Annotated in this window: 46 protein-coding genes (2 of these 46 running past the window's edge); 24 read left to right on the top strand and 22 right to left on the bottom strand. The window is 61.1% G+C overall.

All coding sequences use genetic code 11. From position 1 onward, the window contains the following. Positions 1-469, top strand: partial view of a UDP-2,3-diacylglucosamine diphosphatase gene (gene lpxH, locus AB7M25_RS10705; protein ID WP_429517112.1) — the 3' portion only. 284 nt of this gene lie to the left of the window's left edge; the window shows 469 of its 753 coding nt (coding positions 285-753); its start codon lies off the left edge, out of view; it ends in the stop codon at positions 467-469. Positions 470-590: 121 nt separating this feature from the next. Here lpxH and AB7M25_RS10700 read toward each other — a convergent pair whose 3' ends face one another. The 7 genes from AB7M25_RS10700 to AB7M25_RS10670 form a co-directional block, all read right to left on the bottom strand. After that, the gene (locus AB7M25_RS10700) at positions 591-2,120 is read right to left on the bottom strand and encodes a DHA2 family efflux MFS transporter permease subunit (protein WP_429383080.1); all 1,530 of its coding nucleotides are present in this window, start codon (positions 2,118-2,120) and stop codon (positions 591-593) included. 77 nt (positions 2,121-2,197) lie between these two features. Further along, the gene (locus tag AB7M25_RS10695) at positions 2,198-3,400 is read right to left on the bottom strand and encodes an HlyD family secretion protein (protein ID WP_429383082.1); all 1,203 of its coding nucleotides are present in this window, start codon (positions 3,398-3,400) and stop codon (positions 2,198-2,200) included. A gap of 15 nt (positions 3,401-3,415) precedes the next feature. Further along, positions 3,416-4,885, bottom strand: coding sequence for an efflux transporter outer membrane subunit (locus AB7M25_RS10690; RefSeq protein WP_429383084.1), 1,470 nt, complete (start codon positions 4,883-4,885; stop codon positions 3,416-3,418). Next, a complete protein-coding gene (locus AB7M25_RS10685) occupies positions 4,882-5,355 on the bottom strand; it encodes a MarR family winged helix-turn-helix transcriptional regulator (protein WP_104447802.1) in 474 nt (157 codons plus the stop codon). Before AB7M25_RS10685 ends, AB7M25_RS10690 begins: the two co-directional genes overlap by 4 nt. A gap of 234 nt (positions 5,356-5,589) precedes the next feature. Further along, a complete protein-coding gene (locus tag AB7M25_RS10680; RefSeq protein WP_454237267.1) occupies positions 5,590-9,261 on the bottom strand; it encodes a translocation/assembly module TamB domain-containing protein in 3,672 nt (1,223 codons plus the stop codon). Then, positions 9,258-10,985, bottom strand: coding sequence for an autotransporter assembly complex protein TamA (locus tag AB7M25_RS10675; protein ID WP_429517108.1), 1,728 nt, complete (start codon positions 10,983-10,985; stop codon positions 9,258-9,260). The genes AB7M25_RS10680 and AB7M25_RS10675 overlap by 4 nt, the downstream gene beginning before the upstream one ends. A 78-nt stretch (positions 10,986-11,063) precedes the next feature. Then, entirely contained in the window at positions 11,064-11,714 is a 651-nt protein-coding gene (locus AB7M25_RS10670; RefSeq protein ID WP_095966520.1) for a GNAT family N-acetyltransferase, read from the bottom strand. Positions 11,715-11,975: 261 nt separating this feature from the next. Here AB7M25_RS10670 and xthA point away from each other — a divergent pair, with 261 nt between their 5' ends. Then, complete coding sequence (gene xthA / locus AB7M25_RS10665; RefSeq protein WP_007970500.1) at positions 11,976-12,788, top strand: exodeoxyribonuclease III; 813 nt, start codon at positions 11,976-11,978, stop codon at positions 12,786-12,788. Positions 12,789-12,977: 189 nt separating this feature from the next. Further along, positions 12,978-14,318, top strand: a complete 1,341-nt coding sequence (locus tag AB7M25_RS10660; protein ID WP_454237266.1) for a substrate-binding domain-containing protein — start codon at positions 12,978-12,980, stop codon at positions 14,316-14,318. A gap of 114 nt (positions 14,319-14,432) precedes the next feature. On the opposite strand, the gene AB7M25_RS10655 is transcribed toward AB7M25_RS10660, so the two are convergent. After that, complete coding sequence (locus AB7M25_RS10655) at positions 14,433-15,662, bottom strand: acyl-CoA dehydrogenase (protein ID WP_095966522.1); 1,230 nt, start codon at positions 15,660-15,662, stop codon at positions 14,433-14,435. Between the two features lie 165 nt (positions 15,663-15,827). On the opposite strand from AB7M25_RS10655, the gene AB7M25_RS10650 reads away from it, so the two are divergent. The 3 genes from AB7M25_RS10650 (at position 15,828) to AB7M25_RS10640 (ending at position 18,409) form a co-directional block, all read left to right on the top strand. Beyond that, a complete protein-coding gene (locus tag AB7M25_RS10650; protein WP_007970503.1) occupies positions 15,828-16,757 on the top strand; it encodes a LysR family transcriptional regulator in 930 nt (309 codons plus the stop codon). A gap of 207 nt (positions 16,758-16,964) precedes the next feature. Beyond that, positions 16,965-17,366 carry a MerR family transcriptional regulator gene (locus AB7M25_RS10645; protein WP_102700654.1) on the top strand — a complete coding sequence of 134 codons (402 nt, stop codon included), beginning with the start codon at positions 16,965-16,967 and terminating at the stop codon, positions 17,364-17,366. A gap of 143 nt (positions 17,367-17,509) precedes the next feature. Further along, complete coding sequence (locus AB7M25_RS10640; RefSeq protein WP_429517104.1) at positions 17,510-18,409, top strand: hydroxymethylglutaryl-CoA lyase; 900 nt, start codon at positions 17,510-17,512, stop codon at positions 18,407-18,409. Between the two features lie 668 nt (positions 18,410-19,077). On the opposite strand, the gene AB7M25_RS10635 is transcribed toward AB7M25_RS10640, so the two are convergent. Further along, complete coding sequence (locus tag AB7M25_RS10635; protein WP_429517103.1) at positions 19,078-20,772, bottom strand: AMP-binding protein; 1,695 nt, start codon at positions 20,770-20,772, stop codon at positions 19,078-19,080. Between the two features lie 340 nt (positions 20,773-21,112). Between AB7M25_RS10635 and AB7M25_RS10630 the strand changes: the two genes are divergently transcribed. From AB7M25_RS10630 to AB7M25_RS10615, 4 genes are all read left to right on the top strand, one after another. Continuing rightward, positions 21,113-22,276, top strand: coding sequence for an isovaleryl-CoA dehydrogenase (locus tag AB7M25_RS10630; RefSeq protein WP_008031893.1), 1,164 nt, complete (start codon positions 21,113-21,115; stop codon positions 22,274-22,276). Positions 22,277-22,288: 12 nt separating this feature from the next. After that, on the top strand, positions 22,289-23,896 hold the full coding sequence (locus AB7M25_RS10625) for a carboxyl transferase domain-containing protein (protein ID WP_429517101.1): 1,608 nt from the start codon (positions 22,289-22,291) through the stop codon (positions 23,894-23,896). A 132-nt stretch (positions 23,897-24,028) separates the two neighbouring features. Further along, complete coding sequence (locus AB7M25_RS10620; RefSeq protein ID WP_429383097.1) at positions 24,029-24,841, top strand: gamma-carboxygeranoyl-CoA hydratase; 813 nt, start codon at positions 24,029-24,031, stop codon at positions 24,839-24,841. Continuing rightward, positions 24,841-26,796, top strand: coding sequence for an acetyl/propionyl/methylcrotonyl-CoA carboxylase subunit alpha (locus AB7M25_RS10615; protein WP_429517099.1), 1,956 nt, complete (start codon positions 24,841-24,843; stop codon positions 26,794-26,796). Before AB7M25_RS10620 ends, AB7M25_RS10615 begins: the two co-directional genes overlap by 1 nt. A gap of 39 nt (positions 26,797-26,835) precedes the next feature. Here the strand turns inward: AB7M25_RS10615 and AB7M25_RS10610 are convergent, their stop codons facing one another. Continuing rightward, positions 26,836-27,483: a LexA family protein gene (locus tag AB7M25_RS10610; protein ID WP_429383100.1), complete on the bottom strand. Its 648-nt coding sequence runs from the start codon at positions 27,481-27,483 to the stop codon at positions 26,836-26,838. A gap of 129 nt (positions 27,484-27,612) precedes the next feature. On the opposite strand from AB7M25_RS10610, the gene AB7M25_RS10605 reads away from it, so the two are divergent. Both AB7M25_RS10605 and AB7M25_RS10600 read left to right on the top strand, forming a co-directional pair. Further along, the gene (locus AB7M25_RS10605) at positions 27,613-27,954 is read left to right on the top strand and encodes a DUF6124 family protein (RefSeq protein ID WP_454237265.1); all 342 of its coding nucleotides are present in this window, start codon (positions 27,613-27,615) and stop codon (positions 27,952-27,954) included. Between the two features lie 486 nt (positions 27,955-28,440). Continuing rightward, a complete protein-coding gene (locus AB7M25_RS10600) occupies positions 28,441-29,592 on the top strand; it encodes a M14 family metallopeptidase (protein ID WP_429383104.1) in 1,152 nt (383 codons plus the stop codon). A 184-nt stretch (positions 29,593-29,776) separates the two neighbouring features. On the opposite strand, the gene AB7M25_RS10595 is transcribed toward AB7M25_RS10600, so the two are convergent. Beyond that, positions 29,777-30,322 carry a cytochrome b gene (locus AB7M25_RS10595; protein ID WP_007976988.1) on the bottom strand — a complete coding sequence of 182 codons (546 nt, stop codon included), beginning with the start codon at positions 30,320-30,322 and terminating at the stop codon, positions 29,777-29,779. Next, the gene (locus tag AB7M25_RS10590; protein ID WP_429383106.1) at positions 30,319-31,404 is read right to left on the bottom strand and encodes a catalase family peroxidase; all 1,086 of its coding nucleotides are present in this window, start codon (positions 31,402-31,404) and stop codon (positions 30,319-30,321) included. Before AB7M25_RS10590 ends, AB7M25_RS10595 begins: the two co-directional genes overlap by 4 nt. Before the next feature lie 163 nt (positions 31,405-31,567). Between AB7M25_RS10590 and AB7M25_RS10585 the strand changes: the two genes are divergently transcribed. The 4 genes from AB7M25_RS10585 to AB7M25_RS10570 all read left to right on the top strand — a co-directional run bounded on the left by AB7M25_RS10585 (position 31,568) and on the right by AB7M25_RS10570 (position 35,631). Next, positions 31,568-32,074, top strand: a complete 507-nt coding sequence (locus AB7M25_RS10585) for an RNA polymerase sigma factor (RefSeq protein WP_095966533.1) — start codon at positions 31,568-31,570, stop codon at positions 32,072-32,074. Beyond that, positions 32,071-32,823: an anti-sigma factor family protein gene (locus AB7M25_RS10580; protein ID WP_429383108.1), complete on the top strand. Its 753-nt coding sequence runs from the start codon at positions 32,071-32,073 to the stop codon at positions 32,821-32,823. The genes AB7M25_RS10585 and AB7M25_RS10580 overlap by 4 nt, the downstream gene beginning before the upstream one ends. Positions 32,824-32,994: 171 nt before the next feature. Continuing rightward, a complete protein-coding gene (gene zapE, locus AB7M25_RS10575; RefSeq protein ID WP_454237264.1) occupies positions 32,995-34,119 on the top strand; it encodes a cell division protein ZapE in 1,125 nt (374 codons plus the stop codon). Positions 34,120-34,317: 198 nt separating this feature from the next. Then, entirely contained in the window at positions 34,318-35,631 is a 1,314-nt protein-coding gene (locus AB7M25_RS10570) for a leucine-rich repeat-containing protein kinase family protein (protein ID WP_429560857.1), read from the top strand. A 115-nt stretch (positions 35,632-35,746) separates the two neighbouring features. Here the strand turns inward: AB7M25_RS10570 and AB7M25_RS10565 are convergent, their stop codons facing one another. After that, the gene (locus tag AB7M25_RS10565; protein ID WP_007976978.1) at positions 35,747-36,451 is read right to left on the bottom strand and encodes a YebC/PmpR family DNA-binding transcriptional regulator; all 705 of its coding nucleotides are present in this window, start codon (positions 36,449-36,451) and stop codon (positions 35,747-35,749) included. A 225-nt stretch (positions 36,452-36,676) separates the two neighbouring features. Here AB7M25_RS10565 and AB7M25_RS10560 point away from each other — a divergent pair, with 225 nt between their 5' ends. Continuing rightward, the gene (locus tag AB7M25_RS10560) at positions 36,677-38,086 is read left to right on the top strand and encodes a type VI secretion system Vgr family protein (RefSeq protein ID WP_454237263.1); all 1,410 of its coding nucleotides are present in this window, start codon (positions 36,677-36,679) and stop codon (positions 38,084-38,086) included. A gap of 70 nt (positions 38,087-38,156) precedes the next feature. On the opposite strand, the gene AB7M25_RS10555 is transcribed toward AB7M25_RS10560, so the two are convergent. Next, the gene (locus AB7M25_RS10555) at positions 38,157-39,482 is read right to left on the bottom strand and encodes an MFS transporter (RefSeq protein WP_429383116.1); all 1,326 of its coding nucleotides are present in this window, start codon (positions 39,480-39,482) and stop codon (positions 38,157-38,159) included. Positions 39,483-39,749: 267 nt separating this feature from the next. On the opposite strand from AB7M25_RS10555, the gene AB7M25_RS10550 reads away from it, so the two are divergent. Then, complete coding sequence (locus AB7M25_RS10550) at positions 39,750-40,622, top strand: LysR family transcriptional regulator (RefSeq protein ID WP_429383118.1); 873 nt, start codon at positions 39,750-39,752, stop codon at positions 40,620-40,622. A gap of 118 nt (positions 40,623-40,740) precedes the next feature. Here AB7M25_RS10550 and AB7M25_RS10545 read toward each other — a convergent pair whose 3' ends face one another. Further along, positions 40,741-41,604, bottom strand: coding sequence for a LysR substrate-binding domain-containing protein (locus tag AB7M25_RS10545; protein ID WP_429383120.1), 864 nt, complete (start codon positions 41,602-41,604; stop codon positions 40,741-40,743). Between the two features lie 109 nt (positions 41,605-41,713). On the opposite strand from AB7M25_RS10545, the gene AB7M25_RS10540 reads away from it, so the two are divergent. The 3 genes from AB7M25_RS10540 (at position 41,714) to AB7M25_RS10530 (ending at position 44,604) form a co-directional block, all read left to right on the top strand. Next, positions 41,714-42,823: a 2-aminoethylphosphonate--pyruvate transaminase gene (locus tag AB7M25_RS10540; RefSeq protein ID WP_429383122.1), complete on the top strand. Its 1,110-nt coding sequence runs from the start codon at positions 41,714-41,716 to the stop codon at positions 42,821-42,823. 151 nt (positions 42,824-42,974) lie between these two features. Then, positions 42,975-43,802, top strand: coding sequence for a phosphonoacetaldehyde hydrolase (gene phnX / locus AB7M25_RS10535; RefSeq protein ID WP_429383124.1), 828 nt, complete (start codon positions 42,975-42,977; stop codon positions 43,800-43,802). 241 nt (positions 43,803-44,043) lie between these two features. Then, positions 44,044-44,604 (top strand): cytochrome b, encoded by a 561-nt coding sequence (locus AB7M25_RS10530; RefSeq protein WP_116581306.1) that lies wholly within the window; start codon positions 44,044-44,046, stop codon positions 44,602-44,604. Positions 44,605-44,726: 122 nt separating this feature from the next. On the opposite strand, the gene AB7M25_RS10525 is transcribed toward AB7M25_RS10530, so the two are convergent. The 6 genes from AB7M25_RS10525 to AB7M25_RS10500 all read right to left on the bottom strand — a co-directional run bounded on the left by AB7M25_RS10525 (position 44,727) and on the right by AB7M25_RS10500 (position 53,418). Beyond that, the gene (locus AB7M25_RS10525) at positions 44,727-45,653 is read right to left on the bottom strand and encodes a 1-aminocyclopropane-1-carboxylate deaminase/D-cysteine desulfhydrase (protein ID WP_429383127.1); all 927 of its coding nucleotides are present in this window, start codon (positions 45,651-45,653) and stop codon (positions 44,727-44,729) included. A gap of 161 nt (positions 45,654-45,814) precedes the next feature. Then, complete coding sequence (locus AB7M25_RS10520) at positions 45,815-47,854, bottom strand: oxidoreductase (RefSeq protein WP_007976959.1); 2,040 nt, start codon at positions 47,852-47,854, stop codon at positions 45,815-45,817. 172 nt (positions 47,855-48,026) lie between these two features. Then, positions 48,027-48,818 (bottom strand): enoyl-CoA hydratase/isomerase family protein, encoded by a 792-nt coding sequence (locus AB7M25_RS10515; protein ID WP_454237262.1) that lies wholly within the window; start codon positions 48,816-48,818, stop codon positions 48,027-48,029. A gap of 107 nt (positions 48,819-48,925) precedes the next feature. Then, positions 48,926-49,312 carry a tautomerase family protein gene (locus AB7M25_RS10510; protein ID WP_429560853.1) on the bottom strand — a complete coding sequence of 129 codons (387 nt, stop codon included), beginning with the start codon at positions 49,310-49,312 and terminating at the stop codon, positions 48,926-48,928. A 47-nt stretch (positions 49,313-49,359) separates the two neighbouring features. Continuing rightward, positions 49,360-50,817, bottom strand: a complete 1,458-nt coding sequence (locus AB7M25_RS10505; RefSeq protein WP_454237261.1) for a coniferyl aldehyde dehydrogenase — start codon at positions 50,815-50,817, stop codon at positions 49,360-49,362. Positions 50,818-50,925: 108 nt separating this feature from the next. Beyond that, positions 50,926-53,418: a crotonase/enoyl-CoA hydratase family protein gene (locus AB7M25_RS10500; RefSeq protein WP_454237260.1), complete on the bottom strand. Its 2,493-nt coding sequence runs from the start codon at positions 53,416-53,418 to the stop codon at positions 50,926-50,928. A 21-nt stretch (positions 53,419-53,439) separates the two neighbouring features. On the opposite strand from AB7M25_RS10500, the gene AB7M25_RS10495 reads away from it, so the two are divergent. Continuing rightward, entirely contained in the window at positions 53,440-54,405 is a 966-nt protein-coding gene (locus tag AB7M25_RS10495; protein ID WP_454237259.1) for a LysR substrate-binding domain-containing protein, read from the top strand. A 4-nt stretch (positions 54,406-54,409) separates the two neighbouring features. Here the strand turns inward: AB7M25_RS10495 and AB7M25_RS10490 are convergent, their stop codons facing one another. Further along, complete coding sequence (locus AB7M25_RS10490) at positions 54,410-55,369, bottom strand: AraC family transcriptional regulator (protein ID WP_454237258.1); 960 nt, start codon at positions 55,367-55,369, stop codon at positions 54,410-54,412. Positions 55,370-55,546: 177 nt separating this feature from the next. On the opposite strand from AB7M25_RS10490, the gene AB7M25_RS10485 reads away from it, so the two are divergent. Both AB7M25_RS10485 and AB7M25_RS10480 read left to right on the top strand, forming a co-directional pair. Next, positions 55,547-57,133: a GMC family oxidoreductase gene (locus AB7M25_RS10485; RefSeq protein ID WP_429560848.1), complete on the top strand. Its 1,587-nt coding sequence runs from the start codon at positions 55,547-55,549 to the stop codon at positions 57,131-57,133. A 147-nt stretch (positions 57,134-57,280) separates the two neighbouring features. Continuing rightward, positions 57,281-57,671, top strand: partial view of a MarC family protein gene (locus tag AB7M25_RS10480; protein WP_429383195.1) — the 5' portion only. 269 nt of this gene lie beyond the right edge of the window; only the first 391 of its 660 coding nucleotides appear in the window; its start codon is at positions 57,281-57,283; its stop codon lies beyond the right edge, outside the window.

Below are 57,671 nucleotides of genomic sequence, written 5' to 3'. Positions count from 1 at the left end.
GCTGAAAGACCCGAGTGTCGTGCAATTCAACGGCGAGCCGGTGCTGCTGATGCACGGCGACAGCCTGTGCACCCGCGACGAAGGCTATATGAAGCTGCGCCGCTACCTGCGCAACCCGATCACCCTGTTCATCCTGCGCAACCTGCCCTTGCGCACCCGGCACAAGCTGGCACGCAAACTGCGCAGTGAAAGCCGTGCCCAGGTGCGGATGAAGGCCAATGACATCGTCGACGTCACGCCCGAAGAGATTCCGCGGATCATGCAGGAGTACGGGGTGAAGACCTTGATCCATGGGCATACCCATCGTCCGGCCATCCACAAGTTGCAGTTGGGCGACCAGGCAGCCCGGCGCATCGTGTTGGGGGATTGGGATCGTCAGGGTTGGGCGTTGCAGGTGGATGAGCAAGGGTATGCGCTGGCGCCGTTTGACTTCGCACCGCCGCCGCAACTGGCAGCACCCGCGAACTAACAGCCGAACACAAAAACCTGTGGGAGCGGGCTTGCCCGCGAAGAGGGAGTGTCAGTCGACATCTGTATGACTGATCCGCCGCCTTCGCGGGCAAGCCCGCTCCCACAGGTTATGTGTTGCCTTAGTGTCCCGAGGCCGCAGGCCCGGCCTTGGCCGTAAATGGCGGCTTGGCCAGCCACACGATCAGGATCAGCCCCATGAACATCCAGCCCAGCAAGGTGAAGTAATCCACCGTGGACATGATGTACGCCTGGCTGATCACCATCTGATCCAGTTGCGTGTAGGCCTTGGCCCCCGCCCCGCCCAGGTTGCTCAGTGCTTCGCGGGTCGTCGGGTCGAACGGGGTGATGCTTTCGGTCAGGTAGGCATGGTGCTGGTCGGCCCGGCGAATCCAGATCCAGGTGGTCAGCGACGCCGCGAAACTACCACCCAGGGTCCGCAGGAACGTCGCCAACCCGGAACCGTCGGCAATCTGGCTCGGCGGCAGGTCCGAGAGCAGGATGGTCAGGGTCGGCATGAAGAACAGCGCCACGCCGATCCCCATGAACAGCTGCACCATGGCGATGTGCTGGAAATCCACTTCATTGGTGAACCCGGCGCGCATGAAGCAACTGAGGCCGATGGCCAGGAACGCCCCGCCCGCCAGTAACCGCATGTCGAATTTCGGTGCGTATTTGCCGACAAAGGGGGCCAGTAACACCGGCAGGATCCCCAGCGGTGCCACGGCAAAACCGGCCCAGGTCGCGGTGTAGCCCAAGCGTGTCTGCAGCCACTGCGGCAGGATCAGGTTGATCCCGAAGAACCCGGCATAACCCAGGATCAGCACGATGGTGCCGTAGCGGAAGTTGCGATGGGCGAACAAACGCAGGTTGACCACCGGGTGTTCGTCGGTCATTTCCCAGATGATGAAGAAGGCCAGGGCTACCACCGAAATCACACTGCCGATCACGATGAAGCTGGATTCGAACCAGTCGGCATCGTTGCCCTTGTCGAGCACGATCTGCAGCGCCCCGACACCGATGATCAGCGCGATCAGACCGACGTAATCCATCGGCTGGCGGCTGGTGACCACCGGGCGCTTTTTCATCTGCTGGGTGACCACCCATGCCGCGAACAGGCCGATCGGCACGTTGATGAAGAAAATCCACGGCCAGCTGTAGCTGTCGGTGATCCAGCCGCCGAGGATCGGCCCGGCAATCGGCGCGACCACGGTGACCATCGCCAGCAACGCCAGGGCCAGCCCCCGTTTCGCCGGCGGATAGACCGCGATCAGCAACGTCTGGGTCATCGGGTACAACGGCCCCGCCACCACCCCTTGCAGCACCCGGAAGCCCACCAGCTCGGGCATCGAGGTGGATATCCCGCACAGGAACGAGGCCAGCACGAACAGCAGCGTCGCCCAGACAAACAGCTTCACCTCGCCAAAACGCCGACTGAGCCAACCGGTCAGCGGCAAGGCGATGGCATTGCTCACCGCAAACGAAGTGATGACCCAGGTGCCCTGCTCCGAACTCACGCCCAGGTTGCCGGAGATCGTCGGCAGCGCCACGTTGGCGATGGTGGTGTCGAGCACCTGCATGAAGGTCGCCAGCGACAGGCCGATGGTGCTGAGCAGCAGGCTGGGGGGCGTGAAAGAGGCGTTATTGCTCATCGCGAATCCTTGGAAGCCTGATTGGTGCCGCGTCCGTTACGGACGCAGCCAACCCTGTGGGAGCGGGCTGTGGCGAATCAGCGTTGCGCGGTTTTGCTGACCGCGGCGCTGTTGTCGTGGATCAACTGGGTGATCATCGCGTCGGCCTCGGCCAGCTGACGGTCGTAGACGTTGGTGCTGAACGAAGCCTTCTGCGGCGGCTGTTGTGCCAGCACTGGCCCGCTCTGGTCGTGCAGGTCCACGTCGACCATGGTCGACAGACCGACCCGCAGCGGATGTTTGGCCAGTTCCTCGGCGTTGACGTGGACTCGCACTGGCACACGCTGCACGATCTTGATCCAGTTACCGGTGGCGTTCTGCGCCGGCAGCAGGGCAAAGGCGCTGCCGGTCCCGGCGCCGAGGCTGTCGATGGTGCCGCTGTATTTGACGCTGCTGCCGTACAGGTCCGTCTCGATCTCCACCGGTTGGCCGATACGCATGTCACGCAGCTGGGTTTCCTTGAAGTTGGCATCGATCCACAGCTGATCCAGCGGAATCACCGCCATCAGCGCAGTACCCGGCTGCACGCGTTGGCCCAGTTGCACCGAACGCTTGGCCACGTAACCGGTAACCGGGGCGATCAGCACGCTGCGCGAGTTGTTCAGGTAGGCCTGACGCAGTTGTGCGGCGGCGGCCATCACGTCCGGGTGCGAAGAAACCACGGTGTCATCGACCAGCGCGCTGGTGGTCTTGAGCTTTTGTTCGGCATTGGCCAAGGCGTTTTGCGCCGAGGTCAGGTCGTCGCGGGCGTGGGACAGCTCTTCCTGGGAAATCGCCCCGCCAGCGGCGAGATTCTTCCGGCGGCTGAAGTTGTCCTGGGCCTTTTGCACTTCGGCTTTCTGCGCGTTGACCTGGGCTTTCATGCCATCCACATCGCTGTACAGGCCGCGCACCTGACGCACGGTACGCGCCAGATTGGCCTGGGCGTTTTGCAGACCGATTTCGGCGTCGTTCGGGTCAAAGTTCACCAGCACCTGACCTTCATGCACCAGATCGCCATCGTCGGCGCCGATGCTGACCACGGTGCCCGTGACCAGCGGCGTGATTTCCACTACGTTGCCGTTCACATAGGCGTCGTCGGTGCTTTCGCTCCAGCGCCCGTAGAACTCGTGATAAGCCCAGACGCCCGCGCCGCTCAGAACGACGGTCGCAGCCAGGACCAGCAACATGAACTTGCGTTTGCCCGAATTGGGGTTGCCTGGAGTGTTTTCAGTAGGTTGGGTTGTATCGGCAGTGGCCATGACAAATACCTTGAATTAGTGGGTCAGCGTGGCTGGCGTGGCGTTGGCCGAAGCGATGGCCTCAGGCTGGAAACCGCCGCCCAGCGCCTGCATCAGCTGGATCGACAGGTCGATCTGCTCGGCATTGAGGTTGGCCAGCTGACGCTGGGCCTGGAGCAATTGCTGCTCGATGCTGAGCACGTCCAGGTAGTTGCCGATGCCGGAACCGTAACGCTGGACCACGGTGTTGTAGGAATCCTGGGCGATGTCGGTGGCGTGCTGCTGGGCAGCGATCTGCCGACCGATATCGCGCAGCTGGTTGATGCTGTCACTGACATCTCCCAGCGCCTTCACCAGGCTTTTGTTGTACTGCGCCACCGCGAGGTCGTAGTCGGCGTCGCGCGAATCGAGGTCGGCGCGCAAGCGGCCACCGTCGAAAACCGGCACAGAAATCGTCGGTGCAATGTTGAAGAAGCGGCTGGCCGATCCAAACATCGCATCGCCCAACAAAGACTCGGCGCCGGCAGCCGCGCTGAGGTTCAGGTTGGGGTAGAACCGGGTCTTGCCGGCGTCGATGCTTTTGCTCGCCGCCTCGACCCGCCAGCGCGCGGCGACCAGGTCCGGGCGACGCCCGAGCAGCTCGGCAGGCAACACCGAAGGTAGCGCTACCGCGCTCGGCTGAAGAATGTTCGGCCGGGCAATTTCATTGCCGCGGTCCGGACCTTTGCCGAGCAGCACCGCAAGAGCGATCTTCGCGCTGTTCAGGCGCTTTTCAGCGTCGATCAAATTGGCTTGGGAGGTGGCTTCGAGGCTTTCGGTCTGTTGGAACTGGTACTGGCTGTCGATCCCGGCCGTCAGCCGACGCTGGCTCAGTTCGAGCATTTGCCGGGTGCGCTTGAGGTCTTCGTTGGACAGGTCATACACGATGTGCGCCTGCCCGAGATCGCTGTAGGCCCGGGCGACGTCGGCGGCCAGGGTCAGTTGCGCGGCCTGCTGGTCGACTTCGGCGGCACGGGCCTGGCCGAGGGCCGCTTCCCAGGCATCGCGCTGGCCGCCCCACAGGTCGAAGTTGTAGTTGAAGCTGGTGCTGATATTGCGAATGGTGGCGTACGCGTCGCCCTGCCCGAGCGGGTCCTGGTCCCGGGCCAGGCGCGAGCGGCTGACACCGGCGCTGGCATCCAGGGTAGGCATCCGCGCAGCGTCGGCAGCGTAGGCGGCGGCGCTGGCCTGGTGGGCACGGGCGTCGGCAATCTGCATGTCCGGGCTGTCGCGCAGGGCCTCGCGGATCAGGCCGTCGAGTTGCGGGTCGCCAAGGCTTTTCCACCAGTCGCTTTTCGGCCAGGCGGCCGGCGACAGGGTCACGCCGCCGAGGGACTGCCCGGCCTTGAAATTTTTCGCATCGAGGCTGACCCCTTCGGTTTTCAGGCCGCTGTAACTGGCGCAACCGGCCAGGCTCATGGCCAACAGCACCAGGCTCAGGCCGGCACGCAAGGGTTTACTGCTCATTTGTCACCTACTCGCAGCAGGGTGATCGAGTCACCGGCTGCTACCAAAATTTTCTTCAGGATCATCTCCAGGGTTTTCAGCTCTTCCGGAGTGATGGCACCGGCCAGTTCATTCATGGCTTCGGCACCGATGTGCGGCAGCAGCCCGGCGAGCTTCTGGCCGTCGTCCGTGAGTACCAGCTGCACCTGACGGCGATCCGCTTCGGAGCGTTGGCGGGCGAGGAACCCCTTCTGCTCCAGACGATCGAGCATGCGAGTCATCGAGCCGCTGTCCAGGGACAGGTGACGGCACAACTCGCCCGGCGAATCGACGCCGTACTGGGCCATGATGATCAACACCTTGAACTGCGCGGCGGTGATGCCGTGGGGTTCCATGTGGGTGTCGATGATCCGGTCCTTGAGCAGCGCGGCGCGTCCGAGCAGCAGGCCGAGATGGCAATTGTGGAAATCGTCTGGAGAGAAATGTTTCATCTGACCACCAATTAGCTGCCTAGGCAGTGAATGTATGTCGAGATGTTACTGCCTAGGCAGCGAATGTCAACGTAATAGTTAGGAGGCTTTGTAAATAGTTGACAAACGGCTTGGAAGATTGTGGCGCACGCAATGACCCCATCGCTGGCAAGCCAGCTCCTACAGGACTGTGTGATCCTTGTAGGAGCTGGCTTGCCAGCGATGGCTGCGACTCGGTTCTGGAAGGAGCAGGGCCTAGAAATCCCGCTTGTAGAAGATGTCCAGCGAACTGGCCACGCCGCCGGCGGCTTCAAGGTAGACCTTTTTGCTCAGCTTGTAGCGCAAGGCAATGGTGTTGGCCGGTTCGAACACGCCGACGCCATAGCGCAGGCTGAGCTTCTCGGAAATATTGCCGCTGGCCACCACACTGGTGGCAGTACCGCTGCCCTGGGTGTCGAGCTGGAAGTCCTGGATGCCCAGGTTCTTGGCAATGCCACCGGTCACACCGGAACTGCCCATCAAGCCCAACCCGAGGGCCGCCTGGGCAAGCATGTTGTTGTCTTCGCCATTGCTGCTCAGCGGACGCCCGAGCACCAGATAGGACAAGGCCTGCTCCTGGCTCATGGCCGGTTCTGAAAAGATTTGCGTGGTCGGTTGCTCGGCGCTGCCACTCAAACGAATGCCGGCGATGATGTCGTCGGTCTTGCGAATGGCTTCGATGTCCAGGTACGGCTGATCGATGGGCCCGGCAAACAGCAAACGTGCCCGGCGCACCGAAAGCCGCTGGCCATAGGCGCGGTAACGCCCGTCGTTGAGCCACAGCTCGCCGCGGGTGTCCATGTTGTCGCCGATATGCACATGCCCCTGCACATTCGCCGTCAGGCCAAACCCGGCAAAGCTCAGCTTGTCCTCGCCGACCAGCACTTCAATGTCCATCTTCATCGCCAGCGGTGGCTTGCCCTCCTCGGTCTGCTGACCGACGATCACCGTGTCATCGGAGACCTTGACCGTCGACGGCGGCAATTCTCGAATGGTGATTTCACCCCTGGGCACCAGCACCTTACCGGCGATGGCCAGCTCATCGCCCTTCATCGAAATCTTCAGGTCCGGTGCGACTTCAAGCTTGGCGTAAGGCTCGACGGTGACCGGCAATTGCGAGCCCTTGAGTGCCAGATCCACCACCAGCGCCTGACCCCAGGCGATGTTGCCGTTCAAGCTGCCCTGCCCGGCCTTGCCGCTGTTCCAGCCACCGTTCAGTTGCACGCTTTCACCGGCGATGAGCGCCTGAACGTGCAGGTTTTGCAGTTCCATCGGCAATTCAGGCCCGGCCACCACGCCATCACTGAGTTGCAGACTGCCATTGACCTGCGGCGCCAAAAGCCCGCCGGAAATCGTGCCGCTGCCATTCAGGCGCCCGGTCAGCTTCTCGACCATCGGCACGAACGGTCGCGCTACCGACAGGTCCAGCCCGCTCAAGCGGAACGAGCCGCTCAACGGTTTGTTCTTCGGCAACGGATTGAGCTGCGCCTGCACCATCAGTTCGCCGAGTTTGCCGCCGACGAAATTGAGTTCGGTGTCGATACGTTTGGGCGTGAGTTTGCTGGTGAGTTTCAGGGTCTGGTACGGGAAGTCCAGCCACTGGTCCTTTTCCTTGATGCGCAACGTGCCGCCGCCGGCATCGACGCTGACCTGGCCGTTCGGGCCACTGGCCGGCAGATCCAGTTGCAGGTCGGCATTGAGCCGGCCCTGCCAGGCGAAATCCTTCGGCAACCACTGCGCGAGGCTGTCGATCGGGAACTGCTTGAGGTGATAACGCAGCTTCGGCTCGGGCATCAGGCGCGAGTCTTCACCGCACAGGCTGGCCTGGCCAGATGCCCAGCAATGAGCACCGAAGTTGATTTTGCCGTCCGCCAGGCGTTCGAGTTTCGCCGGCCCTTGCAGCTTCCAGTCCTGGCCTCCGGCCTGGATATCACCGCTGGCCAGGCGTCCGCGCCAATTGCCTTTATCCAGCGCACCGTCCAGACCCAGCGCCAGTTTCAGTTTCGGCCCTTGCAGATCGAGGCTCAGCTTCTGGTTCTTGATGTCGCCCTGGCCGCTGGCGGTCAGGGTTCCCAGGGAAGTATCACCGGCCTGGATGCCACTGCCCTTGAGATCGACTTTTGCCCGTTGCGCACTGTCCAGCGTGGCGTCCAGGTTCAGGCTTTGCAGGCGATTGTCCTGGAAAACCAATTGCGAGCCTTGCAGGTCAAGCTTGCCTTGGGGGGCCTTGAGCGTGCCGGCGACCTCCACACGGCCATTGAGTTGACCGCGCAGCTCTGGCCAGAGCTGGGCCAGGCGCGGCAGCTTGAGATCGATCTGCCCGGCGAGTTTTTGTTGCAGGCTGCCCTTGCCGCTGATGCTGTTCTCGCCCAGGCGAACCTGCAGGGCGTTGAGGTTCCATTGCTCACCACGGCCATCGGCCTTGGCCTGGATCACCGCCGGCTGACCGCGCAGTTTGCCCTTGAGGTCCAGGTCGGCATTGAGACTGAGCACCTCGTTTTTCAGTTCGCCCGTGCTGCGCAACGGCCCCGCCAGCGTGCCCGGCAGCTCCGCGACCCAGTACGCCGGGTTGATCGCCGACAGGTCCAGCGCGGTGTCCCAGGCAATGCCGTCGGCGAACTGCAGGTTCAGGTGCCCTTCAGCCTTGCCCTGCCCGGCGTGGAGTTGAATCTGTTGCAGGTAGATTTTCGTCAGGTCGCCAGCGAACGGACTGGCCAGGGTGAATGCACCGGCCGGACCATCCGCCGCGGCTTCAAAATGACCGAGGTACTTACCGTCGGTGTAGGACACCTCGCCGGTGAAGCGGCGCAACGCCACCTCCGGCTCGTCGATCAATGGATAGAGACGGTGCCACGGGAAGTCCAGCCAGTCGATTTTCGCTTCGGCGCTCAGGCCTTTGCTCCAATCCACAAGCCCTGTGAGCTTGAGGCTTTGCTTGTCGTTGGCAGTCAGGTCGAGCGCGGCGATCTGCGCGCCGTTGGCGTCGACCTTGCCTTGCAGCGCCAGGGCGACCGGCCCTTGCTCGGCGGGCAGCGTGGCCTTGCCGAGCAGCGCGTAGCCGTTCTTCAAGTCGCCAGCGCCAGTGAGTTCTAGCTGATTGAGTTGCAAGGTGTCCGGCAGATCGGCACCGGGTTTGAAACCATCGACGGTGATCCGCACCTTGGCCGGCAGGTTGTCCACCAGGGGTTGCAGCTCGCCGGTCAGTTGCCCGCTGAGGTAACCGCTGCTGTCGGCTTTCAGGTTCAGGGTCTTGAGCAGGTCGCCGTCGACTTTCAGCGCCAGCGCCAGGGGCTCAGGCGTCGACAATAGAGTCAGCTTGCCGGAGGCGCTGAGGGGCCAGTTGCCGGAAGGTTGCAGCAGACCGGACAGGTTCAGGCTCAGGTCCTCGCGCTGTATCGACACCGCGTCGATCTTCAAACCGGCCGTCGTCCAGTGCGCCGCCAGCTGCAAGCCCTTGAGCTCTTCACTGCCGTTGAACAACAGGCTGCCGACCTTGATCTCCCCCAGTTCGATGGCCAAGGGTAACTTGAGCTCCGGGAGCGTGATCGGGCCGCTGTCCGGCTCTTCGCCACCCGGCGGAAACGTCAGGCTGACCTGGTCGGCCTGCAATTGCTCGATGCACAAGGTCATGCGGGTCAGGCACAACGGTGACCAGGCGAAAATCACCTGGTTCAGTTCAACCCGGCTGGTGTCCTGCTGCCACAGCACCCGGTCGGCACTCCACTGCCCGCTCAGCCGGCCCTGGAAGTTGTCCAGGGTCAAACCCGGTACGAAGCCCAACGCCCAGCGGCTGCCCGTCGCCGTGCCGAGCACCGTGGCCAGTGTCAGGACAACCAGCATCAACAGTGCGGCTATCGTCAGCAGCGTTACTTTCAAACCACGCTTCACAGCTCAGGCCCCATGGAAAAGTGCAGTCGAATACCGCCATCGTCGTCCAGCGCATGGGCCAGGTCGAGGCGGATCGGCCCCACCGGCGAGACCCAGCGCACGCCGATACCGACCCCGGTCTTGAGGCTCGGCAGTTCGAGGGTGTTGAAGGCGTTGCCCTGGTCGACAAAGGTCGCGATTCGCCATTTTTCGGCGACCGAATACTGATACTCCGCGCTGGCGGCCACCATGTAGCGGCCACCGATGCGGTCGCCGTCGGAGTTTTCCGGGGACAGGCTCTGATAGTCGTAGCCACGCACGCTCTGATCGCCACCGGCGAAGAAGCGCAGCGACGGCGGCACCGATTTGAAGCCGTTGGTGGCACTGCCGCCGACCTGCACCCGCCCGAGGAAGCGGTGTTTATCAAACACTGTGGTCAGGCCTTTGACCAATGCCGTGCCGTAGAGCAGGTTGCTGTCGGAACCCAGACCTTCCTTGGCCACCTTGGATTCGAATTGCAGGCGATAGCCGTTGTGCGGGTCGATGCGATTGTCGCTTTTGAGGTACGAATAGCTCACACCGGGCATCAGCAAGTTACTGAGTCCCGAGTCATCGCCCAGTTGGTAATCCTCGCGCTGCCACTTCAGCGATACCACCCGTTGCCAGCCGCTGGGCAGTTTGCTGTGCCATTCGGGGCCGAGGGTCAACAGTTTGCTATGGGTGTCGGTGCCAGCGATGTCTTCATTCTGATAGCCGCCGGCAAAACGCAGTTTGTCCGTCAGCGGCGGATCCAGTGGAATGTCGTAGAACAACCCGACGTTCTGCCGAGGCGCCGAGACTTCGGCCTCCCAGCCGTAACTGTGCCCTTGCGCGTTGACCCAGTGCCGGGTCCAGTTGGCCTTGGCCCGTGGGCCGACGTCGGTGGAGAAACCCAGGCCCAGGCCCATGGTCCGTGGCTTGCGGGTTTCGAGCTTGACGTCCACCGGGATCGCATTCTCTTTTGACGCCGTGGGTGCTGCGTCCACGCGCACGCCTTCGAAGTAGCCACTCGATTGCAGGTTCTGATTGAGTTCGGCAATCAGCTCCGAGTCGTAGGGTGTACCGGCCTTGAATGGGACCATGCGTTGCAGCAGCTCGTCATCGAACGGCGTATCCCCCTCGAAACTGACCTTGCCCAAGGTATAGCGTGGACCGCTTTCATAGATCAGCTCGATATCGGCAACGCCGGCCCGCGGGTCGACCGACAGTGTCGAACGGGTGAAGTGGCCGCTGAAAAAGCCATAACGCGAAGCCTGGTTCTGGATCAGGCGCTTGGCGTCCTCGTAATGCCCATGGTTGAGCACGGCACCGGGCTTGAGCGCGTCGCTTTGTGGGATTCGAAAGGATTTGAGGGACGCTGCGGGTCCTTCGACTCGCACCGTGACATTGCGCAGGTGCACCGGCTCGCCGGGGTCGACCTTCAACACCAGGCGCGGCTTTTCGCCGCCCTTCACTTCACTGTCGATGTGCGGCTGGTAATAACCCAAGGCCTGGGCGGCCTTGCGCGCCTGTTCCTCGGCGCCACGACTGAAGCGCTGCAAGGCTTCTTCGTCACGATCGCCGAGGCTGCCGATATAGCCCTCTATATTGGCCTTCAGTTCATCGTTGGACGGTTTGATCCGCACATCCAATTCACTTTGCGCCAGCGCCGTGCAGCTGGATAACAGCATGAGCACGCCACTGGTAAATCTTCCTGGAAACTTCATAGGCGCGGATGCTATCACGAGCATGGTTCATGAACATGGAAGCGTGATAGAGCCTGACAGGCAAAGAAAGTTCGTGGGCTAAGCCGTTGCTGTTTGTAACACCTGGGGATTGGGGTGAAAAAACACGTGCTCGCGAACCGGCCCTACGGCGACTTCACCGATTTCCTCATAGCCCTGACGTTTATAGAACTCCAGATAGCGAGGATTCCCGGTATCGAGGATCACGCCCTGTGAGTGTTCATCCACCGCGCACCAGTTGTGCACAGCTTGCAACAGTTGTTCGCCGAAATGCTGGCCCTGGAACTGCGGGTGAACCCCCAGCAACGGCAAGACGTGCACCGAGTCGTTCGGCACGCAGGCCTCCACGGCAGCGTGATACTCCAGATAGCGACGGGTGCAGCGAAATCCCGTGCTGAGCACCATGCGCAGGCGCCACGCCCAACTTTCGGTGACCCCCAGGCGACGTTGCGGCGGCGCGATCAGGGCGATACCGATCAGGCGGTCGTTGACCAGCAGACCGATGGCCGGCAGGTCCTGGAGAAAATGCTGGGTTACCAGTTCGCGCACCGTGGCGCGAACCCGCTGTTCGTAACCGGGGCGTTCGGCTTCGAACAGATAGCCGAAGGTCGGTTCGTGTCGATAAGCCTGATACAGCAGCGAACGGGCTTCACGGGCATAGCCGCTGTCGAGCATATGAATATCGGCGATGGCGGTCGAGGTTTCGGGCATGACGGTTGATCTCCCCGGCACAGCTCGGATGGCTGCGCTCTTGTTGTTACGAGCGGATCGGCGCTGACACAGTTCCTTACAGATCCGAAATGAGTGTAGGCAATGAATTCGCCTTCGCGAGCAAGCCCGCTCCCACAAAAGCAAAGGCAGGGGCCAGGACTGTCTACACAGATCTGACCCAACACAGTAAATCCCCCCACCCCACACTGGCCCGATTCCCCCATGTCAGCTAGCATCGCCCTTTTGCCAGGACTGCCGACCATGAAGATCGTCTCCTTCAACATCAACGGGCTGCGCGCCCGTCCCCATCAGCTGGCGGCGCTGATCGAAAAGCACCAGCCCGATGTGATCGGCTTGCAGGAAACCAAGGTCCACGATGAGCAGTTCCCGCTGGCCGAGGTGCAGGCGCTGGGCTACCACGTGTATTTCCACGGGCAAAAAGGCCATTACGGCGTCGCTCTGCTCTCGCGCCAGGAACCGCTGGCCCTGCATAAAGGTTTCGCCACCGACGAAGAAGATGCCCAGCGGCGTTTCATCTGGGGCACCTTCGCCGACGCCAACGGTGTGCCGGTCACCATCATGAACGGTTATTTCCCCCAGGGCGAAAGCCGCGACCACCCGACCAAATTCCCGGCCAAGGAACGTTTCTACGGCGACTTGCAGCAATTGCTGGAAAGCCAGTTCAAGAACGACCAGCCGCTGGTGGTGATGGGCGATGTGAACATTTCCCCGGAAGACTGCGACATTGGCATCGGCCCGGACAACATGAAGCGCTGGCTGAAGACCGGCAAATGCAGCTTCCTGCCGGAAGAGCGCGAGTGGATGGCCCGCCTCAAGAACTGGGGCCTGGTCGACAGTTTCCGTCACCTGAACCCGGACGTGACCGACACCTTCAGCTGGTTCGACTACCGCAGCCGTGGCTTCGAAGACGAACCCAAGCGAGGCCTGCGCATCGACCTGATCCTCGCCTCCCACGGCTTGCTGCCGCGGGTGAAGGCCGCCGGTGTGGACTATGAACTGCGCGGCATGGAAAAACCTTCGGACCATGCGCCGATCTGGCTTGAGTTGAGCTGATCCCGAGACATACGCAGCGCCAAAGTGGGAGCGGGCTTGCTCGCGAAAGCGTCGGATCAGTCAATACATGTGTCGACTGATCCGACGCTTTCGCGAGCAAGCCCGCTCCCACATTAGAAAAGTGTCATTTTTCGGAAACCTTACTGACTTAATCTCCCGACACCTCCTTTGGCTATATAAGGTGCCGGCATGATGCTGCGCGTGTTGTTCCTGTTGATGCTGTGCCTCGGCTTGCCACACCTGGCGGTTGCCGGCAATTTGCCGACATCCGGACAAGGCCCGGTGCTGCGCATTCAGGGCTCCAACACCATCGGCGCGGCCCTGGGACCGGCGCTGGTCGAGGGCCTGCTGAGCGAACAGGGCCTGCGCAGGATTCACCGCGAAACCCTGACTACCGCCAACGAACTGCGCATCGTGGGTGAAACCGATCAGGGCAGCCGGGTTGTCGTTGAAGTCGCAGCCCATGGTTCGAGCACTGGTTTTGCCGCCCTGAAAGCCGCCAATGCCGACCTCGCCGCCTCATCGCGCCCAATCAAGGACAGCGAACGGGTGAGCCTTGAATCCCTGGGCGATCTGAAAAGCCCGGGTGCCGAACAAGTCATCGCCATCGACGGCCTGGCGATCATCCTTCACCCGGACAATCCGCTGACTCAACTCGGCACCGAGCAACTGGCGCGCATGTTCAGTGGCGAAGTCAAAACCTGGGAAGAAATCGGCGGCCGCGGCGGGCCGATTCATCTGTATGCGCGGGATGATCAGTCCGGGACCTACGACACCTTCAGGGAACTGGTCCTGAGTGATCGCGGGAAAAGTCTCAGTAGCACGGCGAAACGCTTCGAATCCAGTGAACAACTGTCCGACGCCGTGAGTGCAGACCCACAAGGCATTGGTTTTATCGGCCTGCCCTACGTACGTCTGGCCAAAGCCGTGGCGATTGTCGACGGGCAATCACAAGCCATGCCGCCACTGAACAACCTGATTGCCACGGAAGACTATCCGCTGTCCCGCCGACTGTTTTTTTATCTGCCGCCGAGCGCAAAGAACCCTTGGGCCGATGCACTGGCGGCGTTCGCCCAAAGCAGTAAAGGGCAAGCAATCGTCGCCGCCAACGGTTTCATCGCCCAGACCGTCCAGGCCATAAGCGTGACACCCAATGCGTTGATGCCCGAGGGTTATCAGGCCCTCAGCCGTCATGCGCAGCGTTTGTCGGTCAACTTTCGTTTCGAAGAAGGCAGCGCAACGCTGGACAACAAGGCGCAACAAGACTTGTCCCGGGTACTCGACTATATAAAGCAGCACGACAAAACCAATGGCCAGGTAACACTGGTGGGCTTTGGCGATGCCAAGAGCGACCCGGCGCGCGCCGATCTGTTGTCGAAACTGCGGGCCATGGCAGTGCGGCGGGAGTTGGTGAAAAGCGGTGTGGTGTTTCGCGAGATTCGCGGGTTTGGAGCGCAGATGCCGGTGGCGGCCAATAGCGCCGATGAGGGAAGGATCAAGAATCGGCGGGTTGAGGTTTGGGTGTATTGAATCTGATGTTGCTGCATCGAATGGAATGACGCCTTCGCGAGCAAGCCCGCTCCTACAGGGATTACACTAAGCCTGTGGGAGCGGGCTTGCTCGCGAATGGCAGGCGCCGCGGTCTTACTGCCCGCTACGCATCATCTCTTTCGGCACATATTTGCCGATTTCGAACTTGCCGATCGCCGCACGGTGCACTTCGTCCGGGCCGTCGGCCAGGCGCAGGGTGCGCTGCATCGCGTACATGTAGGCCAGCGGGAAATCGTTGGAAACACCCGCCCCGCCATGGATCTGAATCGCCCGGTCGATCACTCGCAATGCAACGTTTGGTGCGACGACCTTGATTTGCGCGATCTCGCTACGGGCCACTTTGTTGCCAACGGTGTCCATCATGTACGCCGCCTTCAGTGTCAGCAGGCGTGCCATGTCGATCTCCATCCGCGAATCGGCGATCTTGTCGACGTTACCGCCCAGCCGCGCCAGGGGCTTGCCGAATGCCGTACGGCTCACCGAACGCTTGCACATCAGTTCCAGCGCACGCTCGGCCATGCCGATCGAACGCATGCAGTGGTGAATCCGGCCCGGGCCAAGGCGACCTTGAGCGATTTCGAAGCCGCGTCCTTCGCCCAGCAGGACGTTTTCGTACGGCACTCGGACGTTTTCAAACAGCACTTCGGCGTGACCATGAGGCGCATCGTCGTAACCGAACACCGGCAGCGGACGCACAATCTTCACGCCGGGGGTATCGACCGGCACCAGGATCATCGAGTGCTGGGCGTGGCGTGGTGCGTCCGGATTGCTCAGCCCCATGAAAATCAGGATTTTGCAGCGTGGGTCGCAAGCACCCGAGGTCCACCATTTCTTGCCGTTGATCACCCACTCGTCACCATCGCGCACCGCACGGGCGGCCATGTTGGTGGCGTCGGAGGATGCCACGTCCGGTTCGGTCATGGCGAATGCCGAGCGGATCTCGCCGCGCAGCAAGGGTTCGAGCCAGCGCTGCTTCTGCTCTTCGTTGGCGTAACGCACCAGCACTTCCATGTTGCCGGTGTCCGGTGCCGAGCAGTTGAACGGCTCTGGCCCCAGCAGCGAGCGGCCCATGATTTCCGCCAGCGGCGCGTATTCAAGGTTGGTCAGACCGGCACCGAGTTCAGACTCAGGCAGAAACAAATTCCACAGCCCTTCAGCCTTGGCCTTGAGTTTGAGTTCTTCCATGATCGCGGTCGGCTGCCAGCGGTCGCCCTCGGCGACCTGGCGCTCGAACACGGCTTCGGCGGGATAAACGTAGGTGTCCATGAACGCAGTCACGCGCTCACGCAGTTCCTGAACCTTGGGCGAATAAGCGAAATCCATGAGCAAGATACCTTCTTGGGAGAGGTTGTTTAGATCATGCAATCGATGCTAGAACAGCCATGAAAATTTACCTAGCCTATTCTCGGCGTGTATAAACATTCATCACCGATATATGATCGGCTGATCGTCACGGTCAGCCCGCCCACACAATAAGAGAGCCGCGTAATGAATCTGAGCAAGGTCGATCTCAACCTTTTCATCGTCTTCGACGCGATCTACACCGAAGCCAACCTGACCCGCGCCGGGCAGATTGTCGGCATCACCCAACCGGCGGTGTCGAACGCTCTGGCCCGCCTGCGCGAGACCTTCAACGACCCGCTGTTCGTACGCACGGCCCAGGGCATGGTGCCGACGCCCATGGCGCAGAACATCATCGGCCCGGTGCGCAATGCGCTCTCACTGCTGCGCGTGTCGGTGCAGGAAAGCCGTATTTTCAACCCGCAGCAAGCGGTCAAGACCTATCGCATCAGCATGACCGACCTCACCGAAGCGGTGATCCTGCCGCCGCTGTTCCAGCGCCTGCGCCGCCTGGCGCCGACGGTGATCATCGAGAGTTTTCTGTCCAAACGCCGTGAGACCACCAAGGAACTGGCGGCCGGTCGCCTGGACTTTGCCGTCGATGCGCCGCTCAACACCGACCCGCAGGTGCGTCACGTCAAGTTGATGGAAGACCGCTACGTGTGCGCCATGCGCAAGGGGCATCCGCTGGCGGGCAAGGAAAAACTCACGCTGGATGATTACCTGAGCCTGACCCACATCCATATTTCCAGCCGCCGCAGCGGCCTCGGCTATGTCGACCTGGCGCTGGGCAAGATGGGCATCCAGCGCAAGATCGCCCTGCGTTCCCAGCATTACCTGATGGCCTCGCAGGTGTTGCAGCAGACGGACATGGTCATGACCGTGCCGGAACGCTTCGCCCGCCGCAACGACCTGCACGCTTTTTATCTGCCGGTCAACGATGTGCCGCCGGTGGAAACCCACCTTTACTGGCACGAAAGCACTGACCAGGACCCGGCGAACCGCTGGATGCGCGAGCAGATGATCGAGCTGTGCCAGCAGGTGACGGCGCAGGAGAAAAAGCTCGAGAAGGTGTAAACGCGTTACACCGCGTTATCGTTCTTCGCGAGCAAGCCCGCTCCCACATTGGATATTCGGTGGACACAATATTTGTGCCCTGCACAGATCCCTGTGGAAGCGGGCTTGCTCGCGAAGGGGCCAGCAAGAACACTGAAAATTCACGCCCCTTGACGTAAACGTCAACCTGCCATTAGCTTAGCGCCATGACCTTTTGCGAGCGCTTCCATGAGCAGCCAAACCTACAGCATTTCCGACCTCGCCCGCGAGCTCGACATCACCACCCGCGCCATTCGCTTTTATGAGGAGCAAGGCCTGCTCAGCCCCGAGCGCCGTGGCCAGGAACGCATTTACTCGCCCCGCGACAAAGTCAGCCTGAAGCTGATCCTGCGGGGCAAACGCATCGGTTTCTCGCTGGCTGAATGCCGCGAGCTGATCGAGCTTTACGACCCGTCCAGCGGTAACACCAAACAGTTACACAGCATGCTGGCGAAAATCAGCGAACGCCGTGAGCAGCTTGAACAGCAACTGCTGGACATCGAACAGATGAAACTGGAACTTGATACCGCCGAAGAGCGCTGCGTGCAGGCGCTGGAGCAGACGCTCAAGAGTCAGCAAGCGGTTCAATAACCTGCGCAAATCATGTGTGGGAGCGGGCTTGCTCGCGAAAGCGTCGGGTCAGTCGACATAAGTGTTGAATGAAAAACCACCTTCGCGAGCAAGCCCGCTCCCACATTAGATCCCCGCTCACCATGACTACAGGTGAATCTCTTATGCCACTCCCCTCCCACGTACGCATTGTCGAAGTCGGCCCGCGCGACGGCCTGCAAAACGAAGCCCAGCCCATCAGTGTTGCCGACAAGGTGCAACTGGTCGATGCACTGACCGCAGCCGGGCTCGGCTATATAGAAGTCGGCAGTTTCGTGTCGCCCAAGTGGGTGCCGCAGATGGCCGGCTCCGCCGAAGTTTTCGCGCAGATCCAGCGCAAACCGGGTGTGGTCTATGGCGCGCTCGCTCCCAACCTGCGCGGTTTCGAAGATGCCCTCGCCGCCGGGGTCAAGGAAGTGGCCGTGTTCGCCGCAGCGTCCGAGGCGTTTTCCCAGCGCAATATCAATTGCTCGATCAGCGAAAGCCTGGAGCGTTTCGCGCCGATCATGGACGCCGCCAGACAACAGGGGGTGACCGTGCGCGGGTATGTGTCCTGCGTGCTGGGGTGCCCCTATGAAGGTCACGTCACCCCGGAGCAAGTCGCTTTGGTCGCTCGCGAGCTCTATGCCATGGGCTGCTACGAGGTCTCGCTGGGGGACACCATCGGCACCGGCACCGCTGGCGCGACCCGGAAAATGTTCGAAGTGGTAGCAAAGGATGTACCCCGTGAAAAACTCGCCGGGCACTTCCACGACACCTACGGTCAGGCCGTGGCCAACATCTACGCCAGCCTGCTCGAAGGTATCTCGGTGTTCGACAGCTCCATCGCCGGTCTCGGCGGCTGCCCCTATGCCAAGGGAGCCAGCGGTAACGTCGCGACCGAAGACGTGGTTTACCTGCTGAACGGCCTGGGTATCGACACCGGAATCGACCTCGACGCCCTGATGCTCGCCGGTCAACAGATTTGCACCGTGTTGGGTCGCCCTACCGGTTCCCGCGTGGCCAGGGCTCGCAGCGCACAGTGAGTGCGTTGAGTGTGTCCGGGTGTTACCGCACAGACTCAAACGTGGGCGCAAGCGAGTAACACGGAAACAAAATGTAGGGTTTTGCCTGAGTCGAAAAACCCTACAAAATCGCAAAGCATTGATTTTAAAGGCTTTTAAAAAGTTGGCACGGCTCCTGCTATATCTATCGCATAACAAGAATAAAAAAATTGCGGCAACCCTAATAAAAACAAGACGTAACGACTCTGACATAACAAAAACAACACGGCAGAGACGCAGCTAACAGATTTTTTTGGAGAAGATGTGCTTTTCAGGGTGCTTTTCGAAGTGACCCGCAGCCAGACAGAGAATAATAAAACTACCTTCAGGTAGCTCCCGTACTGGTTGGATCGCTCAGCGAAAAAGCAGATCAGCGCTCAAAAAAATACGTTTGCTCTTGATCCCGGATGGGGATCGCCAAAAACAGCGGTAAAGGGCAACGGTTGCCAAAAACAAAAACAGACCGACCCTCAATAATAAAAAAAGAGCACGCGCAACGACAAATTAAAGGGGAGCTTCGGCTCCCCTTTGTGCTGTCTGGCATTTGAGTTTTACCCCGGCCCTCTGTAGGAGCCAGCTTGCTCGCGATGGCGGCGGATCAGTCAACAAGAATGCTGAATAACCCTGCGCCATCGCTGGCAAGCCAGCTCCTACAGCTTCGCTTTGAGCTCCGCGACGCTTATCTCACGCATCCGGAACTTCTGGATCTTGCCGGTCACGGTCATTGGAAACTCTTCCACGAACTTGAAGTAACGCGGCGTCTTGAAGTGCGCGATGCGCTCCTTGCACCAGGCTTGCAGTTCTTGTTCGGTAGCGCTGTGGCCGGGGTGAAACTTGATCCAGGCGACGATCTCTTCGCCGTAGCGCGAGCATGGAATGCCGATCACCTGAACATCCGCAACGGCCGGATGCGTGAAGAAAAACTCTTCCAGCTCCCGCGGGTAAATATTCTCACCGCCACGGATGATCATGTCCTTGTTGCGCCCAGCAATACACACGTACCCCTCATCGTTCATGCTCGCCAGATCACCGGTGTGCATCCAGCCTGCCTGGTCGATGGCTTCTGCGGTGCCTTCGGGGTTGTTCCAGTAACCCAGCATCACGCTGTAACCGCGAGTGCACAGCTCACCGATGGTGCCCCGCGGCACCAGGTTGCCCGCTTCGTCGATGATCTTGCTTTCGAGCTGCGGCTGGGTACGGCCGACGGTGGTCACGCGCAGTTCCAGATCGTCTGAAGGACCGGTCTGCAATGACACCGGACTGGTTTCCGTCATGCCGTAGGCAATCTGCACTTCGCTCATGTGCATGTCGCTGATGACCCGGCGCATCACTTCGATAGGACAGGTCGCGCCTGCCATGATCCCCGTGCGCAGGCTCGACAGATCGAATTCGGCACGTTGCGGTTGATCGAGCATGGCGATGAACATGGTCGGCACGCCGTACAGCGCCGTGGCTTTTTCGTCAGCCACAGTGCCGAGGGTCAGTAACGGGTCGAACGCGTCGTTCGGATAGATCATCGTGCTGCCATGGGTGATGCAGCCGAGGTTGCCCATGACCATGCCGAAGCAGTGATACAAGGGCACCGGAATCACCAGGCGATCGGCCGCCGTCAGGCCCAGGCTTTCGCCGACCATGTAGCCGTTGTTGAGAATGTTGTAGTGACTGAGGGTCGCGCCCTTGGGGAAACCGGTAGTGCCAGAGGTGTACTGGATATTCACCGGCTGATCGAAATGCAGGCTGTTCTGGCGCTCATGCAGTTGCTCGACCGTCACGCTCTCCGCCAGACCAGCCAGTTGCGACCACGGCAGGAACCCCGACGGAGGCTGGGCATCCAGGCTGACAACGCCACGCAACGCCGGCAACCGCTCGCTCTGCAATTTGCCTATGGATTGCTCGGCCAGCTCGGGCACCAGGCCCTGCAGCATCGCGTGATAGTTCGACGACTTGAAGGCGCCGGCACACACCAGCCATTGGCAGCCGGATTGCTTGAGTACGTATTCGAGTTCGGAACTGCGATACGCCGGATTGATATTGACCAGGATCACGCCGATTTTCGCGGTGGCAATCTGGCTGATGCACCACTGCGCACAGTTCGGCGCCCAGATCCCCAGGCGGTCACCGGCTTGCAGCCCCAGCGCCAGCAGCGCCCTGGCGTGCAGGTCCGCGGCCTCGGCCAACTGCCGCCATGTGTAACGCAGCTGTTGATGGCGCACCACCAGCGCCTCCCCGTCCGGGTACTGCGCGACCGTGTTGTCGAACGCCTGGCCGATGGTCATCGCCAGCAAGGCTTTGTCCTGGGAGCCACGGGTGTAACTGCGTTGCGGGCTTGCACTGGGTTGATCCATGACGACCCCTATTGTCTTTATTTATGGGCTTGCCGCGGCTACCTGTGAGAGCAACCTGTGGCGAGGGGGCTTGCCCCCGTTGGGCTGCGAAGCAGCCCCAAAATTTCCGATGTATCGAAGATCTTGTGAGTGCTGCGCACTCAAGCGGGGGCAAGCCCCCTCGCCACAGGCCATCATCACAGGATGGGTCCGCGTTCTATCTTGAACTGGCTCTACTCTCGCTCAAGTTGACGTTAACGTAAAGGGTGATTGACAGCCATTCGTCACAGGCTTACGTTAACGTAAAGGTGAGAACCCATTGACAGTCCCACCAACCGACAAAAAAGCCAAAAGGTGACCCATGAGCTATCCATCCCTGAACTTTGCCCTCGGTGAAACCATCGACATGCTGCGCGATCAGGTCCAGTCCTTCGTCGCCAAGGAGATCGCCCCGCGCGCCGCTCAGATCGACATTGACAACCTGTTCCCCGCCGACCTGTGGCGCAAATTCGGCGACATGGGCCTGCTGGGCATTACCGTGCCGGAAGAGTACGGCGGTGCTGGCCTGGGTTACCTGGCCCACGTGGTCGCGATGGAAGAAATCAGCCGTGGTTCGGCTTCGGTGGCCCTGTCCTATGGCGCCCACTCCAACCTCTGCGTCAACCAGATCAACCGCAACGGCAACCACGAACAGAAATCCAAATACCTGCCGAAGCTGATCAGTGGCGAGCACATCGGCGCGCTGGCCATGAGTGAGCCGAATGCCGGTTCCGACGTGGTCTCGATGAAACTGCGCGCCGACAAGCGTGGCGACCACTACGTGCTCAACGGCAGCAAGACCTGGATCACCAACGGTCCGGACGCCAACACCTACGTGATCTACGCCAAGACCGACCTGGAAAAGGGCCCCCACGGCATCACCGCGTTCATCGTCGAGCGCGACTGGAAAGGCTTCAGCCGCAGCAACAAGTTCGACAAGCTCGGCATGCGCGGTTCGAACACCTGCGAGCTGTTCTTCGATGACGTCGAAGTGCCGGAAGAAAACATCCTCGGCGTACTCAACGGCGGCGTGAAAGTGCTGATGAGCGGCCTCGACTACGAGCGCGTCGTCCTTTCCGGTGGCCCCACCGGGATCATGCAGGCGTGCATGGACCTGATCGTGCCGTACATCCACGACCGCAAGCAGTTCGGCCAAAGCATCGGCGAATTCCAGCTGATCCAGGGCAAGGTCGCCGACATGTACACCCAGCTCAACGCCAGCCGCGCCTACCTGTACGCCGTGGCCCAGGCTTGCGAGCGCGGTGAAACCACGCGCAAGGACGCCGCCGGCGTGATCCTCTACAGCGCCGAACGCGCCACGCAGATGGCCCTCGACGCGATCCAGATTCTCGGCGGTAACGGCTACATCAACGAATTCCCGGCCGGTCGTCTGCTGCGTGACGCCAAGCTGTACGAAATCGGCGCCGGCACCAGTGAGATCCGTCGCATGCTGATCGGTCGCGAACTGTTCAACGAAACCCGCTAAACGGAGCTGTCCATGGCTACCCTGCATACCCAGCTCAACCCTCGTTCAGCGGAGTTCGCCACCAACAGCGCGGCGATGCTCAAGCAGGTCGACGCGTTGCACACCCTGCTCGCCCAAGTGGCGCAAGGTGGCGGCCCGAAGGCTCAGGAACGCCACACCTCGCGGGGCAAACTGCTGCCTCGCGAACGCATCAACCGCTTGCTCGATCCGGGCTCGCCGTTTCTGGAAATCAGCCAACTGGCGGCGTATGAGGTGTATGGCGAAGACGTCCCTGCTGCGGGCGTGATCGCCGGGATCGGTCGTGTGGAAGGCGTCGAGTGCATGATCGTCGCCAACGACGCCACGGTGAAAGGTGGCTCGTATTACCCGCTGACCGTGAAAAAACACCTGCGCGCCCAGACCATCGCCCAGCAGAACCGTCTGCCGTGCATCTACCTGGTGGACTCCGGCGGCGCCAACCTGCCGCGTCAGGATGAAGTGTTCCCCGACCGCGAGCACTTCGGGCGGATCTTCTTCAACCAGGCCAACATGAGCGCCATGGGCATTCCGCAGATTGCCGTGGTCATGGGCTCCTGCACCGCTGGCGGCGCCTATGTGCCGGCAATGGCCGACGAAGCGATCATGGTCCGCGAGCAAGCGACGATCTTCCTCGCCGGCCCGCCGCTGGTGAAGGCCGCGACCGGTGAAGTGGTCAGCGCCGAAGACCTCGGCGGGGCCGATGTGCACTGCAAGATTTCCGGGGTGGCCGACCATTACGCCGAGAGCGATGAGCACGCCCTGGCGCTGGCGCGCCGCAGTGTGGCCAACCTCAACTGGCGCAAACAAGGCGAGGTTCAGCAACGCACACCAATCGCCCCGCTCTACGGCAGCGACGAGTTGTACGGCGTGGTGCCGGCCGATGCCAAGCAGCCGTTCGACGTGCGCGAAGTCATCGCGCGGCTGGTGGACGGGTCGGTGTTCGACGAGTTCAAGGCGCTGTTCGGAACAACACTGGTCTGCGGTTTTGCTTACCTGCACGGTTACCCGATCGCGATCCTCGCCAACAACGGCATCCTCTTCGCTGAAGCGGCACAGAAAGGCGCGCACTTCATTGAACTGGCGTGCCAGCGCGGCATTCCGTTGTTGTTTCTGCAAAACATCACCGGCTTCATGGTCGGCCAGAAATACGAAGCCGGCGGTATTGCCAAGCACGGCGCGAAACTGGTGACGGCGGTGGCTTGCGCCAAGGTGCCGAAGTTCACGGTGATCATCGGCGGCAGCTTCGGTGCCGGTAACTATGGCATGTGCGGTCGCGCCTACGATCCGCGCTTTTTGTGGATGTGGCCAAACGCACGCATCGGTGTGATGGGCGCCGAACAGGCGGCCGGCGTGCTGGTGCAGGTCAAGCGCGAACAGGCCGAACGCAGCGGCCATGGTTTCAGTGCCGAGCAGGAAGCCGAGATCAAGCAACCGATCCTCGACCAGTACGAAGAACAGGGTCACCCCTACTATTCCAGCGCGCGTCTGTGGGACGACGGTGTCATCGACCCGGCCCAGACCCGCGACGTACTGGCCCTGGCCTTGTCCGCGTCGTTGAACGCGCCAATCGAACCGAGCCGCTTCGGCGTGTTCCGGATGTGATTTTTTTGCTGTAGGAGCGAGCTTGCTCGCGATGGACTGAAGGACGACGCGTTTACTCAGAAAGCACGCGTTATCGTTAACGTACATCGCGAGCAAGCTCGCTCCTACACAAGAGCCGTGGAGACGGACAACATGAGCGACTTCAACACCCTCGAACTGCTGAGCGATCCAAGGGGTTTTGCGACTCTCTGGCTCAGCCGTGAAGAAAAGAACAACGCCTTCAACGCCGAAATGATCCGCGAACTGATCATCGCCCTCGACAAAGTCGCGAGCGATGCCAGCCTGCGCTTCCTGATCGTGCGCGGCCGTGGCAAGCATTTCAGCGCCGGCGCCGACCTTGCCTGGATGCAGCAATCGGCCGAACTCGATTACGCCACCAACCTCGATGACGCCCGGGAACTGGCGGAGTTGATGTACAACCTGGCCAAACTGAAAGTGCCGACCCTGGCCGTGGTGCAAGGCGCAGCCTTTGGTGGCGCGCTGGGCCTGATCAGTTGCTGCGACATGGCCATCGGTGCCGATGACGCGCAGTTCTGCCTGTCGGAAGTGCGCATCGGCCTGGCACCCGCAGTGATCAGCCCATTCGTGGTGCAAGCCATCGGCGAGCGTGCTACACGTCGCTATGCCTTGACGGCTGAGCGCTTCGGCGGGCAACGGGCACGGGAAATCGGCCTGTTGTCGGAGAGCTATGCAAGTGCCGAGCTGGAACAGAAAGTCGAACAGTGGATCGACAACCTGCTGCTCAACAGCCCGGCGGCCATGCGCGCCAGCAAGGATCTGTTGCGCGAAGTCGGCGACGGCTCATTGACCCCGGCATTGCGCCGCTACACCGAAAACGCCATCGCCCGCATCCGCGTCAGCCCCGAAGGACAGGAAGGCCTGCGTGCCTTCCTGCAAAAACGTCCGCCGAGCTGGCAAGCCGAAACCACCAAGGAGCCCCATTGATGAGCGCACCTGTCCTCACCACCCTGCTGGTGGCCAACCGTGGCGAAATCGCTTGCCGGGTGATGCGCACCGCCAAGGCTCTGGGCCTGACGACCGTGGCCGTGCACAGCGCCACCGACCGTGACGCCCGGCACAGCCGCGAAGCCGACATTCGCGTTGACCTGGGTGGCAGCAAAGCCGCCGACAGTTATCTGCAGATCGACAAACTGATCGCCGCCGCCCAGGCCAGCGGCGCCCAGGCGATTCACCCCGGCTATGGTTTTCTGTCGGAGAACGCCGGATTCGCCCGCGCCATCGAAAACGCCGGTCTGATATTCCTCGGCCCACCGGCCTCGGCCATCGACGCCATGGGCAGCAAGTCCGCGGCCAAAGCCTTGATGGAAACCGCCGGCGTGCCACTGGTACCCGGTTATCACGGCGAAGCCCAGGACCTGGAAACCTTCCGCGCCGCCTGCGAACGCATCGGCTACCCGGTGCTGCTCAAGGCCACTGCGGGCGGCGGCGGCAAAGGCATGAAAGTGGTCGAGGACGTCAGCCAGCTGGCCGAAGCCCTGGCCTCGGCCCAGCGTGAGGCGCAATCGTCGTTCGGCGATTCGCGGATGCTGGTGGAGAAATACCTGCTCAAGCCACGTCATGTGGAAATCCAGGTGTTCGCCGACCAGCACGGCAACTGCCTGTACCTCAACGAGCGTGACTGCTCGATTCAGCGCCGGCACCAGAAGGTCGTCGAAGAAGCCCCGGCACCGGGCCTGAGCCCGGAACTGCGGCGCGCCATGGGTGAAGCGGCTGTGCGTTCGGCGCAGGCCATCGGCTACGTCGGTGCCGGCACCGTCGAGTTTTTGCTGGATGCACGCGGCGAATTCTTCTTCATGGAGATGAACACCCGCCTGCAAGTCGAACACCCGGTCACCGAAGCCATCACCGGCCTCGACCTGGTGGCCTGGCAGATTCGCGTGGCACGCGGCGAAGCGTTGCCGATGACTCAGGATCAGGTGCCGCTGGTGGGGCACGCGATCGAAGTGCGGCTGTACGCCGAAGATCCGGGCAATGATTTCCTGCCGGCGACCGGTCGCCTGGAACTGTATCGCGAATCCGCCCCAGGGCCCGGGCGCCGAGTGGACAGCGGCGTTGAAGAAGGCGATGAAATTTCGCCGTTCTATGACCCGATGCTCGGCAAGCTGATTGCCTGGGGCGAGGATCGTGAACAGGCACGGTTGCGTCTGCTCGGCATGCTCGACGAGTTCGCCATCGGCGGGTTGAAGACCAACATCAATTTCCTGCGGCGCATCATCGGTCACCCGGCGTTCGCCGCTGCCGAACTCGATACCGGCTTCATTCCGCGTTATCAGGAACAGTTGCTGCCGGCGCCAGCGGAACTCGGCGATGAATTCTGGCAAGCCGCCGCCCAGGCATTTGCCCAGAGCCAGCCGCACGCAACCCGTGCCGATGACCCGGGTTCACCGTGGGCGGTGCCAAATGGTCTGCGTGCCGGTTTGCCGAGAGAAATCACTCTGCACTTGAGTTGTGAAGGCCAGGACCGTGCGTTGACCCTGGGCGACATCAATGCCCACAGCGCGCGGCTCAAGGGTGAGCATCTGTTGACCGAGCAGGCTGGCGTGCGCCGTCAACACCGCGCAATACGCCGTGGCGAGCAGGTGTATTTGCAGTGGGATGGCGAATTGCACCGCATCGAGGCCTACGACCCGATCAGCGCCGTCGAGGCCAGCCACAGCCATCAGGGCGGACTGACCGCACCGATGAACGGCAGCATCGTCCGCGTGCTGGTGGAGGCCGGGCAATCAGTCGAGGCCGGGGCGCAGTTGGTGGTACTGGAAGCGATGAAGATGGAGCACAGCATTCGCGCGCCCCATGCCGGGGTGATCAAGGCGCTGTATTGCCAGGAAGGCGAGATGGTCAGCGAAGGCAGTGCGCTGGTCGAACTGGAAGAAGCGTGAAATGAAGATCGGTCCTGCGCATTGCCAGGACCGATCTGATCAGAACCTGGCTGTTGCCTGAACCACTACACCGATGATTCGACATTCATCGGTGTACAAGGCTTTCGGATACGTTGGATTGAGCGGGACCAGATAACGCTGACCACCCTCTTCGATCAGCTTGCGGAACGTGGCTTCGGCGCTGTCCGGCCACTGGGCGATGACCAGTTTGCCAGGCACCGCTTCCATGGCCGGGTCCACCAGAATCAGCATGCCTTCCGGGATGCTGATGCCATTGGGCGCGGTCATCGCATCGCCCGCCACTCTCAACCAGAATGCCGGCCCCCGGGCGTGGTAATCGGACAGTTCATAACGCGCCCTGCCGTACACCGGGACCTCGCCGTCGCGCACTTCGGCAGGCTCGTGCCAGTCACTGATCGGGTAGCGAAAGTACGGGTTGTACTTGTGGGCCAGGGGGATTTCGTCGTCCGCTGGCGCCTGCGGTTCCCGGATCACCAGCGCCACTTCGAGAAACTCCAGGCCCAGCGCCTGCAACACACGGTTCATGTCTTCGATGCCGGGTTCACGACGTTTGTTGAGCCAGTGGCCAATGCCGCCCTGGGACATCCCGAGGCGCTCGGCGAGTATCTCTTGAGTGATTTTGAGTTCACTCATCTTGGCCTTGACCAATTCAATCCATTTATCCATGTGCGGCACGATACGTGGGCGCCTCCGACCATCAAAACACAAATTGTAGTATTTAAATCCTCGTCACAAATACAGTTCGTATTAGGATCGGCTCACGGATCTGAATCTAACACGGAGCTTGCCATCGCCATGAACCCATCCGCCAATGACCTGCCGGACGTGCAAATCGACACCACCCTCACCTCATCCCTGGACTCGGCGGCGGCACAACGCGCGCTGGACTATTACTTGAAACCTGCCGTTTCGGAGGAAGTGGCCGAGTCGCGTTTTTTTGATGTCAACCGCAACATCAGCGGCGAAGAGGCACTGGTCCATGCCTTGGACCTGTTGCGCTGCGCTGCCGCCACTGCGTACGAATCAGCCAGTCACCTGCAAGGCGTAAACCGTGACCTGGCGTTTTCGACGGTGCACATGATCGACATGGCCAAGGCGATGGTCGATCGATCGCTGGAAAAGTATGAAAACGCTTGAGGTGAGAAGGTAAATCAAGAGGACAGGAAAGAGCTTTCCTGTCGCGCAGGTAAAAATGCTTGACCTGCAAACGAGAATGATTATTATTGCACCAACTGGTCGCGAGATCAGTCGATGGACCAGGTGACCTTAGGTCGGTCTCCTGGACTATCTCCTCATCAGGCTAATCACGGTTTTTGACCCGGCTTTTTGCCGGGTCTTTTTTTTGCCAGTTTTTTCTGGCTTTGGCTTCAGGCTAATGAAGTCTTTGGGTGCCGCAAATTCGATGGCGCGGATGATATCAAAAGAATACCAGTTGGCAATAGAAGCCCGGCATCATGAGTCGAACCCAGCGAAAGACAGCACTTGAGAATCAATCGCACAGCCTCTAAGCTGCGTCAGCGTCAAGGAGGACGCCCCCACCTCTGCACCCCGCAATTTCCCTCGGTTTCACCCCTCTCTTGCGTGTAAAGTAGCCGCGATAAAAATCATATTCAGGACCCGATTATGACCGTGGCCAAATCCTCTTTCGACATCAGTGCCAACTTCGACAGCGGCAACATCCAAGTCATCGACATCAGCGATCCGCTCAAACCGCTTCTGGCCATTCGTCCGGACACCCGCAGTGCCCATTTCCAATGGTTCCACTTCAAGGCCAGCGGCCTGCATGTCGGCCAGGACCACTGGTTTCGCCTGAACAATGCCAGCCAGTCCTCCTATAACAAGGCCTGGACCGGCTATCAGGCGGTGGCGTCCTACGATCACGTCAACTGGTTCCGCGTACCCACCATTTTCGAAGGCGACTGCCTGCGTTTCAGCCTCGAAGCCGAGCAGACCCACGCCTGGTTCGCCTACTTCGAACCCTACAGCCGTGGCCGTCACGACTGGCTGATCGAGCAAGCGCTGAGCAAGGCCGGTACCGAACTGCTGGCCACCGGCAAGAGCGTCGAAGGCCGTGACATCCAGCTGTTGCGCAAAGGCACCGGGGCCGAAGGCCGACGCAAGGTGTGGATGATCGCCCAGCAACATCCTGGCGAACACATGGCCGAATGGTTCATGGAAGGCGTGATCGAACGCCTGGAAAAACACGACGACACTGTGCTGAACACACTGTTGGCCAGCGCCGACCTGTACCTGGTGCCGAACATGAACCCGGATGGTGCCTTCCACGGTCACCTGCGCACCAATGCCATGGGCCAGGACCTCAATCGTGCCTGGCAGAGCGCCAGCCAGGAAATCAGCCCGGAAGTCCTGTTCGTTCAGCAACAAATGGAAAAGTATGGCGTCGATATGTTCCTCGACGTTCACGGCGATGAGGAGATCCCTCACGTGTTCACCGCTGGCTGCGAAGGCAATCCAGGCTACACGCCGCGGATCGAAAAGCTCGAGGAGCACTTCCGCAGTCATCTGAAGCACACCACCAAAGACTTCCAGACCAAGTACGGCTACACCCGCGACGAACCGGGCCAGGCCAACATGACGCTGGCCTGCAACAGCGTCGGCCAGAAGTACGACTGCCTGTCGCTGACCCTGGAAATGCCGTTCAAGGATCATGACGACCATCCGAATCCGTTGACGGGCTGGTCGGGCAAGCGGTCGAAGCAGTTGGGCAAGGATGTGCTGACCACGCTTGCCGATATGGTCGATACCTTGCGCTGATCACCCTCACAAAGCGCTGCAGCCGGTGCACTTGTGGCGAGGGGGCTTGCCCCCGTTGGGGTGCGCAGCAGCCCTAAAATCAGATGACGCGGTAAGTCAGGTATACCGCGCCGGATCGGTTTACGTCTGCTGCGCAGCCGGACGGGGGCAAGCCCCCTCGCCACAATGGTTAGCCCGCATCCTCTCAACCGCGATCCTTACCCCGCAACATGCTGTCCAGCACCTCATCGCGCCGCACCCAACCGTGAAACAACGCCGCCGCCAAATGCAGCAACACGGTCAGAAACAGCAGATACGCCAGATACCCATGCGCCTTGCGCAAAAACGCAAACAGCTGCGCATTCGCCGACACAATCGACGGCAGTTGCAACGAACTGCTGAGCATCACCGGTTCGCCCGATGCCGAAATCATCGCCCAGCCCAGCAGCGGCAAGACCAGCATCAGTGCATACAACAAGACATGCGAAGCCTTGGCCGCCAGCGCTTGCCAACCCGGCAGGTCCGCCGGCAGCGGTGGCTGCGTGGTGGAGAAGCGCACCACCAGACGCACAATCACCAACAGCAAAATCGCGACCCCCAAGGGTTTGTGCAAATGGATCAGCCATTCATGCCGCTCGGACACCGAGGCGACCATCCCGGCGCCGATAAACAGCATGGCGATGATCATCAGCGCCATCAACCAGTGCAGCAGGCGCGCCAGCGGGGCGAAGTGGTTCGGTTGAGTGCTCATTGCCGGGTCTCCTGTTTGGCGGCGGGCAACTGGCTGACTTCGCTGGTGCGACGCAGGTAGGAATTGGCGTAACCGGCTGAACGCGCGGCGAGCAACGGGTCGTCGGAACCTTCGATCCCGGCAGGCAACACCAGCGGGTCGTAATTGATGTCACGGCATTCCCCGTTCAGTTGCGGCTGAGTCTTTTCAAGCACCAGCGTGCCAGCGTTCAACACCTTGCGTCCTTCGGGCCAGGCCTTGCTGGCGTCGTTCACCGGATCGCCGGGGTTGGCCAGGGTGATGTTCAGTTGCCAGCGCAACGGGCCTGCGGCGATTCGCTGGACCAGGTCTTTCTCCAGGAAATCACTGCCCTGTGCTGCCGTGGCCCCGGGTGCGTCCTGGGCCAGGGGCACCATGTTCCAGCGCACGGCCTGGCGTTGACCCGCGGCGTTGACCAGGTAGAACGCATTGACGCTGTTGTAGTTTTCGGTCACGTAACTGGCCGACGGCTTGGCGGTCTTGATCCAGGCCAGGAAGGGGGCCGCCTCCGGGTGCGAAGCAAAGAACGCGGGTACCGCCTTGGGGTCCGGCTTGCCGGTGGCCGGGTCTGGCGACTGGGCCTGTTGCAATTGATAGAACGCCTCGGGCGTGCCCACCGGGAACACCGGCATGCTGTTCATCCCGGTGCGCCACTGCTGGCCGTTGGCCTGAGTGAAACGCAAGGCCATGCTGCGGATCGGCACGGCACTGTCCGGCGCGTATGGGTTACCGGCCGGCAAGGCGAAACGCCCGACCACCGGCGTCTGCGCCTCATTGAACACCTGAGCGGTGGAGTAGCTGCGCGCCTCACCACTGCTCTCGAAATGCCCGATCACGCACACGCCTTTGGAATGGTTGCGGCGGAAACCCGGATGCACGCCGTTGTTGGTTTCCAGTACGTTGATCAGTTTCTTCGGGGTCAGGCGCTGTGGGTCGAAGGTGCCGTTGACGTAGGCAAACGCCCCGGCCAATGCTGCAACGACCACGGCAATGCCAGCCAGACGCAACGTCAGGCTCCCTGCACTCAAGGGTGGCCGGGTGGGCGGTGATGATCGATCTACCATGAAAGACTCCAGGGCCATCGGCCACAAGTGAGAAGAATCAAGCAGACGAACCGCACACAGGTTTATTCCCACGCGCGGTATTTATTTTTTCTGACGTGGAATAACCTCGAATAGCGAGCGTCTTCCTGGTCCACTGTCCAGCGTAGTGACTAGTCAGGACTTCATGAACGATATCGACGAACAACTCAGAGAAATCATTCCCCGATTGCGACGGTTCGCCGTGTCGCTGACGCGCAACCCGAGCAGCGCTGACGACCTGGTGCAGGCGAGCCTGGAGCGGGCACTGTCGAGTTGGGCTGGCAAACGCGCCGAGGGCGACTTGCGCGCCTGGCTGTTCTCGATTCTGTATCGGCAGTTTCTCGATGCGCACCGCCGCTCCCGGCGCTACGCGCGCATGCTCGATTTTTTCACCGGCCGTGACGATGCCCAACCCTCGGTGGAGCGCACCGTCATTGCCCAATCGACCCTCAATGCCTTCGATCAATTGCCCACCGAACAACGTGCGCTGCTGCTCTGGGTCTCGGTAGAAGGCTTGAGCTACAAAGAGGTCGCCGAGATTCTCGACGTCCCCACCGGCACCGTGATGTCCCGCCTGTCCCGGGCTCGCCAGGCCCTGCGCCAACTCAGCGATGGCGAAATCAACCGCCCATCCCTGCGGAGACTCAAATGATCAGCATGCCCCCCAGCGAGCGAGACCTGCACGCCTACGTCGACCACCAACTGAGCGACGCCGAACGGCGCCTGGTGGAGACTTTTCTGGCCACTAACCCGCAGGTGGCCGCGCAAGTGCGCGCCTGGCAGCAGGATGCGCAGGCACTGCGCGCGGCCTTGAGTGGCGCCTTGCAACAACCCCCGAACCCGGACCTGGATCCGGCGGTGATACGCCAGCGCCTCAAACGCCAATCCCGTCGACACCTGGCCAGTGCCGCGGTGTTGCTCATCGCCGTCAGCGTCGGCGGTTTCAGCGGTTGGCAAGCGCGGGAGATGACACTCGCCAGCCCCCAGCTTCCAATGACCGATGCCCTGCAGGCGTATCGCCTGATTGCCCAGCAAGGCATCCTGCCGGCGGATTACAAGGCCGGCGACGACGGTGACATGCAAGGCTGGCTCGACCGCTACTTTACCCGGGCCAATCGCCTGCCCGACCTCTCGGGTGCCGGGTTCAAGCCGGCCAGCGGGCGCTTGCTGAGTACCGAGCAAGGCCCGGCAGCGATGGTGGTCTACGAGAACCAGGGCGGGCAGAAAATCAGTTTCTATGTGCGCCCGCCAGGACCGAAAAACTACCTGCTGCCCCGTGGCAGCCGAAGCGATGGAGACCTGCAGGCCGAGTACTGGTCGGGGGGTGGCTACAACTATGCGATGGTCAGCCCGGCGGACACAGCGGCGGCGCAGATGCTCAAACAGACCGTGCAGTTCTGATCGCCCTCTGGCTGCTTTTATGTGAGAGCCAGCAAGGTTTGCGGTGTTCCTTTAGAGCCCGGTGACAATGGCCCGGACAGGCCAACTCAGCTGGAAGCCCCTTCCCTGCTCTGGTTACACTATGCCACCGCAGCTCGGGGAGCCTGCCCGCACACCAGAGGTGACATCTCAGTGGCCGTTCGACCGCCCAATCGTTCGCGAATCAAATCGCGCTGGCAATCGTTGCGTCGCCTTCTCGGCAAGACACCGGCTGCCGGCAGCGCCGAGGCAAGCGAGGCTATCCACGACTACTTTCGTCACCAGGCCCATTCCCGGGGCTACACCCTCAGTCACAGCCAGCAACGCGTAATCGACTGCATGGCCCGGCATGCCGGCCTGTTGATGGGCACTTCGACGCAAACCCTTCCGGGCCTTTACCTGCATGGTGCCGTGGGGCGCGGCAAGAGCTGGCTGCTCGACGGTTTTTTCCGGGCCGTTCCCATCGCGCAAAAACAACGCCTGCACTTCCATCAGTTTTTCGCCCGACTGCACCAGGGCATGTTCGAACATCGCGAACAGCCCGACGCCCTGGCGATCACCCTGGATGCCCTGCTCAGCGATTGCAGGGTGCTGTGTTTCGATGAGTTCCATGTGCACGACATCGGCGATGCGATGCTCATCACCCGGTTGTTCAAGGCACTGTTTCAGCGCGGCATCCTGTTGCTGGTCACCTCTAACTACCCGCCCGCAGGCCTGTTGCCCAATCCGCTGTACCACGCCCGTTTCAAACCGGTGATCGACTTGATCAATGCGCGCATGCAGGTCATGGAAGTCGGCGGCCCGCACGACTATCGCAGCCAGGTCCGCAGTCACGCGCAACAGCTGTTCACCCAAGGCCAGTATGTGTGGCCGGCCAGCGCGGTGCAGCGGCGTTCATTGAATCTGCCGGATCGCGGCGCCCCGCCCCTGTCGCTCCCCGTAGGCACCCGGCATTTCCGGGCGCGCCTATGCGATGAGCGTCGCATCGGTTTTACTTTCGCCGACCTGTGCGACCAGCCTGTGGCCGTAATGGACTACCTGGAGCTGTGCCGCCGCTTCGATCGCTGGATCATCGATGACCTGCCGCGACTCGGTGAGTGCTCGATGGCCGCCCAACAGCGCTTCATCAACCTTATCGACGTACTGTACGACCAGGACAAGCACCTGACACTGCTGGGACAACACGCCCTGCGCGAAAGCCTGGACGGCGATGCCATTGATCTGGCACGCACCCGCAGTCGACTGGGGCAACTGGTCGAAGTCAGCGAACCGGCCTGAGCGATATTATTGTGTTGTATTGAAGGGCCTCTTCGCGAGCAAGCCCGCTCCCACATTAGATTTTTATCGTGGCACAGATCCAGTGTGGGAGTGGGCTTGCTCGCGAAGGCGGCCTGACAGTCGCCACATCTTTCCCGCTATCATGTCGCCCATTTCCAGGGCCACGCGTCCTCCCCTTGGCTAATGGCGAATCTGTTCATGCATACCCTTGCTCAATTGCGTGCCGGCGAGTTGTCAGGCATCACGCGGCTGGATCTGGTCGACGGCCTCACGGAATTCCCCCGGGAGATTTTCGATCTGGCGGACTCGCTGGAAGTACTCAACCTCAGCGGTAATGCCTTGAACGCCCTGCCGGATGACTTGCATCGCCTGACCCGTCTGCGCGTGCTGTTTTGTTCCGATAACCGCTTCACCGAGTTGCCGGCCTGCCTGGGCCAATGCGCCGCACTGACGATGATCGGCTTCAAGGCCAACCGCATCGCCCACGTGCCCGCTGCGGCACTGCCACCGCTGCTGCGCTGGCTGATCCTGACCGACAACTGCATCGAGACGCTGCCGAGCGAGTTGGGAGAGCGGCCATACCTGCAAAAGCTCATGCTCGCCGGCAACCGTTTGCACGTGCTGCCGAAATCCTTGCGTCAATGCCATCGGCTGGAGCTGATCCGCATCGCCGCCAACCAGTTGACCGAGTTGCCGCAATGGTTGCTGGAATTGCCGAGCCTGACCTGGCTGGCGTACGCCGGTAATCCGTTGGAAACCGAAGCCGACGCCGCGGCCCTCGACGCGACACCGCGCATTGACTGGTCGGCATTGCGTCTGGAAAAAAAGCTCGGCGAAGGGGCGTCCGGGGTGATCCATCAGGCCGTCTGGCAAACGGCGGAGCAGCCGCCCATGGCCGTTGCGGTGAAGCTCTACAAGGGCGAAATGACCAGCGATGGTTCACCGCTGCACGAGATGAACGCCTGCATCACCGCCGGCCTGCACCCGAACCTGATCCGCGTCGAAGGGCGGATTGTCGATCACCCGCAGCAAACCGCCGGGTTGGTGATGCAACTGATCGCACCGAGTTACCGCAACCTCGCCGCACTGCCGAGCCTGGCGTCGTGCAGCCGCGACATCTATCCCGACGACTTGCGTTTCAGTGCGGCCGTGGCGCTGCGCATTGCCTCGGGCATTGCCTCGGTCGCCGAGCACCTGCACAGCCATGGCATCACCCACGGCGACCTCTATGGGCACAATATCCTGTGGAATGAGCAAGGTGATTGCTTGCTGGGGGACTTTGGCGCGGCATCGTTCCACGGGATTTCCGACAGCCTTGAAAGCCGTGCCTTGCAGCGGATCGAGGTGCGGGCGTTTGGGGTGTTGCTGGGGGAGTTGCTGGCGCGGATCGACTCGGGGTTGAGCGATGATCGGCGTGGGGGGCTGGAAGATCTGGAGCGGCGTTGCTGTCAGCCGCAGGTGCTGGAGCGGCCGGGGTTTAGTGAAGTCGTGGAGCAACTGAAAAATCTGTGACCGCTGCGCGGTCATTCGTCGGATCGCCGCCCGGAGCAAGCCCGCTCCCACAGGGACAGCGCTAAACCTGTGGGAGCGGGCTTGCTCGCGAAGACGGTGTCACTGGTGAATCAGATCAACCCGCCAACCCGACAAACATGTCCTGCACGTCATCATGGTTATCGAGCCCTTCGAGGAAGGCTTCGACTTCCGCCATCTGCTCATCGCTCAGGCCGCTGACCGGGTTTTTCGGCTGGTAGCCCAGTTTGGCCGACAGCACGGTGAAGCCTTGTTCCGGCAGGGCTTTCTGTACCGCGTCGAGGTCGGTCGGTTCGGTCAGGAACAGGGTTGCACCCTCTTCACCCGGTTCGAAATCCTGTGCACCGGCTTCGATGGCGGCCATTTCCGGGTCGGCGTCCGGGGTGTCCGGCGACGCTTCGATCATGCCGACATGGTTGAAGTCCCAGGCCACCGAACCGGAAGCGCCCAGTTGGCCCTTGCGGAACGCCACGCGGATCTCGGCAACGGTGCGGTTGATGTTGTCGGTCACGCACTCAACGATCAACGGCACCTGATGCGGGGCGAACCCTTCATAGGTCACGCGATGGTACTGCACGGTCTCGCCCAACAGGCCCGCGCCCTTCTTGATGGCGCGATCCAGTGTTTCCTTGGGCATCGAAGCTTTCTTGGCCTGCTCAACAACCAGACGCAAGTGCGCGTTGGTCGCAACATCAGCGCCATTACGCGCAGCAATGGTGATTTCCTTCACCAGTTTGCCGAAGATCTTGCCCTTGGCATTGGCTGCCGCTTCTTTGTGTTTAACCTTCCACTGTGCGCCCATTTCTCACTCTCTTATCTGTGACATCTGTGGCGTCGAGACAACCATTGGCCGACGCTTTGCGCAAGTTTATACGGCCTAAAGTTGGCAATCGACCAAAAAATCCCGACTGGCATCGACATCTTCACCAGCGGTTGTAGGGGGATTCTGAAATGCCGCTTTGGCCTGTCCGCAATGCGCCAGGGTTTCGTACGCTTTGCACCCTAATCAACGGCGGCAGCGTGTTCGATGCACAACGACAAGGAAAGTCCCACCACCCTGACGCTTCTCGATGACGACCTGAGTTTCCAGGTGGTCCGGTTCAGCGGTCACGAAGCACTCAACCAGCCCTATCGATTCGACATCGAGGTTATCGGCCTGGCACCGGCCTTGAACCTTGAACGATTGCTGCACCAGCCGGCGTTCCTCGAGTTCGGCCACGACCAGGGCCTACATGGCGTGCTGCACAGCGCCGGATGTGAACATCGAAGCGCGCACCGGGTCGCTTACAAACTGGTGCTGGTGTCCCGTCTCCAGGCACTGGAGCAGCAACGCCGCCGACGGGTTTTCCAGCGCGCCAGCGTGCCCATGATCCTGCGCCAGTTGCTCGAGGAACATGGGCTGCCCGCCAGCAGTTATCGCTTTGAACTGACAACCGGGCACTATCCCGTGCGAGCTTTTTGCATTCAGTACGAAGAAACCGACCTCGCGTTGTTGCAACGATTGTGCGAGGAAGAAGGCATCCACTATCACTTCGAGCATCAACGCGACGGCCATGTGCTGGTATTGGCCGATGACAGCCTGAGTTTCCCCCAGGAGCCGCTGCTCCTGCCGTTGCGCAGTGACGCAGTCGACGATCACGAACTCGTGATCAGCGAACTGTTCCAGCGCCATGATGCGTCGCTCCCCCCTGTGCGCCCGGGTGCGAGGAATCCTGGTGCAGAGGACATCAGCGACGGCGCAGCCAATCACTCGTTCATCACGGCCAGACCGGTGCTCGCTCGCGAACAGCAGCATCGCGACCAACTCACCCGGCGACAGTTGGAACGCCTGCGGTGCCAGCACCTGCAAATACACGGTCAAAGCAACCTGGGAGTATTACTCAGCGGCCGGATCGTGCAGGTGGCCGGGCATCCCCTGGCGAGCTTCAATGATCAATGGCTGGTGACCGAAACAAGCCATCAGGGCGGCCAGGCGTCGATTCTGCTCGACGACTCAGCGGGCATGGCCCTGGGTTACCGCAACCAATTCAGCGCCATCCCCTGGTCGACGGTGTTCAGGCCCGCGCTTAAACAACCCAGGCCGAGCATTCCCGGGTATCAGCCCGGCCGGGTGTGCGGCCCGGTCGGACAACCGCCGACAGTGGACGAGGATGGCCGGATCCGGGTGGTCCTCTGGCCCGCCACAGACTCAGCCACAGAGTCGTTGTCCAGCGGCCTGTGGCTGCCCTTGGCGCTGACCACCGCCGAGGACTGGATCGATCCGTCCCGCTTGCCCGTGGCCGGCAGTGAGGTACAGGTGATTTTCCTCGACAGTGACCCGGATCGCCCGGTGCTCTGTACCGCGCTGGGTCCTCGGCCACAACCTCTGAACCCACCGCCCCGTGAACCCCGGGGCGATACCCGCCTGCTGTTCGACTGGTTGCTCCACCGTCCTTGAGTATGATCGATGTCCGCAACACGGTGTAACCGCCGCCGATGATGTACACATCGGCGACGAGGAACAGGATTCAGGTACGCAGGGGTTTGATGTTCATCGCCCGGTTGGGCACGCAGGGATGGTTGGTTTTCAGGCCGCCGGGGCGGCTGTTCCAGTGCGGGATCAGCACCAGCGCCGAGAACATCGCGCAGCCGGCGAAGACAATGAACACGGTGACCGAGTCGAAGTAACCCGGCAGCAATCCGCCGAGCACCGCCCCGACGGAACCGCAACCGTTGACGAACCCGGCCGCCGTCGCACCGGCCTTGGCCGTACCGAAATCGATCGCCGCCGCGCCGCTGATCATCGAGTCCGGCCCGTAGAGGGTCAGGCCCATGACGAACAAGAGCGCTACCACCAGGACCACACTGCCGGTATGCAGGGCACCCATGAACAATGCCAGGGTCACGGTGAGTGCCAACAGACTGAGTACGCAGGCCGGCATGCGCCGGGCGCCGAACAGTTTGTCCGAGGCCAGGCCGATCATGATCGGCCCGAGCAGCCCGGCCAGCTCGAACGAGGTCGGAATGATCGCCGCACCGACCTTGCCCACCGAAGGCATCTGTTCGAAGACGATCACCGGCCCCCACAGCAGAATCGCGTAGCGCGCCGGTTTCAGCATGAAGTACGCCAGCCCCAGCACCAGTACCGTGCGGTTGCGCAGGATTTCCTTGAGTGGCTCCCAGATACTGATTTTGCTTTGGGCAAGGGTTTCTTCAGCCGTCAGTTCGGGCTCCGGCTCCACAGCCGGCAAGCCGACGTCTTCAGGTTTGTTGCGTTGGAAAATAAAAAACAGCACGGCGACCAGCCCAACCACCGCCGCACTGGAAACAAACGCCGCATGCCAGGTGCCGATGAGCGTATACGCCCACCAGCCGGCAAACGGCGAGGCCACGAGCCCGCCGAAGGCGTAGCAGGAACTCCACAGGCCCAATACCCGACCGCGCTGTTCGGAGGGAAAGAAACTGCCCAGGTTCTTGCACAATCCCGACCAGCCGGTGGACTGCGCCAGGCCTTGTACGAGCATGCAGGTAGCAAAAATCGGTAACGTCGCAAAGTTGCCCATCACCAGCGCCGCACCCGCGGAAATCAGCAACCCGCCGAGTACCACCACCCGCGGCCCGAAGCGGTCGGCCAGGATGCCCCAGGTGAACTGCCCCACGGCGTAAGCCGTCAGGTAGATGGCATCGAGGTTGGCCATGGCCATTTTGTCGAGCATGAAGGTCGGGTCTTCGGCGATGCCGAGTTTGGCCACCGAGAACGCTTTGCGGGTGAAGTAGAAAGCGGCGTAGGCGAGCCAGGTGATCGCGAAGATCTGCACGCGCCAACGCTTGATGGTGCCGATGTGCTTGTTCATTGTGGTTCTGACCTCAGGGTGTGAGTGTGCCGGCAGAATTGGAAGCAAACGCCTGTTTTTTTATTGTTGAGCACTGCGATATCGCCCTGTCCCTACGGCGGATACCGGTCAGATGAGTCCTGTTTTGCACGCCCAGGCTCATGGCACCCGCTGCGGTTCGACTGACCGGTCAGCGGGGCTGAGAGTGATAAAAACAATTACTGTTTAATAAGTGAAATCGATTTATCGTATTTCCAAAATAAGCTTTGCTTGTTACTGGAGATATCGATGTCGGTTTCCCACGCCCAACTCAAAGCGTTCCATGCCGTTGCGGTACATGGAAGCTTTACCAAAGCCGCCGAGCGGCTATTTCTGACGCAGCCGGCGATTTCCGACCAGGTGCGCAAACTTGAAGAGCGCTACGGTGTTTTGCTGTTTCACCGCAACAAGCGTTCGGTACGCCTGACCGATCTGGGCGAACGCCTGCTGAGCGTTACCCAGCGGCTTTTTGTGATTGAGGCCGAAGCCCAGGAACTGCTGCAGGATTCCCAGGCCTTGCAGACCGGCAGCCTGATTCTGGCGGTGGATGCGCCGGTGCACGTGCTGCCGCAGATTGCCCGATTCTGCGAACGCTACCCCGGGATCAGCGTGAAGATCGAAACCGGCAACACCGATGAGTCGCTGTTTCGACTGTTCAACTATCAGGCCGACCTGGCGTTGCTGGGCCGTGATGTCAGTGACGAACGCCTGATCTCCCTGCCCCTGCGCAATGACCCGATGGTGGCGTTCGTGTCACGCAATCATCCTTGGGCCGACCGTGAATCCATCACCCTCGCCGACCTCGATGACACACCGCTGGTACTGCGGGAAATCGGCTCGGTGACGCGTCAGACCCTGGAGGAGGAAATGGCCGGCGCCGGGTTCCGCATTCGTCCGGCGATCCAGGTTGAAGGCCGGGAAGCGGCGCGTGAAGCGGTGGTGGTCGGGATTGGCATCGGCGTGGTGTCGGCGGCCGAGTTCGGCGCCGACTCACGGGTTTGCTCGTTGCCGATTACCGATTGCAAACGGCGGCTGACTGAAACGCTGGTGTGCTTGCGCGAGCAGAGTTCGAGGCGAATCGTGGCGACGTTTCTTGAAATGGTTCGCGAGAGTCTTGTGTAGGCAGGGCCGACGCCATCGCTGGCAAGCCAGCTCCCACAGGTATTGAGTCGTACACAAATCGGCGAACTGGCATAAATCCCTGTGGGAGCTGGCTTGCCAGCGATGGCGTCGGCCCTGCCTACGGAGTGGGCGCCAACCCCAAAAACGCCTGAATCAACCGCAAATCCCTGCGCCGCTCCATGCACCCGATCATGTGCCGGTTCACCAACCCCTCGCCAATGATCGGCACCGCCGCCACTCGCGGGTCGTGGCTGACTTCCACCGACGACACCACCCCCACCCCCAGTTCGGCGGCCACCGCCTCGGTCACCGCTTCGCGGCTGTCCAGTTCCAGCAGCACCCGCGGGTTGACCCTGGCCTGGGCGCAAGCCTCATCGAAGGTGCGCCGGGTAATCGAACTCGGTTCACGCAGCACCATGATCACCTGATCCAGCTCCTTGAGCTGCACGCCCTGGGTCTTCTGCGCCCAAGGGTGCCCGTCGGGCACCAGCGCACAAATCCGCGATTCGTTCAGTGCCTGCAGATGCAAGCCCTTGCGCGGCTCGACTTCGGTCAGCACCGCCACGTCGGCATGTTCGGACAGCAGCGCCGCCAGGGTTTCCTGGGCGTTGCCCAGGCGCAGGTTCACCGTGATCCCCGGATAGCGCGTGCGCAGGCTGGCAAGCATCGGCATGACCATGTGCGGACCGTCCGCCGCCACCTCCAGGCGCCCGGTCAGCAATTGCCGGTTGGCTTCGAGCATCACCTGCGCCTCTTCGGCCAGGCCGAACATCGCCCGGGTGATTGCCGCCAGCTTGGTGCCCTCCTCCGTCAGTTCCACGCGTCGGGCGGTGCGGCGCAGCAGGGTGATCTGGTAGTGCTCTTCCAGCGCCTTGATGTGCCCGGTGACTGCCGGCTGGCTGATGAACAGCCGCGCCGCCGCCCGGGTAAAACTGCCTTCCCGGGCCACGGCATCGAAGGCGCGGAGCTGAAACAGGTTCATGAATAACCCTCACTGATGGCTGGCATAACAATAAACAATTTGATTGATAGCTCGGCAAATTGCAATTTAAGCCCCGTAGCTTCATCCCATCGAATGCGAGGACACGAACATGAGTGCTGCCGAACCCATCCTGCTCACCCCCGGCCCGTTGACCACTTCGGCCCGCACCCGTCAGGCGATGATGATCGACTGGGGTTCATGGGATGACCGCTTCAATCAACTGACCGCCAGCCTCTGCGAGCAATTGCTGGCGATCGTCAACGGCGCCGCCACCCACCACTGCGTGCCCTTGCAAGGCAGTGGCACCTTCGCCGTCGAGGCCGCGATCGGCACCCTGGTGCCTCGCGATGGCAAGGTTCTGGTACTGATCAACGGCGCCTACGGCAAACGCCTGGCGAAAATCTGCGACGTGCTGGGCCGCTCCTTCAGCACCTTCGAAACCGCCGAAGACGAACCGACCACCGCCGCCGACGTCGACCGCCTGCTGCGTGCCGACAACGGCATCACCCACGTCGCTCTGATTCACTGCGAAACCAGCACCGGCATCCTCAATCCGCTGCCGGAGATCGCCCGGGTCGTTGCACAACACGGCAAGCGCCTGATCATCGACGCCATGAGTTCCTTCGGTGCCCTGCCGGTGGACGCGCAACAAGTGCCGTTCGACGCCCTGATCGCCGCCTCGGGTAAATGCCTGGAAGGCGTGCCAGGCATGGGCTTCGTTTTCGCTCGCAAAGAATCCCTGGCCAGCGCCGCCGGCAACTCGCATTCGCTGGCGATGGACCTGCAGGACCAGCACGCCTACATGGCCAAGACCGGCCAGTGGCGCTTCACCCCGCCGACCCACGTGGTCGCGGCGCTGCACGAAGCGCTGCTGCAATACACCGAAGAAGGCGGCTTGCCGGCCCGGCACGAACGCTACGCCGCCAACTGCCAGGCACTCATGGAAGAGATGGGCAACCTGGGGCTGCGCAGCTTCCTGCCGGCGGCCATTCAGGCGCCAATCATCGCCACCTTCCACGCCCCGAAAGATCCTCGCTACCAGTTCAAGGAGTTCTACGAGCGGGTCAAGGCCAAGGGTTACATCCTCTACCCCGGCAAACTGACCCAGGTCGAAACCTTCCGCGTCGGCTGCATCGGACATGTGCAACCGGCCGAGATGCGCGAAGCCGTGGCCGCGATTGGCGAGGTGTTGCGCGAGATGGAAGTGCTGGAGATCTGACCCACACCGCATTCCCCTGTGGGAGCGGGCTTGCTCGCGAAGAGGGACCGACATTCAACATGGATGTCGGCTGACACACCGCTTTCGCGAGCAAGCCCGCTCCCACCCAAATCTGCTCTTCATCCGCCAGTTTCCAAGGAATTTGATCACCATGAACTACTCCAACCCAAGCAAACTCCAGGCCGCCATCCTCGACTGGGCCGGCACCGTGGTCGACTTCGGCTCCTTCGCCCCGACGCAGATTTTCGTCGAGGCGTTCGCCGAGTTCGACGTCCAGGTGTCCATCGAAGAAGCCCGCGGCCCGATGGGCATGGGCAAGTGGGACCACATCCGCACCCTGTGCGATCTGCCGGAAGTTGCCGAGCGTTATCGCAAAGTCTTTGGCCGCACGCCGACCGACGACGACGTCACCGCGATTTACCAGCGTTTCATGCCGCTGCAGATCGAGAAAATTGCCGAACACTCGGCGCTGATTCCGGGCGCTCTGGAGACCATCGCCAACCTGCGCCAGCAAGGGATCAAGATCGGCTCCTGCTCCGGTTATCCGAAACAGGTCATGGACAAGGTGGTCGAACTGGCTGCCACCAACGGCTATGTGGCCGATCACGTGGTTGCCACCGACGAAGTCCCGAATGGCCGCCCATGGCCCGCCCAGGCGCTGGCCAACGTCATCGCCCTGGGCATCGACGATGTCGCCGCGTGCGTGAAGATCGATGACACCGTGCCAGGCATTCTCGAAGGTCGCCGCGCCGGCATGTGGACAGTGGCGCTGATCTGCTCGGGCAACGCCCTGGGCCTGGATTACGAAGGTTATCGCGCGCTGGACAGCGACCAACTGGTCAGCGAGCGCAAGCGCATCCATGGGATGTTCGAAGCTTCGCGCCCGCACTACATGATCGACACCATCACCGATCTGCCGCAGGTGATCGCCGACATCAACAAGCGCCTGGCCAACGGCGAAATGCCGCAATCAAGCTAAAAACCGCAACGTCCCCCTCCTGTAGGAGCGAGCTTGCTCGCGATAGAGTGTCAGATACGTTGATGTCGACTGACACACCATCGCGAGCAAGCTCGCTCCTACAGTGTTTTTCTGCCGACTCCCCGATCCAGAGCATCCAGCGTTCAATCACCTCAGGCAAACCCGGTGAAACAGGATTACAGTTAAGGCACGCCGTCGAACAAGAGCGGTGGCTTTAAACCGGACCTCTGAGGAACACCGAATGCCGTGGAAAAACTCTGCCTCGCGCTACAGCACCGTATCGATCACGCTGCATTGGTTGATGCTGGTCCTGCTGGCGTTGGTTTATGCCTGTATCGAGTTTCGCGGGCTCTTTCCAAAGGGCAGTGGCGGGCGCACGCTGATCGTCGAATCACACTTCATGCTCGGCCTGACCGTATTCGTCCTGGTCTGGCTGCGATTGTTCGCACGCAGTCTTGGCCCGGCGCCGCAAGTCTTCCCCGCCTCGCCGCCGTGGCAAACGACGCTGGCCAGGCTGATGCACTGGGCGCTGTACATTTTCATGATCGTCACGCCGATTCTCGGTTGGCTGGTCACCAGCGCCAAAGGCAACCAGGTGATGTTCTACGGTTTCGACCTGCCGATGCCGATCGCGGAAAACAAGGACCTGGCCAAACAACTCCAGGACTGGCACGAGCTCGGCGGCACTATCGGCTATTGGCTGATCGGCCTGCATGCCGTGGCCGCGCTGTATCACCATTATGTGGTGGGCGATAACACCTTGCTGCGGATGATGCCCAAGAGCGTGAACCGCGACTCCTGAAACCAATGAATTCAAATGTGGGAGCGGGCTTGCTCGCGAAGGCAGTGTGTCAGGCAATACAAAATTGACTGATACTCCGCTTTCGCGAGCAAGCCCGCTCCCACACTGGATCGCAGCGCCGCTCAGTTTTTTGATTTCAATCCCCGCCGCCCCTGCAAGCCGCCGGTGTGGATGAAGATCAGCCGCGTGCCTGGAGCGAACTTGCCTGCAGTGACTTGTTGCTCGAGGGCCATGAGCGCTTTGCCGGTATACAGCGGTTCCAGGGGTATTCCGCTGGTCTGCCCGGTCTTTTCGATGAACTCAAGCAGCAGCGGATCGACCTTCGCGAAGCCGCCGCGACTGGCCTCAAACAGCTCATACGTCGCATCGACCACCCCGGCTTCCTGCACGATCCGCTCGACCAGCTGCGCCACCCCATGATCGTCAGGCACCGCCAGGGCACCGTACACCGGGTGATCCCCCGCTTCGGCGAGCACCAGGCCAGCCAGCGTCGTGCCGGTTCCGCAGGCCAGCCACCAGCCGTCGTAGTCGTTCCAGCCTAACCCAGTCAGTTGCGCACAAACCTGCGCCCGCAACTGCATGCACCCTCGTGCGCCGGGTAATCCGCCTCCACCTTCAGGCACCGGATGCAATGTCGGATACTGCGTTTGCCATGGCTGCCAAAAACCGGCCTCGTGTCGCGCCCGATAGCCGCCGTAACCCAGCCAGTGCAACTGCATGCCAAATGCCTGCAAATCCCTCACGGTTGGCGTTTCCTGAGGATGTCCGCGCAACAGGCCGACGGTGGAAAAGCCGAAACGCCTGCCCGCCGCCGCCAGGGCGTGGAGGTGATTGGAGTGTGCGCCACCGAGACTGATGATGCCTTCGGTCCCCGCGCGGTCGGCGGTCTTCAGGTGTTCGATGAGCTTGAACCATTTGTTGCCGCTGATCAGCGGGTCGATCTGGTCCAGACGCAGGATCGCCACCTCGATGCCGGCGTGGGTGAGCCAGTCGAGGTGAAGGGGTTCGAGGGGAGCCTGGGGTAGCCAGGTGTCGGGAGGGAGAAGCATCAATGCCGGCTCTGGGTGAAGAGCCGGCATGTTATCAGCTGACTTGTGGTGAGGGGGCTTGCCCCCGTTGGGGCGCGAAGCGGCCCTGATACGACTGCTTCGCAGCCGAACGGGGGCAAGCCCCCTCGCCACAGGGTTTGTGAACAGCCTGATTACGTGGGTTACAACTGCGCCGCCAACCGCGAACCCTGATTGATCGCCCGCTTGGCATCCAGCTCTGCCGCGACATCCGCGCCACCGATCAGGTGTACGCTTTGCCCCGCCGCCACCAGGCTTTCATGCAATTCACGCAGCGGGTCCTGCCCGGCGCAAATCACGATGTTGTCCACTGGCAGTACCTGCGGCTCGCCGGTTTCGCCGATGCGGATGTGCAGGCCTTCGTCGTCGATCTTCAGGTATTCAACGCTGTTGAGCATCTGCACCTGCTTGTTCTTCAGACCCGTGCGATGGATCCAGCCGGTGGTCTTGCCCAGGCCGTCGCCGACCTTGGACTTCTTGCGTTGCAACAGGAACACCTCGCGGGCCGGCGCATGGGGCGCAGCCTTGATACCGGCGACACCACCGCGTGCCTCAAGGTGCGTATCGATGCCCCACTCCTTCCAGAACGCGGCGCGATCCTGACTGGTGGCGACACCTTCATGAACGAGGAACTCGGAGACGTCGAAACCAATACCGCCGGCACCAATCACCGCGACACGCTTGCCGACCGGCTTGCGCTCCAGGATCACATCCAGGTAGCTCAGCACCTTGGCGTTTTCCACGCCAGGAATCGCCGGCACGCGCGGCGCAATGCCGGTGGCCAGGATGATCTCGTCGTAGCCGCCCTCGACCAGCTGTGCCACGTCAACGCGGGTGTTCAGGCACACTTCGACATTGGTGGTCTGCAGCTTGCGGTTGAAGTAGCGAAGGGTCTCAAAGAACTCTTCCTTGCCCGGAACGCGCTTGGCGATGTTGAACTGACCGCCGATTTCGCTGGCCGAATCGAACAGCGTCACCTGATGGCCACGCTCGGCCGCCACGGTCGCGGCGGACAAACCGGCAGGGCCGGCACCGACCACGGCGATTTTCTTCAGTTGCTGCACGGGCAGGTAATTGAGTTCGGTTTCGTGGCAGGCACGCGGGTTCACAAGGCAACTGGTCAGCTTGCCGCCAAAGGTGTGATCGAGGCAGGCCTGGTTGCAGCCGATGCACGTGTTGATTTCATCGGCGCGACCTTCAGCGGCCTTGTTGACGAAATCCGGGTCGGCGAGGAATGGCCGCGCCATGGACACCATGTCGGCATCGCCCTCGGCGAGGATCTGCTCGGCGACTTCCGGCGTGTTGATGCGATTGGTGGTGATCAGCGGAATATTGACCGAACCCCGCAGCTTGGCCGTGACCTTGCTGAACGCCGCACGCGGCACTTTGGTGGCGATGGTCGGAATCCGCGCTTCGTGCCAGCCGATACCGGTGTTGATGATGGTCGCGCCGGCCTGCTCGATGGCCTTGGCCAGTTGAACGATCTCTTCCCAGGTGCTGCCGCCTTCGACCAGGTCGAGCATCGACAGACGGAAAATGATGATGAAGTTCGGGCCGACCGCTTCACGCACGCGGCGAACGATTTCCACCGGCAGGCGCATGCGGTTTTCATAGCTGCCACCCCAGCGGTCGGTACGGTGGTTGGTGTGGGCGGCGAGGAACTGGTTAATGAAATAACCTTCGGAGCCCATGATTTCCACACCATCGTACTCGGCGGTTTGCGCCAGTACCGAGCAGGTGACGAAATCGCTGATCTGCTTCTCGATGCCCTCCTCGTCCAGTTCCTTTGGCTTGAACGGGTTGATCGGCGCTTGAATGGCGCTGGGTGCAACCTGTTTCGGGCTGTAGGCATAACGACCGGCGTGGAGGATCTGCATGCAGATCTTGCCGCCTGCGTCATGAACGGCACGGGTGACGATACGGTGCTTGAGCGCCTCTTCTTCGGTCGTCAGCTTGGCCGCACCGGAATACACGCCACCTTCGTCGTTCGGGCCGATACCGCCGGTAACCATCAGGCCGACACCGCCACGGGCACGTTCGGCAAAGTACGCCGCCATGCGTTCGAAACCACCCGGTTTCTCCTCAAGGCCCGTGTGCATCGAACCCATCAGGGTGCGATTGCGCAGCGTGGTGAAACCCAGGTCCAGCGGAGCCAACAGGTGCGGGTATTGAGCGGCGGTCATCGGTAACTCCACATCGATCGATCACGGAAAGTGCAGGAGCTCTACGGCCCCCATCAGTCATGTTCGACAGACTAAGAGTCGCGACGCCGTCGCTCAATGACCGTAACTGACAACTTAATGATCGAAATGTGCAGCAACAGGGGGTGACCGGGAGTGGCCACCCCTCACAGGGTCAATTGCCCGTAAATACCGGCTTGCGCTTTTCGAAGAAGGCACGCGCACCTTCAGCCTGATCCTTGCTCGCCGCGCAGCGCAGGAAAGCTTTGCGCTCTTCACGCAGTCCTTCGTCCAGCGTCCTCTCGTCGGCGCCTAGGATACAGCGCAGTACACCGTCCACGGCCAGCGGTGCCTTCTGCGCCAGTTCCTGCGCCAGCGCCATCGCTGCTGCCTTGAGTTCGGCGACTGGATGAACGGAGCGCACCAGCCCCATGCGCAAGGCCTCGTGACCGTCAATCCTGCGGGCACGCAACACCATATCGAGTGCGTTGTCACGACCAATGCAGCGAGTCAGGCGCACCGAACCGCCCCATGCCGGCACGGTTCCCAGATCCATCTCGGGCAGACCTATCTGAGTGTCAGCATCGGCGGCGAGACGGAAATGGCAGGCCAGGGGTAATTCGAGTCCGCCGCCCAGGCAGTAGCCGAACAGGGTGGCAACGGACGGCTTGCCCAGGGACTCGATGCGCGCCAGAACACGTAGGCGCTGGTCGAGCACGGTGTCCCAACCACCGCGGGCTGGAACCTCGCGCATCGCTTCCTTGAGGTCCATGCCGACGGAGAAATTGGCCTCGCCTTCACCCGTGAAAAGCAGGGCACGTACACTTGAATCGGTGGCGGCCTCTTCAACCGCCGCTTCCAAAGCGTCGATGAAAGCGAAGCTCATTCGGTTGATCGGTGCGTCATTGATGCTGATGGACATAACGGCGCCGTGACGCGTGATCAACAAGGGTTTTTCGTTGGACATGGTGGGTGATTCCTTTTTGTAAGGGGCGCGCAGGCATTGTTGTACGGCGATCGCAAAGTTGTCGGCCGTCAAAAAATGCGGAAATGTTTTTGTCGCAGCGAAGCGTGTCAGGCCACTTCAGGGGGCTGTTCCGGTTCCGGGAAAATATGACCGCCTTCCATGGCCCATGAAGCGGGAATGTCGACCACTGCCACGACCACTGCATTCGCATCAGCCCCGGTGACTGCCATGTAAACGTCGGTGATTGCGCGCAGGATAGTGTGGCGCGTCGCCTGTGATCGTCCTGCACGTATCTGGCCGCGAATTATCGCGGGGGTCGCAACTTGGCCGGCGGTGAATGCGCTTCCCGCTTCAAGCTCCTTGAACAGCACATGCACATAGCTGGCCGGCGCGCCCGTCTCCTGAGTGTGAATGGATGTGATGGACTCGGCCAGCGATTGGCGTTGACGCTCGCTGAGCGTTCCTTTGACGGTCTGGCATTCATAGAGGGGCATGGAAAACTCCTTTGAAGACGTTATGCAACAGTCAGGTACACAGGGCCTCAGCCCTTCAACTTGATGATCAGTTCGATCAGCTTGTTGGGCTTGAGCGGTCCTTTGTCGTAGGGCGGCAGCATCATCCTGGTGGCGGCGAAGAAGCCCTGACGATAGACAGGGCGCATTTTGGAAAAGGTCTGAAAGCCTTCGTAACCGTGGTAATGGCCCATACCGCTGGCGCCGACGCCGCCGAAGGGCATGTCGTGCTGAGCCACGTGCAGCAGCGCGGTGTTGATGCATACGCCGCCCGACATGATGTGGGTCACGTAGTAGTCCTGCAGGGCGCGGTCCCTGGTGAAGGGATACAGCGCCAGAGGCCTGTCGTGCTGGTTGACATAACCAGCCACTTCTTCGCGGCTGGTGTAGGTCTTGACCGGCAGCAGCGGGCCGAAGATCTCGCGCTGCATGATGACCATGTCGTCGCTGACGTCGAATACCAGGGTCAGCGGGAATTTGCGCAGGGTCTTGTCCGGCGTCTGGCCGGGGAAAAGATTGACCACGCGCGCGCCCTTGGCCACAGCGTCATCCAGCGTGGCCTGCATGCGGTCATAGGCGCGCTGGTCGATCATGGACGTGTAATCGGCATGATTGATGTCGGGGTAGCGCTCGGCAATTACCCGCTGGGCTTCGCGCTCGAAGTCCGCCTCGGAGCCGGCGGGAATGAAGACATAGTCGACGTTGGTGCAGATCTGGCCTGCATTGAAGGCCTTGCTCCACATGATGCGATCGACGGCCAGGGTCATCGGGAAATCCGGCGCGACCACGGCGGGTGATTTTCCGCCCAATTCCAGTGTCACCGGGGTCAGGTTGCGCGCAGCATTCGCCATCACGGCGCGGCCGGTCTGACCCGAACCCGTGAAGAACAGATGGTCGAAGCGGATCGAGGAAAAAGCCGGGCCCACCGAGCCATTGGCGCTGCTGTCTTCGAAGAACTGAAGCTGTTGCGGCGGGAAATATTTCGGTGTGATGGACATCAGAAAACGCGTCAGGTTGTTCGAGTTTTCCGACATCTTGACCATCGCCCGGTTGCCGGCGGCGAAGATGGCGGTGAGTGGCCCGAACGACAGCATCAGCGGAAAGTTCCAGGGTACGATCACGCCGACCACACCCAGCGGCTGGGGAATGACGCGGTTGCTGGAGGTGGGGTAGACCATCAGATCGATGTGGCGCTTCTGCGGCTTCATCCATTTCTTCAGGTGCTTGATGGTGGATTTGATATCTCCCAGCACCACGAAAAACTCGGCGAACAGCGTCTCGAAGGTGGAACGGTTGCCGTAGTCCTGGTTAATCGCTTCAATCAGTGCTTGGCGGTTGTCCTTCAGCATCCGCGCCAACTTTTTAAGGTCTTCCACGCGCTGGGCATAGCTGCGCTCGGGCGTGGCGAGGTAGGCGGCGCGTTGGTGCTCGAAGCAGGATTGCATGGCGGGGGGAACGATGGGCGGGGCAATATTCAGGGCACTCATGCCGAGGTCCTTGTGTAGTGATTGAAAAGCGGCAAATGGGTTTGGCTACGCTTGTCGCGCAGCCGCCCCCCTTCTATTGCAAAGGATTCAATGCATCCGGTGTGGCGCTCACGCGTCCTTGAAGTTCGGCGCTCGTTTTTCCAGGAAGGCTGCAGCGCCTTCCTTGAAGTCTTCTGCGCCGGTCAACCGGGCGACTTCACTTAGCAGTGTTGCAAGCGCCGCCTCGGGACCTTTTTCACGGGCCAGGCGAACCGACGTAAGCGCTGCTTTAACCCCGGACGGTGAGTTCTGCGCAATCAGCCGAGCGAATTCGAAAGCGCGCGTCATCAGCTGGCTCTGCGGTACGACTTCTTGCACCAGCCCCATCCGGCACGCGGACTGAGCATCAAACTCCTCAGCCGTCAGGATGTAGCGAAGCGCGTTACCGAGACCGATTTTTGCCGGCAAGAACACGGTGGCCCCCCCGAACGGGAACAATCCGACTGCCACTTCGCGCTGAATGAACGTGACATCTTGCGCGGCGATGACAATGTCCGCCGCTGCCGCCAGCTCCACCCCCAGGTTCATGCACTTGCCATGAACGGCGAGCACCACCGGTTTGCTCCGGCGGCGAACGGCCGGGTCGATTTCGAGCAGATCCACCAGCGATGGATCGCCGATTCGCAACTCTCCCCGCGCGGCGAGAGGCGCAGTGCTGACGATGTCCATGCCCGAAGTGAAGACCAGGCCATTGGCATGCAACACCGCACAACGCAGGCTTGGATCGTCTTCGTAGATCGCCATGGCCTTGGCCAGGCCGATGAACATGTCGCGGTCGAAGGCATTCATCTTGCGCGGACGGTCCAGGCAGATCGACAGCACATTACCGTGGCGCGTAATGACGACCCGATCCTCAAGGCGGTCGCCGGACGCGGCATGGGTTTCGCGTTTTTCGCGCTCGCGCAGTACCAGGATCCGCCGCAGGATTTTCCCTGCCGGGTTTTTCGGAATGGAATCGATGAATTCGATGTCGCGCAGTTTCTTGTAGGGGGTTACACGCTGTGCGACGAAGTCGATCAGTTCGGCTTCTGTCACAGGTGAGCGCAGCACAACGAAGGCTTTGGGCACCTCACCGGATTCGGTGTCAGGACTGGGCACGACGCCGGCATCCGCCACCGCCGGGTGCATCAACAACACACTTTCGAGTTCGACCGGGCTGATCTGGAAGCCTTTGAACTTGATGAACTCTTTGGCGCGGTCGATGATTCGCAGATTGCCGTGCTCATCGATCCGGCCTACATCTCCGGTTCGCAGCCAGCCCTGCGCATCGATCGTTTCGGCGGTTGCCGCCGGATTGTTGAAGTAGCCGAGCATCACATTGGGACCGCGTATCAGCAACTCGCCATCCGCACCTGGCGCCACGTCTTGGCTGCCGCCGATTTCCACGACCCGCACCTCAATGCCATGCATCACCCGGCCGACCGAACCTTCGGCCTCTTTCGGCATGCCGGGCTCGGAAACAGCGCCGGTGGTAGTGGATTCGGTAAGGCCCCAGCCGTTGAGCACCGGTACTTTCAATCGATCGGCGGCGCTCTTCAGCAGGTCGGCACTGATGGGTGAGGCACCGGAGATGGCGAGCCGCAGGCTCGACAGGTCGAAGTGATCGACCAAAGGATGCTTGGCAAACTGCAACACAACGGGAGCAACGACCGGGGCGACAGTGATTTTGTAATCCTGAATCACGCGCAAAGTCACTTCCAGGTCGAGCGCGGGCAGCACGATCAAGCGCGCTCCCTGAGAAAGAGCCGAGCCTATGAAGCTGGTCTGTCCATAGATATGGAAGAACGGCAGCGCCGCCAGGATAGTGTCGGACCTGCGGAAAACCTGGGCGGCGGTCACCTGCTCGGTCGCCGCAACGTAGTTGCGATTGCTGAGCATCACCGCCTTGGGGAAGCCGCTGGTGCCACTGGAGAACATCAGGGCCAACAGGTCTTTTTGCACATCACGGCAGCGCTCTTCGGCCAGCGGCTTGCCCTCCAGCAACGAGGAAAACGGCGTGAGGCCCGCGGACTCACCCAGCACGAAAATGTCTTTCAACGGCAATACGGTCAGGGTGTCGCGTAGCCTTTCGAAGACTGGCGGGGTGACGATCACACGCGTGGCCCCAACCAGCTTGAGGAGTTCTCGCACGTCCTCCGGTGAGGACATGGGATTGAGTGTGGAGTACACACCGCCGGCGAAGGCTATACCGTACAGAGCCACCGGGAACCAAATGCTGTTCGGCGCGATGATGGCGGTGACCTCCCCTGGCTCCAGACCGCGCTCTATCAGGTTGCCGGCAAGCACACGCACATGCCGGGACAGTTCGGCATAGGTCAGCTGTTCACCGCTCAGCCCGTCGATCAGCGCCGGGTTGTCTGCGTAGCGTTGGATTCGTTCCAGGAATAGCCCGGCGAAGGACCCGGCTGGCACTTCCAACGGCCTTTGCAACAGAAATGAATTCATGTATCTACCCCGCTCGTGGTATTGGTCATGGCGTGTTCCGGGCCACATGGGAGCGCCTCGGATCATCGATCTCGTGAACAACAGTACGAGCGGGGTCGTGAGCTCGACAAACGACATTGGTTTTACTTGGATGACAAAATGTCACGTGAAAAGAAGATCCTCATCCCTGCGGAGAGCGTGCGACAACTGCCCGCGCTCAATGCCTTTGAAGCCGCTGCGCGGCTGGGCTCCTTTCAAGAGGCCGCGACGTTCCTGCACCTGACGCCTTCGGCAATCAGTCACCAGGTTCGAAGGCTGGAAGGCGTATTGGGTGTGGCACTTTTTGTTCGACGCAATCGGCAAATCGAATTGACCGAAAGCGGTCGCAAGCTGCAGCTGCACGTCAGCCGGGGGTTGGCCGAAATCTCTATCGGGCTTCAGGCGGTCAAACAAGCCAGTGACACCAGCCCTTTACGCATCAGTGTGGCGCCCAGTTTCGCGGCGACCTACCTGAGTGCGGGCATGGCGCAGTTCGAACGTGAGAACCCGGATATCACCGTGCATATGGAGTTTTCATCCAGAGTGGCCGATCTGGAAGCCCGCGAGCTGGACATCGCCATTCGCCACACCACGCAAACCCGATTCAACGTATTTTCCGAAAAACTGGCAGATGTATCCGGTGCGCCTGTCTGTGCACCGCAAATAGCGGCAAGGCTTGTTGCCGGGGAACGTATCGAGAATATCCCTCGCATTGCGCTAGCCCAGGCGCCTGGGGTCTGGACGCTTTGGAATCAAGCCGCCGGACGCATGGATATCCCGCCACAGCGTGAGCTGCTTTTTGAAAATCTGAGTGATGGCCTGCAGGCGGCCATTGACGGTCACGGATTGATGATGGCTCCGCTGGGGCTTATCGAAAAGCACCTGAAGAATGGCCAATTGGTCCTGCCTTTCAAGGAGAGGCTGGAGCGAGTGTCTGCCTACCGCCTGCTGTGTCTCAATGGCAATGAGATGTCTCCCAAAGTCTTGCGGCTGCGGCGCTGGTTAAAGGCTGTGATTCGCAAAAGCGGCCATTTCGGCGACGGTCTCGATGTCGCCAGCCATCAGGTCCCGCGCGAAGATCGATAACCTTTCATGCGAACAACTGACGGCGCCTGGCTCCCGGCGACATGGAAAACCAGCGCTGGCAAGCGCGATTGAACACGCTCTGTTCGCTATAGCCGAGCAGACCGGCAACCTGGGACATCGGCATGTGCCGCTCCGCCAGATAGTGGTCGGCACGGTCACGCCGCAGGCTCTCGACGATTTCATCGAAGCTTCGCCCCTGCTCGGCCAGCCTTCGCTGCAACATACGCACGTGCATGCCCAGTTGCTCGGCAATCAATGGCAAACGGCAACGCTGTATCGGCATCATGCGCAAGACCAGGCGCTCGACCTGACTGACGACATCCGACGTCGCTTGCAAGTCGAACTGCTGGAAATACTGTTCCAGTGCGCGATGCAGGTAGGGCGCTTGCTGTTCAATCCGCTGATTGAGTTGTTCGTCACGAAGTACCAGGGCGTTGCAGGATTGACCGGTGCACACCGCGGTTTTGAAATAGCGCCGGTACCGTGCCTGAGCCACTGAGTGATTGGCGGAAAACAGTACGGCCTGGGCAACGAAGTTGTCGCCATACAGCAACTTCATACCGTTATGCGCCACCCCCATTGCCAGCTCCACCATTTGCCGTCGCGGGGTCGGTCCGGTCAGGCGGATGTCGATCAACAGACGCGGCGCCTGCTTCTCGCTGAGGTCCAGATCAAGCTGGATGCCCGGGCTGTGGTAGCCGATAAAACGGATGATCTGCTCCAACGCCTCCCCCGCCGTTGCGCACGTTCGAGCGATGACCGCAATCGGCCCCAAGACGTGCAAGTCCTGGTACTCGGCCATGCGCAGGCCAAAATCAGGGCAATCCAGCTCTCGTGCGGCAAACTCCAGCAGCCCGACCAGCGAACGCAACGGTACCCGTGCCTCCTCGTCCATCAGCACGTCCGGATGGATGCGGAAGCGCTCGAGCATGAGGTCGGCTTGCCCGCCGAGCTGGCTTGCCACCTCACGGAATCCGGTCAACGAGCTTGATCTGATCAATGTAGTCATGTCGTCAAAGATCAAATAATTGGCATGAGAGGTCAATAATTTTCTACCGCCTTCAGCCAACAATCGGTCCCAGGTACCTTTGTTGCTTCCTGGTGAAGCAGCCCCTGTTCGCTCGCTCGGGATCATTGTGTGATGGAATTCGACTACGTAATCATTGGTGCCGGTTCAGCCGGCTGTGTCCTGGCCAACCGCTTGAGTGCAAATCCCGATATCACGGTATGTTTGCTGGAGGCCGGTCCGGAAGACCGCTCGCCATTGATCCATGCCCCGGTGGGCGTCGCGGCGATCCTGCCGAGCCGACACGTCAATTGGGCATTTCACACAGTACCGCAGCCCGGTTTGAACGGACGTCGCGGCTACCAGCCACGCGGCAAGGTACTGGGCGGAAGCAGCTCGATCAACGGCATGGTGTACATCCGTGGCCACCACAGTGACTTCGATGATTGGCAGGCGCTGGGCAATCCCGGCTGGTCGTTCGCCGATGTACTGCCGTACTTTCGCAAGAGTGAAATGAGCCACCGCGGCGCATGCGACTACCACGGGGCGCAAGGCGAACTCTATGTCGGCAGGAACCCGATGCATCCCGTCACGCAAGCGTTCATCGAGGCGGGGCAGATGGCCGGACACCGCCACAATCCCGATTTCAATGGCGTCGACCAGGAAGGCGTTGGCCAGTTCGACGTGACGATCCGCAACGGTCGGCGCTGGAGCACGGCCACCGCGTTCCTCAAACCGGTTCGACACCTGCGCAAGAACCTCACGGTGCTGACGTCGGCCGCGGCCGAACGCATTGTGCTCGAAGGCAAAAAAGCCGTCGGTGTCGAGCTGCGCCTCAAGGGCAATCGCCAGACCATCAAAGCACGCCGGGAAGTCCTGCTCAGTGCCGGTTGTTTCGGCAGCCCACAATTGCTGATGCTCTCGGGGATTGGCCCGCAAGAGGAACTCAACCCCCAAGGCATCACGGTGCAGCACGAACTGCCCGGTGTGGGGCAAAACCTGCAGGACCATCCGGATGTCGTGCTCAGCTACAGGAGCCAGGATACGTCATTGATGGGTGTCTCACTGCGCGGCAGCGTGAAGATGGGCAAGGCCTTGATCGATTATGCCCGTCATCGGCGCGGCCCTTTTGTGAGCAACTTCGCCGAAGGTGGCGGCTTCCTGAAAACCGATGCCACACTTGCACGCCCGGATATCCAGCTGCATTCGGTGATCGCGATGATCGACGACCACAACCGCAAGCTGCACTGGGGCCACGGCTTCAGTTGCCACGTCTGCGTGTTACGGCCCAAGAGCATCGGCAGCGTCGGCTTGCAATCAAACGACCCGAGCGCCCCGCCGCGCATCGACCCGAACATTCTCGGGCATGACGACGATGTCGAGACCCTGCTCACGGGCTACCGCATGACCCGGAACATCATTCAACAAGCACCGATGGCGCGTTATGGCTTGAAGGATATGTTCAGCGAGGGCCTGTACGGTGATGAACAGCTGATCGAGCTGTTGCGCCAGCGTACCGACACCATTTATCACCCGGTCGGTACCTGCAAGATGGGCAACGACGAGCATGCCGTGGTGGACAGCCAATTGCGCGTGCATGGCATCGAGGGGCTGCGGGTGGTGGATGCCTCGATCATGCCGACGCTGGTGGGCGGCAACACCAACGCCGCTTCAATCATGATCGCCGAACGCGCGGCGCACTGGGTGTCCACGAGTGGGTGATCCTGCTGTCGAATAGACCTTCGGCGTTGCTGCCGGAGGTCAGCGGTTTCGGTACACAGGTTCCGAACAGTGCGGCAGTGGTTTGAGGTGATTTGTTCCTGATCAGCTAAGGTAACTGGGTCAACCACCCGTTTGGGCAGATCATCCATGAACGCCTACTTCACCCTGTTCTTCGGCATGTTCACTACCCTGCTGGCAATCATCAATCCTCTGGAAGCCATCCCGGTGTTCCTGGGTCTGTTGCAAGACAAGGATGCCGCCGAACAGCGGCGGGTGGCGCGCAAGGCCTGCCTTTATGCGCTGCTGTTGATGTTTTTCTTTTTGATTTTCGGCAACCTGCTGCTGCGTTTGTTTGAAGTTCCGCTGAGTATGATTCGGGTGGTCGGCGGGGTGATCCTGATGCGAATCGGGTTCGAGCTTTTTGCGCCCTCGCCCGACAGCAGCCTGATTCCAAGCGGTGGCAAAGGTGACGAGGACGTATCTTTCATCCCCATGGCCATGCCGATCATGTTCGGCCCCGGCGCCATTGCCACGGTGA

This window comes from Pseudomonas sp. AP3_22 TE3818, from assembly GCF_053628995.1.
Note: the sequence above shows the minus strand (reverse complement) of the source record. Positions and strands in the feature narration are given on the sequence as shown.

What these genes read in the sequence shown, in the direction of transcription:
- AB7M25_RS10545 (WP_429383120.1), bottom strand. Translation starts at nt 41,604, where the DNA reads ATGAACCTGTTTCAGCTCCGCGCCTTCGATGCCGTGGCCCGGGAAGGC.
- AB7M25_RS10625 (WP_429517101.1), top strand. Translation starts at nt 22,289, where the DNA reads ATGGCTACCCTGCATACCCAGCTCAACCCTCGTTCAGCGGAGTTCGCC.
- AB7M25_RS10670 (WP_095966520.1), bottom strand. Translation starts at nt 11,714, where the DNA reads ATGCCCGAAACCTCGACCGCCATCGCCGATATTCATATGCTCGACAGC.
- AB7M25_RS10520 (WP_007976959.1), bottom strand. Translation starts at nt 47,854, where the DNA reads ATGACCGCCGCTCAATACCCGCACCTGTTGGCTCCGCTGGACCTGGGT.
- AB7M25_RS10515 (WP_454237262.1), bottom strand. Translation starts at nt 48,818, where the DNA reads ATGTCCAACGAAAAACCCTTGTTGATCACGCGTCACGGCGCCGTTATG.
- AB7M25_RS10600 (WP_429383104.1), top strand. Translation starts at nt 28,441, where the DNA reads ATGACCGTGGCCAAATCCTCTTTCGACATCAGTGCCAACTTCGACAGC.
- AB7M25_RS10485 (WP_429560848.1), top strand. Translation starts at nt 55,547, where the DNA reads ATGGAATTCGACTACGTAATCATTGGTGCCGGTTCAGCCGGCTGTGTC.
- AB7M25_RS10555 (WP_429383116.1), bottom strand. Translation starts at nt 39,482, where the DNA reads ATGAACAAGCACATCGGCACCATCAAGCGTTGGCGCGTGCAGATCTTC.
- AB7M25_RS10650 (WP_007970503.1), top strand. Translation starts at nt 15,828, where the DNA reads ATGAATCTGAGCAAGGTCGATCTCAACCTTTTCATCGTCTTCGACGCG.
- AB7M25_RS10675 (WP_429517108.1), bottom strand. Translation starts at nt 10,985, where the DNA reads ATGAAGTTTCCAGGAAGATTTACCAGTGGCGTGCTCATGCTGTTATCC.
- AB7M25_RS10635 (WP_429517103.1), bottom strand. Translation starts at nt 20,772, where the DNA reads ATGGATCAACCCAGTGCAAGCCCGCAACGCAGTTACACCCGTGGCTCC.
- AB7M25_RS10640 (WP_429517104.1), top strand. Translation starts at nt 17,510, where the DNA reads ATGCCACTCCCCTCCCACGTACGCATTGTCGAAGTCGGCCCGCGCGAC.
- AB7M25_RS10660 (WP_454237266.1), top strand. Translation starts at nt 12,978, where the DNA reads ATGATGCTGCGCGTGTTGTTCCTGTTGATGCTGTGCCTCGGCTTGCCA.
- AB7M25_RS10500 (WP_454237260.1), bottom strand. Translation starts at nt 53,418, where the DNA reads ATGTCGTTTGTCGAGCTCACGACCCCGCTCGTACTGTTGTTCACGAGA.
- AB7M25_RS10585 (WP_095966533.1), top strand. Translation starts at nt 31,568, where the DNA reads ATGAACGATATCGACGAACAACTCAGAGAAATCATTCCCCGATTGCGA.
- AB7M25_RS10620 (WP_429383097.1), top strand. Translation starts at nt 24,029, where the DNA reads ATGAGCGACTTCAACACCCTCGAACTGCTGAGCGATCCAAGGGGTTTT.
- AB7M25_RS10700 (WP_429383080.1), bottom strand. Translation starts at nt 2,120, where the DNA reads ATGAGCAATAACGCCTCTTTCACGCCCCCCAGCCTGCTGCTCAGCACC.
- AB7M25_RS10540 (WP_429383122.1), top strand. Translation starts at nt 41,714, where the DNA reads ATGAGTGCTGCCGAACCCATCCTGCTCACCCCCGGCCCGTTGACCACT.
- AB7M25_RS10685 (WP_104447802.1), bottom strand. Translation starts at nt 5,355, where the DNA reads ATGAAACATTTCTCTCCAGACGATTTCCACAATTGCCATCTCGGCCTG.
- AB7M25_RS10630 (WP_008031893.1), top strand. Translation starts at nt 21,113, where the DNA reads ATGAGCTATCCATCCCTGAACTTTGCCCTCGGTGAAACCATCGACATG.
- AB7M25_RS10570 (WP_429560857.1), top strand. Translation starts at nt 34,318, where the DNA reads ATGCATACCCTTGCTCAATTGCGTGCCGGCGAGTTGTCAGGCATCACG.
- AB7M25_RS10565 (WP_007976978.1), bottom strand. Translation starts at nt 36,451, where the DNA reads ATGGGCGCACAGTGGAAGGTTAAACACAAAGAAGCGGCAGCCAATGCC.
- AB7M25_RS10610 (WP_429383100.1), bottom strand. Translation starts at nt 27,483, where the DNA reads ATGGATAAATGGATTGAATTGGTCAAGGCCAAGATGAGTGAACTCAAA.
- AB7M25_RS10525 (WP_429383127.1), bottom strand. Translation starts at nt 45,653, where the DNA reads ATGCTTCTCCCTCCCGACACCTGGCTACCCCAGGCTCCCCTCGAACCC.
- AB7M25_RS10655 (WP_095966522.1), bottom strand. Translation starts at nt 15,662, where the DNA reads ATGGATTTCGCTTATTCGCCCAAGGTTCAGGAACTGCGTGAGCGCGTG.
- AB7M25_RS10645 (WP_102700654.1), top strand. Translation starts at nt 16,965, where the DNA reads ATGAGCAGCCAAACCTACAGCATTTCCGACCTCGCCCGCGAGCTCGAC.
- AB7M25_RS10530 (WP_116581306.1), top strand. Translation starts at nt 44,044, where the DNA reads ATGCCGTGGAAAAACTCTGCCTCGCGCTACAGCACCGTATCGATCACG.
- AB7M25_RS10615 (WP_429517099.1), top strand. Translation starts at nt 24,841, where the DNA reads ATGAGCGCACCTGTCCTCACCACCCTGCTGGTGGCCAACCGTGGCGAA.
- AB7M25_RS10505 (WP_454237261.1), bottom strand. Translation starts at nt 50,817, where the DNA reads ATGAGTGCCCTGAATATTGCCCCGCCCATCGTTCCCCCCGCCATGCAA.
- AB7M25_RS10560 (WP_454237263.1), top strand. Translation starts at nt 36,677, where the DNA reads ATGCACAACGACAAGGAAAGTCCCACCACCCTGACGCTTCTCGATGAC.
- AB7M25_RS10510 (WP_429560853.1), bottom strand. Translation starts at nt 49,312, where the DNA reads ATGCCCCTCTATGAATGCCAGACCGTCAAAGGAACGCTCAGCGAGCGT.
- AB7M25_RS10695 (WP_429383082.1), bottom strand. Translation starts at nt 3,400, where the DNA reads ATGGCCACTGCCGATACAACCCAACCTACTGAAAACACTCCAGGCAAC.
- AB7M25_RS10550 (WP_429383118.1), top strand. Translation starts at nt 39,750, where the DNA reads ATGTCGGTTTCCCACGCCCAACTCAAAGCGTTCCATGCCGTTGCGGTA.
- xthA (WP_007970500.1), top strand. Translation starts at nt 11,976, where the DNA reads ATGAAGATCGTCTCCTTCAACATCAACGGGCTGCGCGCCCGTCCCCAT.
- AB7M25_RS10580 (WP_429383108.1), top strand. Translation starts at nt 32,071, where the DNA reads ATGATCAGCATGCCCCCCAGCGAGCGAGACCTGCACGCCTACGTCGAC.
- AB7M25_RS10690 (WP_429383084.1), bottom strand. Translation starts at nt 4,885, where the DNA reads ATGAGCAGTAAACCCTTGCGTGCCGGCCTGAGCCTGGTGCTGTTGGCC.
- AB7M25_RS10605 (WP_454237265.1), top strand. Translation starts at nt 27,613, where the DNA reads ATGAACCCATCCGCCAATGACCTGCCGGACGTGCAAATCGACACCACC.
- AB7M25_RS10590 (WP_429383106.1), bottom strand. Translation starts at nt 31,404, where the DNA reads ATGGTAGATCGATCATCACCGCCCACCCGGCCACCCTTGAGTGCAGGG.
- phnX (WP_429383124.1), top strand. Translation starts at nt 42,975, where the DNA reads ATGAACTACTCCAACCCAAGCAAACTCCAGGCCGCCATCCTCGACTGG.
- AB7M25_RS10595 (WP_007976988.1), bottom strand. Translation starts at nt 30,322, where the DNA reads ATGAGCACTCAACCGAACCACTTCGCCCCGCTGGCGCGCCTGCTGCAC.
- AB7M25_RS10495 (WP_454237259.1), top strand. Translation starts at nt 53,440, where the DNA reads ATGTCACGTGAAAAGAAGATCCTCATCCCTGCGGAGAGCGTGCGACAA.